The sequence below is a fragment of the Streptomyces sp. NBC_01116 genome, assembly GCF_041435495.1.
Taxonomy (GTDB): domain Bacteria; phylum Actinomycetota; class Actinomycetes; order Streptomycetales; family Streptomycetaceae; genus Streptomyces.
The window spans coordinates 230687-288357 of record NZ_CP108644.1 but is presented as its reverse complement, the minus strand read 5'-3'; the positions used below and the strand labels follow the sequence as shown (position 1 = coordinate 288357).

At 72.1% G+C, this 57671-nt stretch carries 28 protein-coding genes and 2 pseudogenes (2 of these 30 running past the window's edge); 18 read left to right on the top strand and 12 right to left on the bottom strand.

The annotated features are described in order from the left end of the window. The 3 genes from OG245_RS01110 to OG245_RS01100 all read right to left on the bottom strand — a co-directional run. Positions 1–2888: the 5' portion of a family 16 glycoside hydrolase gene (locus OG245_RS01110; RefSeq protein WP_371621644.1), read on the bottom strand. 109 nt of this gene lie to the left of the window's left edge; the window shows 2888 of its 2997 coding nt (coding positions 1–2888); its start codon is at positions 2886–2888; its stop codon lies beyond the left edge, outside the window. A gap of 384 nt (positions 2889–3272) precedes the next feature. After that, entirely contained in the window at positions 3273–3929 is a 657-nt protein-coding gene (locus tag OG245_RS01105; protein WP_371621643.1) for a DUF5701 family protein, read from the bottom strand. Between the two features lie 56 nt (positions 3930–3985). Continuing rightward, complete coding sequence (locus OG245_RS01100) at positions 3986–5569, bottom strand: alpha/beta hydrolase (RefSeq protein WP_371621642.1); 1584 nt, start codon at positions 5567–5569, stop codon at positions 3986–3988. 272 nt (positions 5570–5841) lie between these two features. Here OG245_RS01100 and OG245_RS01095 point away from each other — a divergent pair, with 272 nt between their 5' ends. From OG245_RS01095 to rph, 3 genes are all read left to right on the top strand, one after another. Continuing rightward, positions 5842–7026, top strand: coding sequence for a sensor histidine kinase (locus tag OG245_RS01095; protein WP_371621641.1), 1185 nt, complete (start codon positions 5842–5844; stop codon positions 7024–7026). Next, a complete protein-coding gene (locus tag OG245_RS01090; protein WP_371621640.1) occupies positions 7027–7704 on the top strand; it encodes a response regulator in 678 nt (225 codons plus the stop codon). Positions 7705–8063: 359 nt separating this feature from the next. Then, complete coding sequence (gene rph / locus OG245_RS01085; RefSeq protein WP_371621639.1) at positions 8064–10772, top strand: rifamycin-inactivating phosphotransferase; 2709 nt, start codon at positions 8064–8066, stop codon at positions 10770–10772. Between the two features lie 75 nt (positions 10773–10847). Here rph and OG245_RS01080 read toward each other — a convergent pair whose 3' ends face one another. Together OG245_RS01080 and OG245_RS01075 are read right to left on the bottom strand one after the other, a co-directional pair. Continuing rightward, complete coding sequence (locus tag OG245_RS01080; RefSeq protein ID WP_371621638.1) at positions 10848–11636, bottom strand: SDR family NAD(P)-dependent oxidoreductase; 789 nt, start codon at positions 11634–11636, stop codon at positions 10848–10850. Positions 11637–11698: 62 nt separating this feature from the next. Continuing rightward, on the bottom strand, positions 11699–13507 hold the full coding sequence (locus OG245_RS01075) for a flavin-containing monooxygenase (RefSeq protein ID WP_371621637.1): 1809 nt from the start codon (positions 13505–13507) through the stop codon (positions 11699–11701). A 226-nt stretch (positions 13508–13733) separates the two neighbouring features. Between OG245_RS01075 and OG245_RS01070 the strand changes: the two genes are divergently transcribed. Next, on the top strand, positions 13734–14753 hold the full coding sequence (locus tag OG245_RS01070) for an SMP-30/gluconolactonase/LRE family protein (protein ID WP_371621636.1): 1020 nt from the start codon (positions 13734–13736) through the stop codon (positions 14751–14753). Between the two features lie 14 nt (positions 14754–14767). On the opposite strand, the gene OG245_RS01065 is transcribed toward OG245_RS01070, so the two are convergent. The 3 genes and pseudogenes from OG245_RS01065 to OG245_RS01055 form a co-directional block, all read right to left on the bottom strand. Then, positions 14768–15358: a TetR/AcrR family transcriptional regulator gene (locus OG245_RS01065; RefSeq protein WP_371621635.1), complete on the bottom strand. Its 591-nt coding sequence runs from the start codon at positions 15356–15358 to the stop codon at positions 14768–14770. A gap of 311 nt (positions 15359–15669) precedes the next feature. After that, positions 15670–16254: a DUF6461 domain-containing protein gene (locus OG245_RS01060; protein WP_371627770.1), complete on the bottom strand. Its 585-nt coding sequence runs from the start codon at positions 16252–16254 to the stop codon at positions 15670–15672. 210 nt (positions 16255–16464) lie between these two features. Further along, positions 16465–16590: pseudogene (locus OG245_RS01055) on the bottom strand (IS701 family transposase); the annotation flags it as partial. A gap of 353 nt (positions 16591–16943) precedes the next feature. Between OG245_RS01055 and OG245_RS01050 the strand changes: the two are divergent. Then, positions 16944–18143 (top strand): hypothetical protein, encoded by a 1200-nt coding sequence (locus OG245_RS01050; RefSeq protein ID WP_371621634.1) that lies wholly within the window; start codon positions 16944–16946, stop codon positions 18141–18143. A gap of 328 nt (positions 18144–18471) precedes the next feature. Here OG245_RS01050 and OG245_RS01045 read toward each other — a convergent pair whose 3' ends face one another. The 3 genes and pseudogenes from OG245_RS01045 to OG245_RS01035 all read right to left on the bottom strand — a co-directional run bounded on the left by OG245_RS01045 (position 18472) and on the right by OG245_RS01035 (position 20387). Next, positions 18472–18870 (bottom strand): hypothetical protein, encoded by a 399-nt coding sequence (locus OG245_RS01045; protein WP_371621633.1) that lies wholly within the window; start codon positions 18868–18870, stop codon positions 18472–18474. 244 nt (positions 18871–19114) lie between these two features. Next, positions 19115–19237 (bottom strand): annotated as a pseudogene (locus tag OG245_RS01040) (transposase); the annotation flags it as partial. Between the two features lie 151 nt (positions 19238–19388). Then, positions 19389–20387, bottom strand: a complete 999-nt coding sequence (locus tag OG245_RS01035; protein ID WP_371621632.1) for a mannose-binding protein — start codon at positions 20385–20387, stop codon at positions 19389–19391. A 297-nt stretch (positions 20388–20684) separates the two neighbouring features. Between OG245_RS01035 and OG245_RS01030 the strand changes: the two genes are divergently transcribed. The 4 genes from OG245_RS01030 (at position 20685) to OG245_RS01015 (ending at position 27261) form a co-directional block, all read left to right on the top strand. Next, positions 20685–21365: a type VII secretion system-associated protein gene (locus tag OG245_RS01030; RefSeq protein WP_371621631.1), complete on the top strand. Its 681-nt coding sequence runs from the start codon at positions 20685–20687 to the stop codon at positions 21363–21365. Beyond that, positions 21362–22561 carry a ricin-type beta-trefoil lectin domain protein gene (locus tag OG245_RS01025; RefSeq protein WP_371621630.1) on the top strand — a complete coding sequence of 400 codons (1200 nt, stop codon included), beginning with the start codon at positions 21362–21364 and terminating at the stop codon, positions 22559–22561. The genes OG245_RS01030 and OG245_RS01025 overlap by 4 nt, the downstream gene beginning before the upstream one ends. A gap of 147 nt (positions 22562–22708) precedes the next feature. Beyond that, positions 22709–26020, top strand: a complete 3312-nt coding sequence (locus tag OG245_RS01020) for a right-handed parallel beta-helix repeat-containing protein (protein WP_371621629.1) — start codon at positions 22709–22711, stop codon at positions 26018–26020. Beyond that, on the top strand, positions 26017–27261 hold the full coding sequence (locus OG245_RS01015; RefSeq protein WP_371621628.1) for a S8 family serine peptidase: 1245 nt from the start codon (positions 26017–26019) through the stop codon (positions 27259–27261). The genes OG245_RS01020 and OG245_RS01015 overlap by 4 nt, the downstream gene beginning before the upstream one ends. A 56-nt stretch (positions 27262–27317) precedes the next feature. Here the strand turns inward: OG245_RS01015 and eccCa are convergent, their stop codons facing one another. After that, on the bottom strand, positions 27318–31331 hold the full coding sequence (gene eccCa / locus OG245_RS01010; protein ID WP_371621627.1) for a type VII secretion protein EccCa: 4014 nt from the start codon (positions 31329–31331) through the stop codon (positions 27318–27320). 401 nt (positions 31332–31732) lie between these two features. Between eccCa and eccD the strand changes: the two genes are divergently transcribed. The 9 genes from eccD to OG245_RS00965 form a co-directional block, all read left to right on the top strand. Further along, entirely contained in the window at positions 31733–33139 is a 1407-nt protein-coding gene (eccD, locus tag OG245_RS01005) for a type VII secretion integral membrane protein EccD (RefSeq protein ID WP_371621626.1), read from the top strand. A 56-nt stretch (positions 33140–33195) separates the two neighbouring features. Beyond that, positions 33196–34722 (top strand): type VII secretion protein EccB, encoded by a 1527-nt coding sequence (gene eccB / locus OG245_RS01000; protein WP_371621625.1) that lies wholly within the window; start codon positions 33196–33198, stop codon positions 34720–34722. 448 nt (positions 34723–35170) lie between these two features. Further along, complete coding sequence (locus OG245_RS00995) at positions 35171–35506, top strand: hypothetical protein (RefSeq protein WP_003970669.1); 336 nt, start codon at positions 35171–35173, stop codon at positions 35504–35506. Positions 35507–35596: 90 nt separating this feature from the next. Next, entirely contained in the window at positions 35597–35905 is a 309-nt protein-coding gene (locus tag OG245_RS00990; protein ID WP_007457487.1) for a WXG100 family type VII secretion target, read from the top strand. Positions 35906–36024: 119 nt separating this feature from the next. Then, positions 36025–36504 carry a type VII secretion system-associated protein gene (locus tag OG245_RS00985; protein WP_097936766.1) on the top strand — a complete coding sequence of 160 codons (480 nt, stop codon included), beginning with the start codon at positions 36025–36027 and terminating at the stop codon, positions 36502–36504. Positions 36505–36531: 27 nt separating this feature from the next. Further along, a complete protein-coding gene (locus OG245_RS00980; protein WP_371621624.1) occupies positions 36532–39825 on the top strand; it encodes an AAWKG family protein in 3294 nt (1097 codons plus the stop codon). Between the two features lie 174 nt (positions 39826–39999). Continuing rightward, entirely contained in the window at positions 40000–40455 is a 456-nt protein-coding gene (locus tag OG245_RS00975; protein WP_371621623.1) for a YbaB/EbfC family nucleoid-associated protein, read from the top strand. 1 nt (position 40456) lies between these two features. Then, entirely contained in the window at positions 40457–40840 is a 384-nt protein-coding gene (locus OG245_RS00970) for a hypothetical protein (protein WP_069757432.1), read from the top strand. A 90-nt stretch (positions 40841–40930) separates the two neighbouring features. Then, positions 40931–57671, top strand: the 5' portion of a protein-coding gene (locus tag OG245_RS00965) for a hypothetical protein (RefSeq protein ID WP_371627769.1). It continues 2414 nt past the right edge of the window; the window shows 16741 of its 19155 coding nt (coding positions 1–16741); the start codon lies at positions 40931–40933; its stop codon lies beyond the right edge, outside the window.

Genomic DNA, 57671 nt, shown 5'->3' with positions numbered 1-57671 from the left:
CCGTCCACGGCCACGTCGTCGTGGACGGTGACACCGTTCCACACGACGCTGATCCGGGCATCCTGCGTCTTCGCCCCCGAGGCGTCGAAGCGGGCTGCGCGGAAGGTGATGTCGTACGTCTGCCAGGTCTCCGGGGCCGTGGCGGCGTTCACGTCCGGGGCCTTCTTGGTGTAGATCGCCCCGGCCTCGTTGTCGGCGAGCGTGGTGTCACCGTACGAATCGAGGATCTGCACCTCGTAGCGCTCCTGCAGGTACACGCCGCTGTTGGCGCGGTCCTGGCCGGTCACGTCCGGCGGAAGGTCCGGCAGCCGGAACTCGACGTGCGCCCGGAAGTCCTGGAAGCCCTGCTTGGTACGCAGGTCCCCGCCGGCGACCTCCATCTCCCCTCCGCTCACCGGCCATTCGGGTGCCCGCCCGTCCGGATGCTGCCAGGCCGCCCGGTCCGTGCCGTCGAAGAGCTGGACACGGGCTCCCTGCGGATGGACGGTGATCATGTCGAGGTTCACATGGCCGGTGTCACCGCTGTCGTAGGAGTAGGTGATCGTGTTGCGCCCCTTGCGCAGCTCCAGCTGCTCCGTCCCCGTCGACCAGGTCTTCCAGTCGGTGGTCGACAGCAGCTCGACCTGCCGGACCTTCTCGCCGTTGACATGGACGCTCACCGTCTTGGTGCCGGGCGCCGGATCCGGCCCGTTGGAGTAGCGCAGCCCCACGTCGTGCGTACCCGCCTCCCCGGCCTCCACGTCGAAGGCGACCGACGCTCCCTCGTTGCCGAAGCCGTCGACGAAGCCGCCGCCCGAGTAGCCCGCGTGCTCCGTGTCGAAGCCCGCGCCCCCACCGAGGGCTGCCTCCTCCGCCTCGTACCGGGTGGCCGGGGGCTGGTCGCCGGGAAGGGAGTTGAGGGTGTACCAGGCCTCCGTGCTCCACAGCTCCGTGCCGTCGGCGGAGCTGAAGGGACGCGGCGAGCGTACGTGGACCACACGGTTCGCCTTGAGCCCGGGGATGGTCAGCGTGACCTTCTTGCGGTCCTCGGAGAGGGTGGCCGCACCGACGTCGAGGGACTCCTCGTCGATCTTGGGGCCGCCGTAGGCGGGGGTCGGGGCGTACGTCCACTGCTCGACCCGGTAGCTCTCGGCGAGCTTCGCGGCCGTCTCCTCGGAGAGCGGCTCGGTGTACTCCAGCTCGAAGCCGCCCGGCTTCGCGCGCATCGCCAGGATGTCGAAGGCCTTGTCGCCACTGGGGGAGAGCTTCTGGAGCCCGTAGGTCAGCTTGCCCTCCTGGCCCCAGTTGCCGCCCGCGCCGAGACCGCCCGCGTAGATCGCGCCGTCCGGGCCCGTGCTGATCCGGTTGACCCCCGCCTCCAGGCCCTGGGTGAAGCGGAAGACCGCCCCCTGGTACTCGCCGTCGACCTTCTCCAGATAGGCGCGCTGGATACCGCCGTACGTGACGTCGCCGAACAGCATCTGCCCGGCGAACCGGCCCTCGTCCATCTGGAGGGGCGTACTGGGGGAGTTGGCTATCTCGTTCTGCGGCAGCCACAGCACCGGCTTGGTCACCGGCTTCGCGTCGAAGGGGCCCGACGGGTTGGTGTAGTGGTTGAAGAAGCGGTCCTGCTTGATGTGGAGCAGCTTCGAGGAGGGCAGCCAGCCGCCCTGGTTGTCGAGGACGAACATGTCGCCCTCCGGGCCCCAGCCGATGCCGTTGGGCGTACGCAGGCCACCGGCGATGTAGTCGACCTCGCCGGTCTCCTTGTTCACCTTGATCGTCGAGCCGCGGTTCGGCGCGGGCTGCGGGTCGGTCGTCGCCCCGCCCAGGTCGATCGCCACGGACAGGTTCAGGTAGAAGTAGCCGTCCCGGTAGAGCAGACCGAAGGCGAACTCGTGGAAGTTCCCGCCGTACGGCCAGGTCGCCACCGTCCGACGCTCATCGGTCACGTCGTCACCGTCGGTGTCGGTCAGCTCGGTGAGTTCGTGCTTCTGCGACACGTACAGTCTGCCGTCGACGGCCTTGATGCCCATCGGCTCCTTGAGCCCCTCGGCCACCTTCTCCGCCGTCACCTCGCCGGGAGCGGTCTCGCCCTGGACGTTGTCGAGGAGATAGACCTCGCCGGTCGTGTTGTCGGTGCCGCCCCAGGTGGTCACGGCCAGTCGGCCGTCCGGCAGCCAGTCCATCGCGGTGACCTGCGGTTCGAAGCCCGCCGGCCGCAGATCGGTGAGCGCGTAGTCCGGGTGCGTCCCGGTCAGCGGCAGCCCGTCGCCGGGGGAGTCGAGGGCACCCTCGCACTCCTTGCGGCCCGGTGCCGTCACCCGTACGACGTCGGCGTCGGTGCTCAGCACGGTGTCCGGCACGACGGCGAACTCCCCGGTGCCCGGCGGCTTCCATTCGAGCGTGACCTGCTGACCACCGGTGCGGTCGAAGTGGTCGATCCGCAGCGGATGGTGACCGGCCGTCAGCTCGACCGAGCCGTCCTTGGGCTCCGCGCCGTGCAGCCCGTCGTGGTCGATGACGGTGGAGCCGCCGATCCGCAGCCGCGAACCGTCGTCGCTGGTCAGGCGGAAGGCGTACGCACCGTCCTCGGGAACCGTGAGGTTGGCGGTGACCTGGGAGACGAAGTGGTCGTCGAAGCCGAAGACGTCCGGTGAACTCCAGTCGATGCCGGGCATCAACTTGTCGACGTTCGGGGTCTGTCCGGTCTTGATGTCGCACAGCTCGCTGAGGGGGGCCTGCACATCGAAGACGCGCAGGGTGACGCCCGGCTCCTGCGGCGGGAGTTCGTCCAGCGGCGACGGTGCGGCAGCGGCCGGCACGGCGGAGAGGGCGCCGACGAGAAACGCGGAGACGAGCAGGCCGGTGAGATGTCTGCGGGAACGGTGGAACGGCCGTGGATGCATTCTTCCTCCTGGCCCCTCGCGGCGAGGGGCGCGTCGCGGCGGTGGGTGGGGCCACCCGGCGCCCGGGGGTGAACGTTCGGCTCGTGCGGTGGGGCAGCGCTTCGTCCGGACAGGGGCTCCGGTGGCTGCGCCGAGAACAGTAGGAGGCTTCTACCGGCGGCGTCCATACTTCGTCACCGCAGTGTTCAAAGTTCGCAGGCGTTGATGCAAAGTCTCCAAACCCCTTGCAATAAAAGGAATCTGGCGACTGGTCAGTCCTCACGGAGGCTTGGGGACCGCACTCCGAGGAGGAGTTCTCGCGCCGATGGAGCGGGGCCGCGCGGCCCCGCTCCATCGGAGGCGAGTCATCGGACGTGGGCCAACGGCAGGGCGAACGGTCGTTCGCTACCGGCCCGCGCGGCCCGCGGCGGAGGCGAAGCCCAGCCAGGTATGGCGGTTGCCCCACCAGCACCAGCCGACCTTGGGGGCGTCGCGCCGCTCCTTGCCGTCCCGCCCGGTGCCGTTGCTGATCCAGATCGCCGGTGTGCGCGCGTCCAGGGCGCCGTTCGCCTTGCGCAGCCGGGACCCGATGGTCATGAAGCAGAGGTTCCGCTCCAGCACCGCCGGCTGCTGCACCACCCAGTGGATGCCTTCGGTGAGCACCAAGGGACTGCGGCCCTGCTCGGTGAGGGCGGGCAACGCCTCCTCCGGGCTCCAGTTGGCCATGTGGTCGCCGCGGTCGGGCCGGGCGACGAAATAGAGAGGCGCGTCGGGAAGTTCGACCTCGGTGGGGACGAACAGATCGACGTCGGGCATGTCGACGACGACGAAGCCGGGCTTGCCGTCACGCAGGAGCAGTGGCGCGAGTGCGGAGGCGGGTGCGCGGTCCGGATGGACGGCGAGCAGAACGTCACGGCCCGGGTCGGCCGTTCCGGCGAACGCGCGGATGTCATCGGCGGGAATCCCCGCGATCGCGTGCACCCCCAGCCCGATCAGCCGCTCCGCCTGCGCGGCGGGCGACGGGAGCTGGTGCTCGGCGTCGGCAGTGGAAGCATCGGGCAAGGCAATCCCTCGGATTCACGTTTCGCGGAAGTGGGCCTGAGGTCGAACGTCGGAGATCACCGGAGTGTTCCCGACGCGACCACGTCCCTCACGTCCCTCGGGGCGGACCCGCTTCCGCGCTGCCCGAACACGGTCCGTTTCCCCTGACCGCCCGGCTCCGCCGCACAGGCCAGGTCCCGTGCCGGGCGCTGCCCGGTGGTCAGGAACGCCGTCACCGCGTCATGCGCGCACGTGTTGCCGCCGAACGGGTGGACACCGTGCCCGCCCTGGTCGGCCGTCACCAGCGTGGCCCGCTGACCGAACGCCCGCCGCAGCTCCCGGGCGCCGGACAGCGGCGTCCCCGGGTCGCGCTCGTTCTGCACCATGAGGACGTTCGACGGACCCCGGTCACCGATCCGCACCGGCGGCTCGACCCGCTTCGTCGGCCAGAACGCGCACGGTCCGATACTGGCCGTGGACCCGCCGAGCAGGGGATACCTCAGCCGGTCGAACGCGACGTTGCGCTGATATTCCCGAACGGTCCGCGGCCAACGCGAGTCGTTGCAGATCACGTAGTGCCGCGCGGCCAGGAGGTTCTCCAGGTTCGCAGGCGGCGGCGGAGACGCCGGCAGCGGCCGGTCCGTGTCGACCGCCTGCCAGAACTCCGCCAGGTGGGGCATGAGGGCATCGACGTAGAGGCGTTCGAACGTGACCGCGCGGAACGCGGTCCCGTCGATGCCCCGAATCGGCTTCCCGTCCAGCCGCTCCGCGAGCTCGAAGAACTTCGCGGTCACCTGCTCCGTCGTGGCCCCCAGACCGTACCGGGGGCGCGCTGCCGCGAACGCGGCGAAGTCCGGGAACCGGTCCTCCAGCCCACGGGCGAACGACCGCATGGCCGTGACGTCATAGCCGCCGGGGCCCATACTGCTGTCGAGCACGACCCGGTCACCACGCTCCGGGAACATCGTCGCGTACACCGCACCGAGATGGGTGCCGTAGGAATGGCCGAGGTACGAGAGCTTCTGCTCGCCCAGCGCTGCCCGGATCCGGTCCATGTCGCGCGCGGTGTTCGCGGTGGTGATGTGCGGCAGCATCGGCGCCGTGCGCGAGCCGGCGCACTGCTTCGCGACGGTTCGCGCGTACCCCGCCTCCCGCGCGACGTCGGCGGCGGTGTGCGCGTACGGGGCGAAGTTGCCGCGATACTGCTGCTCCCGCGTCAGATCGCAGGTCACGGGCGTGCTCCGGCCGACGCCGCGCGGGTCGAAACCGATCACGTCGTAGGAGTCCAGCACTTCCCGGGGCAGCCCCGCGCCGGCCAGCACCGCCGGATAGTCCAGCCCCGCGCCGCCGGGTCCGCCCGGATTCGTCACCAGTACACCGCGGCGCTTCGACGGGTTCTCGCTCGTCAGTCGGGAGATCGCGATCTCGATCCGCCGGCCGTCCGGGCGCCGGTAGTCCAGCGGGACGTCGAGTGTCGAGCACTCCAGCCGGGGCGCGGTGATGTCCTCGGGGCACGGACCCCACCGCACGGGGCCCGGGTTCGGCATCCCGACGGCGCCGGGATCCACCCGTGCGGTGGCCGGAGCCGCCGATGCTCCCGGCACGGAGGCCGCCACCGCCACCGCGCCGACGGCGAGAGCTAGGGACAAGGCTGCACGCATCTGAGGTCCTCCTGAAGAAGGGGGCGCACGGGACGCCGGAACCACCGGCTCCCGGAGCACCGCCGCCGATGTCTGTGTGACGTGGCCGTACGGACAACCCGCACCCTGGGCCCGCCGTCCGGACGAGTCTGTCCGTGCGGGTCCGGGCAGCACATCGGCCCGGCGGCCCGGAGCCGTACCGACCAAGGGCGAGGCAGGGGTACGACTCCGGTCCAGTGGGCCTCCGCCCCTGGGCCGACCCGTCGGCCGTACGGCTTCGCGACAATGAACGGGTGAACACCTACGGCGCGCCCCGGCTCGGACGGTGGCAGCAGACCTGGCGACTGACGGCGGCCGCGGCGGTGAGCGTGCCGATCTGGCTCTACATCGGAGTGCTGCTGCACGGGCAGGGCGCCGGCCCGGGCCCCTGGTTCCGCATCGGTGATCCGCTCGTGGCCCTCGCCTGTCTGACGGCCCTGGTGTGGCGGCGACGCTTCCCGCTCGCCGTCGCCATGACGGTCGCGGTCGCCTCGACGGCGTCCACGCTCGCCACCGGCGCGACCCTCCTGGCGCTGGGCTCGATCTCCACGCGCCGACGCCCGGTGGAGATCGGGGCCGTTGCCGTGGCCTATGTGGCCGCGTCCCAGTTCGCGGGCGGGATCTACCCGGTCCAGAGCCCGCCCGGCATGCTCTGGCTGCAACTCGCGTTGCCGGCCCTGACCGCGGGCATCGCGGCCGCCGCGGGCATGGCCGTCGGCGCTCGGCGTGTCGAAGTGCGGTCCCTGCGGGACCGTGCGGAGAGCGCGGAACGGGAACAGGCGGCACGAGCGGCGCAGGCACGGGTCCTGGAGCGCAACCGGATCGCCCGCGAGATGCACGACGTGCTCGCGCACCGGATCTCGCTGGTCGCCATGCAGGCAGGAGTGCTGGACCACCGCGGCGACCTCGGAGCCGAGGAGAGCCGTCTGCTGGTCCGCGGCATAGCCGAGGGCTCCCACCAGGCCCTCGAAGAACTGCGCGACGTCCTCGGGGTGCTCCGCGCCGACCCGGGCCACCCGGAACCACCGCAGCCCTCTCTCGACCGCGTCCCCGACCTGGTGGCCGACGCCCGCGCGTCAGGACTGGACGTCACCCTGAGCACCGCCGTGACGGGAACACCCGCCGACGTCGTGGGACGAACCTGCTACCGGGTGGTCCAGGAAGGGCTGACCAACGCCGCCAAGCACGCCCCGGGCGCACCCGTCCACATCGCCCTCGAAGGCACGGCGGGCACCGGGCTCGCCGTCGACGTCCGCAACTCCCCGGCCACCACGAGAACCGCGCACCGGCCACCGGCCTCGGGATTCGGACTGCTCGGCCTCACCGAACGGGTCGGCCTGGCCGGCGGAACACTCCGCCACCACCCCACGTCCGGCAACGGGTACGTCCTCAGCGCGCGGCTACCCTGGCCCCACCCCACCCACGAGAAGAGAGCATGAGTGGACAGCGAACGGGAACCGGTGCGTGTCGTCATCGTCGACGACGACCAGCTGGTGCGGATGGCGCTGCGGCTCGTCATCGACGGCGAACCGGATCTGACGGTCGTGGCGGAGGCGGCCGACGGGAACGCCGCGATCACCGTGGTGGACGAGCAGCGGCCGGACGTCGTGCTGATGGACGTACGGATGCCCGGACTCGACGGACTCGACGCCACCCGGGAGCTCCTGACCCGGCCGACGCCGCCCAGGGTGCTCATGCTGACGACCTTCGACTCCGACGACCTGGTGCTCGGCGCCCTGCGGGCCGGCGCTCTCGGATTCGTCCTGAAGGACACCCCGCCCCAGCGCATCCTCGACGCCGTGCGGGCCGTTGCGGACGGCAGCCCCGTGCTGTCCCCGGCCGCCACGGCACGGGTGATCGCCGCGGCCACCGGCCCGCAGTCCTCCCACGCCCGCGACTCGACCCGACGGGCGGCACGGCAACGACTGTCGACCTTGACCGAACGGGAACGCGAAACCGCTCGGGCCATCGCGGACGGACTGGGGAACCCGGAGATCGCACGGAAACTGCACATCAGCGTCGCGACGGTCAAGGCGCACACCGGCAGCCTGTTCGCCAAGCTGGCGGTCCAGAACCGGGTGCAGATCGCCCTGCTGGTCCGCGACGCGGAGGAATGACCGGGCTCCCCGGAGCCGCTGCGCCCGAGAGGGCGGGCCGAAGGGGGTGACCAGGCGCCTGGGCAAAAGCAGAGGCAAGGAGCGAGACCTCTCCTTGCCACTCTCAACTTATAGCTCACCGGGGGGCTTGCGGCAAGCCCCGGGTGACGGCGCAGAATCCTCGGGTCGCCGCCACCACCTGCGGGAACGGTGACACGACGTTCGTCGACCGGCCGGCAGGATCCGCCGGTCCATCAGCCAGAGGGAAGACAACCAGGAATGCATGCGTGTCCGACAAGAGGTTCGACAGAGGGCGGGGCGCCGATGATCCGATCGGCCGCCGCAGCGCAACGGAACACGACCGCCCCGGAGGTGTCGCGATGACGGACCCGTACGTGTTGGACCTCGGAGAGGTCGACGAGACGCGCGTCGCGACCGTCGGCGGCAAGGGCGCGCACCTCGGCGGACTGACGCGGATCGAAGGCATCCGCGTACCGGACGGCTTCTGCGTGACGACGGGCGCCTTCGAGCGGGCCATGGCGCACGTCCCGTCGATCGACGATCGGCTCGATGAGCTGTCGCGCCTGGGCCCGGAGGACGGGGAGGCGATCCGCGCGCTCAGCGCACGGATGCGCCGCATCATCGAAGAGACCGCCGTGCCGGGGGACATCGAGGCGGCGATCACCGGCTCGCTCGCCCGGTTCGGAGAGCAGGCCGCGTACGCCGTCCGGTCCAGCGCGACGGCGGAGGACCTGCCGACGGCCTCCTTCGCGGGCCAGCAGGACACGTATCTGAACGTCCTGGGGCCGACCGCGATCATCCAGCACATCAGCCGGTGCTGGGCCTCGATGTTCACCGAGCGGGCAGTGGTCTACCGGCAGCGGCACGGCATCGACCACCGTACGGTCCACATGGCCGTGGTCGTACAGCGGATGGTCTTCCCGCACGCGTCCGGCGTCCTGTTCACGGCCGACCCGGTGAGCGGCAACCGGAAGGACGCCACCGTGGACGCCGGCTTCGGCCTCGGCGAGGCCCTGGTCTCCGGTCTGGTGAACCCGGACGTCTTCACGGTCCGCGGCGGCGAAGTCGTCACCAGGACCATCGCCGCCAAGGAGCGCGCCGTTCACGCCCTTCCCGCCGGCGGCACACGGGAAGTGGCGGTCGACGCACGCCAGCGGGAGCGGCCCGCGCTGACGGATGAGCAGGCCGTGCGCCTCGTGGGGCTCGGCCGCCGGATCGAAGCGCACTTCGGCCGCCCGCAGGACATCGAATGGTGCCTGGTCGACGACGGATTCCGGATCGTGCAGAGCAGGCCGATCACCACCCTTTACCCTCTCCCCGACATCGAGAACGACGCCGAGGGGCCTTCCGATGAGAACCCCGAGGGGAACGACGGCGGCGATCACGGGAACAGCCACGGGGGCGATGGGCACAGCCACGGGGGTAATCACGTCTACGTCTCCGTCGGCCACCAGCAGATGATGACCGACGCCATGAAGCCCCTCGGGTACTCCATGTGGCAGCTGACGGCCATGGTGCCGATGCACGAGGCGGGCGGGCGGCTGTTCGTCGACGTCACCCGGCGACTCGCTTCGCCCACGAGCCGCGACGGCCTCCTGGACGTTCTGGGGAAGGGCGATCCGCTGGTCAGGGATGCCCTGGAGACCGTCCTCGGACGCGACGGCTTCGTGCCCTCGCTCCCGGACCCGGACCCGGCTCCCGGCGGGCCGCCGCCCACCGGTGCGCCCGCCCCGGTCGCGACCGATCCGGCCGTCGTCTCCGAGCTGATCGAGCGCAGCCGGACGTCCGTCGCCGCCCTGGAACGGGACATCCGGACGAAGGAGGGCCCGGCGCTGTTCGACTTCCTGCTGGAGGCATTCGAGGAGCACAAGCGGGTTCTGGCCGATCCGCTGAGCATGCGGGCGCTCATGGCGGGGATGGACGCCACCTGGTGGCTCAACGACAAGCTGCGGGAGTGGCTGGGCGAGAAGAACGTCGCGGACACTCTGACGCTGTCGGCCCCCGACAACATCACGTCGGAGATGGGACTGGCGCTGCTCGACGTCGCGGACGTGGTCCGCCCGCTGCCGGAGGTGCTGGCCTTCCTGCGGGACACCGAGCGCCTTGAGGACGCGACCTTCCTGGACGAACTGGCGAAGACCGAGGGCGGGGGCGAGGCGCGCGCGGCCATCGAGGCCTACCTCGACCGGTACGGCATGCGCTGCGTCGGAGAGATCGACATCACCAGGCCACGCTGGCGCGAACGCCCCACCACGCTCGTTCCCGTGATCCTCGACAACGTGCGGAACTTCGGTCCGGGAGCAGCCGAGCAGCGCTTCGAACAGGGCCGGCGGAAGGCCCGGGAGAAGGAGCAGGACGTGCTGTCACGGCTGCGGGCCCTGCCGGACGGGGACCGGAAGGCCGACGAGACCCAGCGGATGATCGACCGCGTCAGGACCTTCATCGGATACCGGGAGTATCCGAAGTACGGCATCATCAGCCGCTACTTCGTCTACAAGCAGGCCCTGTTGGCGGAGGCCGAGCGCCTCGTGCGGGACAACGTGCTTGCCGAGAAGGAGGACGCCTTCTACCTGACGTTCCAGGAACTCCACGAGGCCGTACGGGCCGACCGGGCCGACCGGGCCGACCAGCAGCTCATCCAGCGGCGCAAGGAGGCGTTCCGGTCGTACCAGGCGCTCACTCCGCCCCGGGTCCTCACGTCGGACGGCGAGGCCCTCACCGGCGCGTACCGGCGCGACGACGTGCCGGCCGGCGCGCTGACCGGCCTGCCGGTGTCCGCAGGGACCGTCGAGGGAAGGGCCCGCGTCATCCTCGACATGGCGGAGGCCGACCTCGAAGCGGGCGACATCCTGGTCACGACCTTCACGGACCCCAGCTGGTCACCGCTGTTCGTCGGGATCGCCGGCCTGGTGACGGAGGTCGGCGGCCTGATGACCCACGGCGCGGTGATCGCCAGGGAGTACGGCTTGCCGGCCGTCGTGGGCGTCGAGCGGGCCACCCGGCTGATCCGGGACGGGCAGCGGATCCGCGTGCACGGAACCGACGGGTACGTAGAACTCCTGCCCTGACCGCCCACGGCCGAGGAGCCCAGCCTCCGACGCGGCCCGCCCGTGACGTACGACGAACAGGGCGGCCGGGCCGCGTCAGACGGCCGACCAGCCGTCGTCCACGGGCAGGACCGCGCCGTTGACGAAGGAGGCCGCACCGGAAGCGAGCCAGACGATGGCGGCGGCCTGTTCGTCCGCCGAGCCGATGCGGCCGATGTTCGCTCCGATGAGGCTCCCGACGACGGAGGGGCCGTGCGCGTCGGGGCGGCTGTCGACGCCCATACCGGTCGCGGTGGGGCCGGGCGCGATCATGTTGGCCCGGATGCCCTGCGCGCGGTACATCACCGCCAGGTTCTTCACCAGCCCGGTGATCCCGTGCTTGGCAGCGGTGTACGCGGCTCCGGCGGCGCCGCCGCGCAGGCCGGCCTCGGAGCCGGTGAAGACCAGGCATCCCGAGCCGGCGGCCAGCATGTGGGGGAGTACGGCTCGGGTGAGGAGGAAGGGAGCCGTGAGGTCGACGCGCAGCACCCGGTCCCACTCGGCGTCGTCGGTCTCGTGCGCCGCCGACATCCGGTCCATGACTCCCGCGTTGTTGACCAGGACGTCGACCCCGCCGAACTCCGCCACCGCCCGGGCCACCACGGCGTCCACCACCCGTTGCTCCGCCAGGTCCCCGGCGACCGCCCGTGCGACACCCCCGGCGACCGTGATCCTCCGTACGGTCTCCTCGACGCCGGCCGCGTCGAGGTCGGCGGCCAGGACGCGGTCGCCCCCGGTGGCGAAGGCCAGAGCGGCGGCCCGGCCGATACCGGACGCGGCCCCGGTGACGATCACGCTCCGCCGGGCGCGAGAGGCGATGTCCGGCTCGGATGCGGGTGTGTTCATGGCTCGGTCCTTCCGACACTGCGAGGGCTGAGGGCTGAGGGCTGAGGGCGGGCGAGTCGTGCTCAGGTCGGGAGAACCGTCCTGCTCCGGAGGACCTCCGCCATGGACTCGTCGCGCCAGCGCTTGAGGAGTTCGTGGAAGGCGACGGCTCCGTGCGGGTAGGCGATGGGGCCGTTGGGCCGGCCGCGCCCTTCACGGTTGTAGTAGCCCGGGGTGCACTCGGCGTGGAACCACTCGTGGTCGGGCGCGCCCTCGGCCAGGACGGCGATCCAGGCGTCCTCGGTCTCGGGCGAGGGCTCGATGAGGGCGCCGGCGGCCTCCGCGGCTGCGATGAGGGCGGCGGCGTGGAGGGCCTGCTCGTCCAGGATGTGGGTGAAGTTGACGCTGCTGGCGTTCTGGAGTGGCCCCATCTGCAGGAGATTGGGGAAACCGTTGCTCGTGAAGCCGTGGAGCGTGCGCGGGCCCTGCCGTGCCCATTTGTGGAGCAGTTGTACGCCGCCCCGGCCGTGAACGGGGAGCTTGCCCGAGTGGATGCCGGAGGTCCCCACGTTGAACCCGGTGGCGAAGATCAGGCAGTCGAGCTCGTACGTGGCGCCGCCGACCGTGACGCCGCGCTCGGTGACGCGCTCGATGCCGTGGGTGTCCGCGGTGTCGACGAGCGTGACGTTGTGGCGGTTGAACGCCGGGTAGTACAGGTCGGAGAAGGTGGGGCGCTTGCACGCGTAGCGGTACCAGGGCTTGAGCTTCTCCGCCGTCCCCGCGTCCGCGACCGTCTCTTCGACGCGGGCGCGGAGCTCGTTCATCTTGGCGGCGTCGGCCACCTCGTAGGCGGCTTCGAACTCCTGCCGGTCGCCCTGCCGCCGGAAGCTCGGCAGGAGTTTCTCCAGCAGGCCCGCCGACGTCGTCCACCGGTCCGCCACCAGATCCTGGTCGGCGCCCTCGCCGGAGACGATGCGGAGGTAGTTCTCCCGTCGCGCCCGGGCCCAGCCCTCTCGGTCGGCGCCCACGTCCCCGGCGGTGGTCCGGCGGTTGCCGCGTACGTCCACGGTGGAGGGGGTGCGCTGGAAGACGTAGAGGTGCGCGGCGTCCTCGGCCAGCATCGGGATGACCTGGATGCCGGTGGCCCCGGTGCCGACGACGCCCACCCGCTTGTCCGCGAGGCCGGTCATGCCGCCCCGGGGGGAGCCGCCGGTGTAGGCGTAGTCCCACCGCGAGGTGTGGAAGGTGTGGCCTGCGAAGTCCTCGATGCCGGGGATCCCGGGAAGCTTCGGATCGGTGAGGGTGCCGGTGGCGTTCACGACGTAGGTGGCCCGGAAGGCATCGCCGCGGTCCGTGGCCACGATCCACGTCTCGGAAGCCTCGTCCCAGGTGAGTTCGGTGACCCCGGTGGAGAACAGCGCGTCCGCGTAGAGGCCGAACTTCTCCGCGATCCGCACCGCGTGACGGCGGATCTCGTCGCCGGGGGCGTACTTCCACTCCGGTACATAACCGGTCTCGTCGAGCATCGGCAGGTAGACGTGGGACTCGACGTCGCAGTGGACGCCCGGGTACCGGTTCCAGTACCAAGTGCCGCCGAAATCGCCGCCCTTCTCGATGACCCGGACGCGCTCGACGCCCTGCTGCCGCAGGTGCGCGCCCGTGAGGATGCCGCCGAATCCGCCGCCGATCACGGCGACGTCGACGGTGTCGCGGAGAGGGCCGCGCCCGAGAGGCCCCTCCGTGTACGGGTCCGCCGCGTAGTAGCCGAACTCGGCGTCCGCGTCGCGGTACTGCGCGGCTCCGTCGGGACGCACACGCCGTTCGCGTTCGAGTCGGTAGCGCCGCCTCAGGGCGGCGAGCTCGTGGGGAGCCGGTGCTTGAGGAGTCGTCATGTGGGGGTCCTCGATCCGGATGGTGGGGTGGCAGCGGCCCGGAATGGGGCGGCCGTCCGCTACGGTAACAACTACCGGACAGGGCTGTCCGGTTGGAGTCCGGGCAGGACGGCGACATTCGGCCAGAGCCGTTCACCGCTCACCTCGGCCTCCGCCGTCCCGCCCACGCAACCCACCCCCGGGAACCCGCCCACCGCACGGACCGCACAGGAAGAGTGATCCCCACATGCAGCGACTTTCGGCCCGGTCTCTTTCCGTTCTCGCCGCCATCGGCGCGCTGATCCTCGCCGGATGCGGTACGGAGAGCGGCGATCCCGGGGGAGAGGCGGCGTCGGCCTCCGCGGGCAGGACCATCCGGGCGCAGAAGGTCATGCAGCTGACCCAGGTGCACGACGAGACGGGAATGACCTTGCTGGAGGGACCTGTGTTCGGCGAGGACGGCGGCCTGATCGTCGTCGACGTCACCGCGCCCGAGGGCGAGCCCAAGGTCATACGTGTCGACGTGGCGAAGAAGACGTCCCGCACGCTCCACACCGATGGCAGAGGGGCGTACACCTCGGCACAGTTCAGCCCGTACGACGGACGGCTCTACCTCAGCGACTTCGCGCACGGCGAGATCGTGAGCCTGGCGCCCGGCGGCGGCGACCCGCGGACCTTCTTCTCCGGCGAGGTCGACGGAGCGCCGATGAACCCCGACGACATCGCCTTCGGCCAGGAGGGCGACCTGTACGTCAGCGACTCACGCGGTCTGACCGGGGGCAAGGCCCACGGCCGTGTGGTGCGGATCGACCGGGAGGGCGGCGGGGCCACCGTTCTGGCAGAGGACCTGGCCGCGCCGAACGGGATCTCCTTCGACGCGGACTACCGAGGGCTGTGGTTCAGCGAGCTCACCGAGAACCGGATCTCCTACCTGCGCCTCGACGAGAAGGGCGGGGTGACGTCCCGGCACACCGCCATCCGCGTGGACGGCGGACTCGCCCAGACCGACTCGATCGCCGTGGACGCGGACGGAAACCTCTACCAGGGGCTGCACGGCCGGGCGGCCATGGCCGTGTACGACCGGCACGGCGAGCGGCTGGCGACGGTGGAGCTTCCCTCGCGGGCCGAAGGCCTGGAGTCGGCGACGAACGTGGCCATCACCCCCGGCGGTACCAAGGCGTACATGACCGTCAGCGGTCCCGCCGGGGGCTACCTGTACTCCTTCGACGCGCTCGCGGAAGGCGTCCGGCAGTCCAACGGCGGCTGACGCGGGCCTTCGGCTCAGCCGTCGAAGGCCCGTACCGGCCCCACCTCGACGTCGAGCAACCGCCAGGCGGCCAGCGCCCGGTGCTCGCGTTCCTCGCGGGTGGTACCGATGACGGCGGCGGAGACCATGGCCACCGAGAGCACGAGGTCGTCCCCCGCACTCAGCCGGTGACCGCGGGGGAGGTGCTTGCGCAGAGCGCACTCCACCCGCTCGGACAGGGCAAGGGCGTGCGCGCGGATGCCCGAGCGGCCGCCCGCCCGGTCGGCGTGCAGCAGACCGATGAAAGCCGCCGACTCGGCAAGATGCCACGTCAGCACACCGAGCACGGCGTCGAAGGTGGCGTCCTCGTGCGCCGCGGCCTGCTCGACCTGCCGCACGTTCTCCTCCAGGACCGCGGCCACCGCGGCACTCCGGTCGGGAAAGTGCCTGTAGAGAACGCCCTGCCCGACCCCGGCCCTGCGCGCGATCGCGGAGAGCGGCGCCTCCAGACCGTGCTCCGCGAAGATCTCCCGGGCGGCGGTGACCAGAGCGGCCCGGTTGCGAGCAGCGGCCTTCGGCCCGTCGTTCGCCGGCCGCCGCCCGTCCTGCTCGATGCGCTCCGTCACCCCGGCAGAGTACCGGCCGGGCAGACGCTCCTCGCCCTTCCTCCCCGACCGAACGGCCCGCGAGCCGGCAGCGGCCGCATCGGGGCACGGAGGTCGCTCACGCACGGGTGTGGACGAAGCCGGATCCACTTCAGGGCCGAAACGCCATCGAGAAGTCAGCAGTCAGCAGTTGGCAATCAGCAGTAGGCAATCAGCGCTGCGGCCGGTGACGCACTGCGCACTGGCCAGGGGCGAAGGGGTCCCGCACCACTCCGAATCGTTTTTGACCTGGGCACCCATCACGCCGATGAACCACAGGATCAGTTGAGGCCTCATCCTGAGCAGAGCCGGGCGCCAAGAAGAGGTCTGCTGACCAGATCGTCGTGCGGCAACCCGATGCCCAAGCCTTCCCCGAGACGGAGGAAGAGGCCCAGACACCCCAAAGGACCGTAGTCGCCGGTATCCGGATTCGCACCGTGTGAACGGAGTTCGGAGTCGAAGCGTGACGGATCGGCTCCGAAACGATCAGCGGGCCGGAGACCGCTGGAGGAATCGAATGCGGAGACCAACCGGCCGCCCTCGGCGTACCAGAACTCCACTCGGCCGTTGGCGTGATGCAGTACGACAGCAGCCGTTCCCTCGGAAACGCTGCCGATCAGTCCGGCATCCTCGGTACAGCGCCCACTGGCATGCTCCCAGGCCCAAGCCCAGTCGCCGTACCCGCCCGCGCTGACCGGGCAGGTGTCAAGCCCGTCGGGGCCCTCAAACTCTTCGCGGAGATCATCCTGGCTCCGCACGGCCAGTGTCGCGGGATCGGCGCCCATCCGTTCCAGGAGCTGCCGGGCCGTAAGGTCTCGCGCGAACGTGAGACTCAACAGCGGCAGGTCTCTCCCGTACATCCAGCCCAAACCTGTCATCGGCACTCCTCCACCCGACCGAACTACGCCGCGACGCTGCCACGGTAGTCTGCGCCCGCGCACGTGGACGTGGCCACAGAACCCCGCGGGGCGTTCAGGGTGGGGCGGCCGACGAGCGCGATGAACAGGCGCTGGATCTTGCCGCAGGTGAGCGGTATGAGGGCGTCGGATACGGGGTGCCGGGCGGGCTCGTCTGCTCGGACGACGGCAAGGGGTCGCCTCCCCTGTCCGCTCGGCGATCGTCCAGCAGTTCGTGCGTGGCAGGTCCGACAGCAGCCCGAGCACCAGCTGCCGGACCCGACGGCGGGTTTCGAGGTCTGTTGATCGGCCGAGCACAGCGGATGGCCGAAAGCCGCTGCGGCCCCATGCTGCGCCTGGGGTGAATGAGGGCGCTCACCGGCCGTCGGCCGCGATCGTCGGCGTGGACAGGAAGTGCTGCTGAGCGCCGTCGAAGGGGCAGCCGAAGCAGTCCGTGGGGCGTCGCTGCGCGTAGGACAGCGAGCGGCACGGAGCAGGGAGTCAGTTCGAATCCGGTCGTTTCGGAGATCAGCCTCCCGAAGGAGCGGCGGGATCGGAAGACTGAGCCGCAGTGCGGGCTCTCTGCCGGACTCGGACAGACGAAAGCGCCCACGCACGTGTACGTCAACGTCGTTGACGAGAGCAGGAGTGTCCGGATGGTCCTATCGCGCATGGCCCGACCTGTGTCCCTCGTCGCCACGGCGGCGGCCACTGTGCTCCTCCTGGGGTCGGTGCCCGTGGCGGCCGCCGCGCCCTCCGAGCTGCTGCCGGCCGCACGGCTGCTCCCGATCCCCCCGGGAGCGCTCCACAGTTTCGTCAGGGGGCTGAACAACAGCGGCACGGTCGTCGGCGACTACTACGTGGAAGGCTCCGACGGGCCGCTCGCGATCCGGTGGAACGCCGGCCGCCGCGGCTACACCCTCCTGGCGCCGCTGCCCGATGAGCGGTTCAGCCGCACGACAGCGCTCAGCGACGCCGGATGGGCGGTCGGCCTGTCCTACGACGGCCTGCCCAACGTCCATCCCGTTCGCTGGACACCGGGCGGCACGCCGACACGATTGGCGCTTCCCACGGGGTCTCGCGGCGGAAACGCGTCGGCCGTCAACAACGCCGGAGTCGTGGTCGGCGACGCGCACCAGGAGAACTCTCTTTCCCAGCCTCTGCGATGGCGGCCCGACGGCAGAAGGACCGCCCTGCCCGTGCTGCCCGGCGACAACAGTGGTACCGCTACGTCGATCAACACTGCGGGCACGGCGGTGGGATGGACCGAGCAGCACGACGTCCCCGGCGGCCCAGCGCATCCCGTGCGCTGGAACGCGGCGGGTACCGTGACGGCGCTGCCCCTGCCTGCGGGGTTCACCGGGGCCCGGACGAACCGGATCACCGACAACGGCGTGGTCTTCGGTCACGGGCGGCTCGCCGGGAGCACGCAGTACGACCGGGTCCTGGTGTGGGCGGGCGACGGCACTGTCCGTGACGCCGGGCGCGGGAGGGGGTACGACGTCAACAGGGCGGGCACCGCCGTGGGCGCTTCGTTGGAGGACTCCCCGAACGGCGACCCGGCCCGCTGGAACGCGAACGGCACACGGACCCTGCTCGCCAATCCGGCGGAAGCGGCAGGGGAAGTGCTGGCGATCAACGACCGGGGTGCAGCCGTCGGGTATGCGTGGCCGCCGGCCGGCAACCCTGCGTTGGACAAGGCTCTGTTGTGGAAACCCGGCGGTGAGGTCGTCCAGCTTCCGCCTTCGTCACTCGGCCCCTACGCGGCGGCATTCGCCATCAACGATGCCGGAGTGATCGCCGGATTCGCCGTCGGCACCGACGGTGCCGGTAACGCGACGACCTGGCGTGCGACCGTCTGGAAACGCTGACGCCAGCCGCCTCCGCGACGGGAGACCCGGCCCTCCAACCGGACGGAACCGGGCCCGCCGGGCCCGGTTCGCCGAGAACGGCAGTGTGCGCCGGCTCGCTGAGCTCCGGCGGCGACTCGCCCCGTCGTGCTGTTCGCGCGGGGCGGCCAACTCGGCGATGAGCGAGCCGAGCTGATTCCCCGGGATGCCGGTGCAGACGCGACACGAGGAGAGCCGTACGGGCCGAACGGCCCAACGGGCGTCACGATCCCCTCAACCTGTACAACTCTCCTCGTGCCAGGACCAGGCACGGCTTTCCTGAAAACCGGTCAGGGCTGGTTGCAGCCGTTCACCACCGGAATTCACCGTCGTAGAGGCGTCGGTGCCACCATTCGCCATGCCACCGCAGGTGCCGGTAGGCGTGTGGGTCGGGCAGGGTCCGGTGGCGAAGCTCCGCGTCCAAACGCGCCACCACCCGTCCAAGTTCGGCGCGGGACGGCTGCGGGAGCGCGTGCAGCGCTTCTTGGAGAATGTCCCGGGCGTTCGCCACGTCGACGAGGGATGACTCGGGATGGGGGGAGAAGGCGAAGCACAGGTCCAGGTACCGGCCGGGCTGTCGCAGGAACGCCCGGTAGTGCCTGAGCGCGGCTTCCACCGACCCATCCCACAAGCCGTCCCCCAGCCCGGCCCAGGAGTCCCCGTGATCACGCTCCGTGCGCTGGATCTCGGCGCAGGTGCGCTCGGACAATCCGGGGATGCGACAGGTCCAGGGGCTCCAGACGGGCGGGGCCGGATCTTCGGCGCGAAGCGCGCCGGGCCGTCTACGCGGCATGAGCCTTTCGGTTGGTCATCATGCCTGCGATCGTGCCGGACGGCCTGACAGTCCACAAGGCCCCGCAGCCCTCAGCGTCTCCCGGCCAAGGGGTCGGCTCTTCTGGTGAGTCTGCGGTAGCGGATGAGGGTGCGGGCGATGCTGGAAGGAGGAGATGGTGGGCCTTGCGTTCGTAACGTCGGTGGAGGCGGCGGCAGCCGGCGAGCCAGGCCATGGTGCGCTCCACGGTCCAGCGGTGGCGGCCCAGCCGGTGCGAGGGCTCGACTCCCTTGCGGGCGATGCGGCGGGGGACGCCGCCCGGTCACCGTGTCGACGCCGGCCGCCGCCCCGCGGGTGCGACGGCGCCTCCGGCACCACCCGCTGGAAGCACTCCCGCACACCGTCCGGCACCGGACGCTCGACGACCCCCACCGACCGCCACGACGCCGCACAGGTCAGGTCGACCAGACCACCCTGCCGTTGTGCACGATGACCACCTTGGCGTCGGGCCTCAGGACCATGTGGGCGCCGCCGAAGTCATGGGTCTTGGAGGCCCAGATGGCTCGGTCGTCGCCGTTGTGGATGACCAGGTTGCCGTCGGGCTGGAAGATCGCCCGGTGGTTCTGGCCGAAGGTCATGGCGGCCCAGATCGGCTTGTTCTGCTCGTTGTGGACGACGAGGTTGCCGTCCTGCTGCATCGTCATGCGGATGCGGTTGGTGGCCCAGGACTGGCCGACCCCGATGGAGCTGGTCGCGGAGACCGTCTGGGTGCCCCAGTTCGGTGTCGGGGCCGCCTTGGGCTTCGGTTTCGGGGGCGCCTTCGGCTTCTCGGCAGGGGCGTTCGTCCGGGGCGCCGGCGCCGGCGCGGGCGCGGAGGCCACGGGGATGGGAGCGGCCTTCGGCGAGATGGTCTTCTTCTGTTCCGTCGGGGACACGGTGGGCTTCACCGCCACGTAGTCGTCCAGGGCCGCCGGTGCCGATTCCGGGTCGAGGACCGTGCCGGCGCTCCCGGCGACCGGTGCCGCACCGGTGTTACGAGGTTTGTCGTCGTTCGCGCTGCCCATCAGCAGCACGGGTATCGCGACCAGGGCGGCTCCGACGAACACCGCTCCCGCCAGGACCGGTGTGCGGGGACGGCCCCAGTCGGCAGCGGTGAGGGTCTTGGTCTCCGGTTTCGCGGCGACGCCCGTCGCCAGCGCCACCCCCTCCGCGCGGCCCTCGGGCGCTGCGGTGGTCCTGTCCGCGGACGACGGGGCGGCGGCCGTCGGTGGGTCCCCGGCCCCTGCCGCGGTTTCGGCCGGATCCTGGGTCTCCTCGGTCCTGGCCGTCGCGGCGGCCTCGCTCCGGATCTCCTCCGCCTCGGCCGGTGCGACGGGCGGCGGGGAAGCGGGGCCGGACTTCTCCGCGGCGGCCGCCGCGGACTCGGTGCCGGGGGCGGTGGGTTCGGGGGGCATGCGCTGACTCCTCCTCGGGGGCGTGCCCAAGGTAGTCCGTCAAGGGAGCGGGAGAGGCATCTCGCCTCGATACGACGCGGTCGCTTTGTCGGTCCACGCCTCACTGGTCCCGGAAAGTTCCCCACTCGGGCACGATACGGGCAGGTGGAAGGCCGATACGGGCCCTTTGCCGGGGCCCCGTGAAGGGAGCCCGTATGACATCCTGTTGACTTCCCGATCTGATCGATGTCGACGACGTGTTCGGAGTGTTCTCCGACCGTCCGGCACCCAAAATTTCTTACGGAGCCAAGAGTTCAGGTGGAGATACCGCTCGGAGAGCGGCAACAGGATGGGCGCGGCGTCCCGTTGGCCCTTCCCGATGCCTCTCTGGTGCCGGAAGCCGTGAAGGACGCTGCGCGTCGTGCGCCGGGGCACTGGATCGGAATCGTCGATCCGGAGTGGACGTCGGCGCGGACGCCGCCGGAGTGGGCCGTGCTGGGGGAGTGGCAGTCGGACGGGAGCGGAAACGTGGGCGAGTACCGCGCCAATTCCGCCTACCGCCCCTCGGCCCGTGTCCTCGGCTGGCCGGAGCCCACCGATCCGGTGGACGAGGCGGCCCAGCGGGCCGCCACCGGGTACGGCACGGTGGACGAGGCGCTGGCCGCACTCGCGGAGGCGGACGTCGCCGTCGTACGCGGGCCGGACGGCGGGCCCCTCATGGCCGCAGGGCGGGACGGGGCGCCGGTGGTGCTCCTGTTCACCTCGACCGCACACGCATTCATGTCCGGGACACTTCACCATGACACCCTGCCCGCCACGGAGCTGGCCCGGTCGGTGGCGGCCACGGGCGCCCTGCTGTCGGTCAACTCCGGTGCCGCGGCTCCCCTGCTCGTCCCGGCCGACAGCCTTCCCGGTCCCGTGGGCTCCGGTCCCGTGACCATGACCGACGTCCCCGACCCGACCGAACCCCGGCCCCACACCACAGGGAGGACCCCGTGACGCGTCCGTCGTCCCAGCAGACCCCCGCTTCCGCTTCTCCGGAGGCTCGTGCGGAGTCCGGCGCCGAGAGTGAGAGGGTGGCCGCGAACTCAGCCACGAGCGCTGCGTCCGTCGCTCCTGACGCGCCCGACTCCGCTCCCGCACAGGCGAAGAGCGAAGCCGTGGCAGCCGGGCCCCCGGAGAACGAGAAGGGCGAGGGGAGTAAGCGCCCCGATGCCCAGGGCCAGGACCCCGATGCTCGGGCCGGAACACCCGAGGCCACTGCGGCGCCCGACCCCGAGGCCGACCCCGACGCATCCGCAGCCGCCCAGAGCCGGCTCCCCGCCCTGGTGCGGACCATGACCGCCACCGCCATCGACCGGCCGCAGCATGAGGCGGGGCCGGTGGGGCGGCCGGGCAGGGCCGCCCTCGCGGGCGCGGCGGTCGTGGGAGCGGTGCTCGTGTCGGTGCCCTTCCTCGTGCTCGCCGGGAACAACGACGACGGGCCCAAGCAGACGAACGCCGCGGCGGCCGGGACCGTCCTCGACGGGAGCGGGCCGGAGGCGCCGGGCGAGTTCGCCGTCACCGCGCCCGAGACCAGCGCGCCCGCTGAGGACGGGAAGGCGAAGAAGGACGAGGCGAAGCCGGAGAAGGCCGGCACCCCCGTGCCGGCCGTCCCCCCGGCGGACGGCGGCGAGGAGAAGGCGAAGAAGGGCGACGACGCCGAAGCCACGGAGAAGAAGGCCGACTCGTCCAAGGCGAAGCCCGAGGCGGAGAGCGGCGGCGGTGAGAACCAGCCTGCCAAGGCCAAGCCCGCCGTCACGTTCAGCGGGCCCGTCTCCTTCCGCAGCCACCTCTCCGGCCGCTGCCTCGACGTACCCGGTCACAACTTCAACGACGGCCAGCCGCTCTTCATGTGGGACTGCAACGGCGCCGACGCCCAGAAGTGGCGCTTCGGCTCCGACGGCACGATCCGGGCCAGGGACAAGTGCCTGGACGTGGCCAACGCGAACTTCAACAACGGCTCCCGTATCCAGCTCGCCTGGTGCAACGGCGCGGACGCCCAGAAGTTCACCCTGAACGGCGCCCACGACCTCGTCAACACCGTCGTCGGCAAGTGCGTCGACATCCCGAACCACAGCAAGGGCAGAGGGCCGGAGACCTACCTGATCCTGTTCGACTGCACGGGCAACGACAACCAGAAGTGGAGCACCTGACCCCGACGTCCGGATGCCGTGAGCCCCGCTCCCGGCATCCGTGCGCCGCGCCGGGCCAGGCATGATGGCATCGCCGGACCGCCGACCCGCGTCCCCGGCGAAGAGGGGCGTCCGGACAGGACGCCGCCGTAGCGAGGAGGTTGGTGCGTGTCGCGCCAGGTACTGACGGTCGGCCCCGCGGACCGCTTTTCCACGATCGGTGAGGCGCTCGCCGCCGCCCGTACCGGTGCGCTCATCAGCGTCCGGCCCGGAACGTACGCGGAGAACCTGGTGATCCACACCCGGGTCACCCTCACCGCCGCCGAAGGACGGGGCACGGTGGAGATCCGGCCACGTTCGGGCAGCGTCATCGCGCTGCGCGCCGACGCCGTCATGCTCTCCGAACTCAGCCTGCGAGGCGGTGACGCCGAGCTGCCCGCCGTGGACGTGCGGCGCGGGCAGGCCGCGTTCGACGGGTGCGAGATCGTCGGCGCCGCCTGGACCGCGATGCTGGCCGGCGGGACCGGCTCCCTTGCCCTGCGTGACTGCCGCGTGAGCAACCCGCAGGGCGCGGGAGTCGTCGTGACCTCCACGACGCCCACCACCATCGAGTCCTGCACGCTCGAACACCTCGGCACCAGCGGCATCGTCCTCGCCGAACAGGGCGAGGCGCGCGTCCGGGACTGCACGGTACGGGGCGCCCGGGGCAACGGACTGCTCGCCAACGGCGAGACCCGCGGCACCGTCGAGGACTGCGACATCTCCTCCACCGACAAGCCCTCCATCGCCCTGGAGGAGAACTCCGCCGTCTCCGTCGTCCGGACCGTCGTCCACGACACCAGCACCGGTGTGCATGTGAGCACCGGGGGCCGCACCACCCTGGAGGACGTCCGTGTCACCGGCGCCTCCGGCAACGGGATCGTCCTCGTCTCGGGCACCGACCCCGTGCTGCGCCGCTGCCGTGTCTCGCGCGTACGCGGGCACGGACTGTTCGTCACCGACCGGGCACGCGGCACCTTCGAGGACTGCTGGGTGGACGGTGCCCAGGGCGCGGCCCTGCGGGTCGCGGGAGCCTCCTCCCCGGCGCTGACCAGCCTGACCGTCCGCGACTGCGAGGGGACCGGGCTGTTCCTGGAGGAGGACTCGGCCCCGGAGCTGGACCGTCTGGAGGTCATCGGATCCTCGCCCGCCGTCGCTCTGCAGGGCGGCGCCAACCCGCTGTTGCGCCGGGCCCGACTGGTGGAGCCCGTCGGCGACGGCATCGCGGCCACCAAGGACGCCCGGGGCCGCGTAGAGGACTGCGAGATCGTCCGCCCCAAGGGCGCCGGTGTACGGGTGGCCTCCGGCTCGACCCTCTACCTGGCCGGCGGCGGGGTCTCCGACACCGCGACCAGCGGTCTGATCGTGGAGGACGGTGGCAACGTCACCGTCCGCGACTTCCGCGTCGAGATCTCCGGCGAGGAGGGCGTGGTCGTCGCCGCCGGCGGCGAGCTTACCGCCAACCGCACCACCGTCCACGCACCCAAGGGCCACGGCTTCCTGCTCCGCGAGGGCGCCCTCGCCTCGCTCAGCGGCTGCGAGGCGAACGGCGGCGCCCAGGACGGCTTCCGGGTGGAGTCCACCGCACCTGTCTCGCTCGTCAACTGCACCGCCCGGGAGAACGAGGGCGGCGGTCTGGTGCAGATCACCCCCGGTGAACGGCTCGCCGTGGACGGCCTGAACAGCGTCTCCAACGGCAAACGCGACGCCTGGGGCAGCGGCAGCGCCGAGAACACCGACCCGGCCGGCTCCGGCGCCGCCGACGCGCCCCCGCCGGACCGCGCGGACGGCCCGCTCGGCGCCCTCAACGCGCTGATCGGCCTGGAGAACGTCAAGCAACAGGTGCGCACGCTGGTCAACCTCACCCAGCTCGCCCAGCGTCGTGAGCAGCTCGGCATGCCCGCGCCGCCGATGAGCAGACACCTGATCTTCGCCGGCCCGCCCGGCACCGGTAAGACCACCGTCGCCCGCCTCTACGGGGCGATCCTGGCCGAGCTCGGCTCGCTGCGCAGCGGCCACCTGGTCGAGGTGTCCCGCGCCGACCTGGTCGCCCAAGTCGTCGGCGGCACCGCTATCAAGACCTCCGAGACCTTCCAACGGGCTCTGGGGGGCGTCTTGTTCATCGACGAGGCGTACACCCTCACCGCCGACAGCGGCAACGGCGGCGCGGACTTCGGCCGCGAGGCCGTGGACACCCTGCTGAAGCTCATGGAGGACCACCGCGACGACGTGGTCGTGGTCGCCGCCGGCTACTCCCGCGAGATGGAGTCCTTCCTCAGCTCCAACCCCGGCCTCGCGTCCCGCTTCTCGCGGACCGTGGAGTTCGAGAACTACTCCGTCCCCGACCTGGTCGCGATCATGGAGAGCATGTGCACCCAGCACCAGTACGAGCTGGGGGAGGGGACGGATCAGGCGCTCGCCGCCCACTTCGGGGCCATGGACCGGGACGCCGGATTCGGCAACGGGCGTGCCGCGCGCGGGGTGTTCGAGGAGATGGTGGACCGGCAGGCGATCCGGCTCTCCGCCCAGGCGCAGGTCAGCGAGCACGATCTGCGGCTGCTGCTCCCCGAGGACGTCTCCGCCACCGCCGCCGCTTCGGCCTCCGGGACCGCCGCCCCGGCGGACGACCCGCTCACCCGCCTCGGCGACATGATCGGACTGGCCGAGGTCAAGCGCGAGGTCGCCGACCTGGTCAACCTCATCACCACCGCCCGCCACCGTGCCGCCGCCGGGCTGCCCGTCCCCTCGCTCAGCAACCACCTGGTCTTCACCGGTCCACCCGGCACCGGCAAGACCACCGTCGCCCGGCTCTACGGCGAGGTGCTCACCCAGCTCGGCGTCCTGGAACGCGGCCAGTTGATCGAGGCGGCCCGCGCCGACCTCGTCGGCCGCTACATAGGCCACACCGCCCAGCTGACCCGTGAGGTCTTCGAGAAGGCCCGTGGCGGCGTGCTGTTCATCGACGAGGCCTACACCCTCACCCCGCGCGGCGGCGGCGCCGACTTCGGCCAGGAGGCGGTGGACACCCTGCTGAAGCTGATGGAGGACCACCGCGACGAGGTGGTCGTCATCGTCGCCGGCTACACCGACGAGATGGAACGCTTCCTCGCCTCCAACCCGGGTCTCTCCTCCCGCTTCCCGCGCCGGATCTCCTTCGCCGACTACTCCTCCGAGGAACTGGTCACCATCGTCCGCGCCCAGGCCGCGGCCATGGGGTACGAGTGCGGCCCCGGCACCGGGCCGCTGCTCAAGGAGTACTTCGACGCGGTACCCCGCGACCGGTCCTTCGGCAACGCACGCCTGGCCCGCCAGGTGGTCGAGTCGATGGTCACCCGGCAGGCGGGCAGGCTCAGTTCGCTGGCCGCGCCCACCCTGGACGACCTGCGCATCCTCCTCCCGGCCGACGTCACGTCCGCGGCCCCCAAGGCGGTCACCCCGTGAGGCCGCCCGCCCGCCTGCTGTACGGGACCGGACTCGCTGCAGCTCTGCTGCTGCCCGCGGCCCTCCCCGTCCAGGCCGCGTCCCCCGCCCGTACACCGACGGACCTCCACGCGGCCGACGGGAAGAAGGGCCAGGAGCTGCCCGGGATGCCCACCGCGCTCGACGCGCGGGCCGAGAGCGTCGCCTGCACCCCCGCCTCCAAGGAGCAGGCGAAGAAACAGGACTGGTCGCGCCAGCGCCTCGACCTCGACCGGCTCCACCGGCACACCACCGGGGAGGGCGTGACCGTCGCATTGATCTCCACAGGCGTCGCCATTGGGGCCGAAGGACTCGACGGACGCGTCACCGCCCAGGGCGAGGCCGCCGACGACTGTGTCGGGCAGGGGACGTTCCTGGCCGGGCTGATCGCCGGGAACGGCGGCCCCACCCCGCGCCTCGCCGGGGTCGCCCCGGCCGCGAAGGTCCTGGCCCTGCGCGGCACCGACCGGCGCGGGCAGCCGGACCCCGCGCTCGTCACGGCGGCGGTACGGGCGGCCACCACCGCCCGGGCCGACGTGATCGCGGTCGCGGTGGCCCTCCCGCGCAAGGACACCTTGCTCACCCGAGCCGTCGCCGAGGCCCGCAAGGCCGGGGCGGTGGTGGTCGCGGCGGCCACCCCGGAGCCGCCGTCGCGCGGCTCGGCCGATGAGATCCGCTCCCGTACCTACTGGCCGGCCGGTGAGCCCGGCGTCCTCGCGGTCGCCGACATGCTGCCCGCCGGCGCCCGCCCGGACAGCGCCCTTCCGACCGGCACCGTCGATCTGGCCGCGCCCGGTGCCGGGGTGGTCTCCGGTGGGCCGCGCGGCAAGGGCCACTTCCTCGGCGCCGGCGTCGCGGTGGCCACCGCGTACACGGCCGGGGCCGCCGCGGCCGTGCGCGCCACCCACCCCGAGGAGTCGGCCGACGCGGTGGCCCGTCGGCTGACCGCCACCGCGTACCCGGCCGACATCCCCCAGCTGGACGCCTACGCCGCCGTCACCACCGTCCTCGGTGAAGCGGGCGCCCCCGCCGGCGGTACCGAGCGGGCCGCCGAGCCCGTGGCCGTACGCGACACCTCCGACACCGACCGCGCCACCGGCCGGGCCGTCCTCTTCGTCCTCCTCGGCTCGGCCGGCGTCCTCTCCCTCCTCTGGGCCGGTTTCGCCCTCACCCGGGCCCGTGCCCGGGGCTGGCGTCCGGCGGGCACTCCTGACGAGAGCTGAACGCGCGAAGGGCCCCTCCCGGAACTCGTCCTCGGGAGGGGCCCTTCTCCGTCCCCTCAGTCCTGGTCCACCAGGGCCGTCTGCACCAGCCGCGGTTTGCGGCGCTGGATGTGCAGGGCCCGGCCCGGCGGGAGGTTGAGCGGTTTCGCGTTGCCGAAGAGGCGGCCCTCCGTGGGCGGGCAGGAGAGCAGGACCGCCGGGTTGTTGGCCTCGTCCAGGCGGCGGATCAGCCCGTCGCTCAGTCCGCGTCCCGCGCCCATGGCGCTCCGTGCGACGACCAGATGCAGGCCCATCTCGAAGCCGAGCGTCAGATGCTCGAAGACCGGCTCGAAGGGGCTCTGGAAGGAATTGCCGGAGACCATGTCGTAGTCGTCGACCAGGATGAACAGGCGCGGGCCGGTCCACCAGTCGCAGGCGCGCATCCGGGCGGGCGAGATGTCGGCCCCGGGCACCCGGGTCCTCATCGCGCGGGCCGCGCCCTCGATGGTCTCGTTGAGGTTGTCCAGCGAGATGACGTGCCCGATGCGGTACTCCTCGGGGATCGCGTCGACCAGGGTGCGGCGGTAGTCCACCGCGATGATCTTCGCCTCCTCCGGAGCGTACCGGGTGGTGATGCCCTGGGTGACGAGGCGCAGCAGGTTGGTCTTGCCGCTCTCGGTGTCGCCGACGGCGATCAGGTGCGGGGTCCGGCTGAAGTCGTGCCAGACGGGCTCCAGCGCGTCTTGGTCGAGACCGAGCGCGAGGCGCATTCCGCCGCCCTCGGTGGCCTCGGGCGCCGGGAGTTCCGAGGCCGGGAGACGGTGCGGGAGCATCCGCACCTGCGGGGCCGACGGGCCGGACCAGTGCCGGCCGATCTCCGCGACCAGGTGGGCCACGCCCTCGCCGAGGTCCTCCAGGGAGCCGCTGCCGTCCAGGCGGGGCAGGCCGGCGAGGAAGTGCATCTTGCTGTCGGCGGTGATGCCCCGGCCACCGGTGCGCGGCACCGAGCGGGCCTTGCGGGTGTCGATCTCGGAGTCCATCGGGTCACCCATCCGCAGCTCCAGCCGGGTGGCGGCCTGGTCGCGGACCTGCGCGGACAGCTCCACCCAGCGGGTGGTGGTGATGATCAGGTGGATGCCGTAGTTCAGGCCTCGGGCCGCGAGTTCGTTGAACTTCGGGATCAGATCGTCGTAGTCCTGGCGGACCGTGGACCAGCCGTCGACCACCATGAACACATCGCCGAACGGCTCGTCCGGGAACTCCCCGGCGGCCCGGCGGCGCCGGTAGGACTGCATGGAGTCCAGCGTGTGGTCCACGAAGAACTGCTCGCGGCGGGCGAGCAGCGCCATCACCTCGGCGACCGTCCGGTGCACCCGCTCGGGGTTGAGCCGCGCCGCGACTCCGCCGACATGCGGGAGGGCGGCGAGCTGGGAGAGGCCACCGCCGCCGAAGTCCAAGCAGTAGAACTGGACTTCGGCCGGGGTGTGGGTCAGCGCCAGGGCGGCGATGAGCGTCCGGGCGAGCGTGGACTTGCCGCTCTGCGAACCGCCCGCGACGGCGACATGGCCGCCCGCCCCGGACAGGTCGACGATCAGCGGGTCGCGGCGCTGGTCGAACGGCTTGTCCACCAGGCCGACCGGAACGCGCAGCCTCCCGGTGCCCGGCCAGCGCGTGGCGATCAGGCCGCGTGCCGTGTCCGGCCCGATGCCGGGCAGCAGCCCGTCCAGTGGGGACGGCTCGTCCAGCGGCGGCAGCCATACCTGGTGGGCGTCGGGTCCGGAGCCGCGCAGCCGGTCCAGCGCCACATCGAGCAGCGCCTCCGCCTCCTTCTCCTCCTCGGCCTCCGGCTCCGGGTCGGGCGGGGTCTCCAGGGTGCGCGGCACCACCCAGCCGCTGGTCCACGGCACCACCTGGCTCGCCACCCGGGCCTGCACCACAGCACCGGTGCGACGCCGGTACGTCCCCGAGGAGTACGCGGCACGGAACCGGGTCAGGGCCTCCACCCCGGACTTCAGGAAGCCGCTGCCGGGCGCGGCGGGCAGCTCGTAGGCATCGGGAACGCCGAGCACACCACGGCTCTCCATCGCGGAGAAGGTGCGCAGCCCTATGCGGTACGAGAGGTGGCTCTCCAGCTGGTGCATGCGCCCTTCGTCCAGGCGCTGCGAGGCGAGCAGCAGATGCACGCCGAGCGAGCGGCCGAGACGGCCGATCATCACGAACAGCTCCATGAACTCCCGATGGGTGGAGAGCAGCTCGCTGAACTCGTCGACCACCACGAACAGGCTGGGCAGCGGGGCGAGGTCCGCCCCGGCGGCCCGGGCCCGCTCGTACTCCAGGGCCGAGGTGTAGTTGCCCGCCGAGCGAAGAAGCTCCTGACGGCGGATGAGTTCACCGTGCAGGGCGTCCTGCATGCGCTCCACCAGGGCGACTTCGTCGGCCAGGTTGGTGATCACGGCAGAGGTGTGCGGGAGTTCCTCCAGGCCGAGGAAGGTCGCACCGCCCTTGAAGTCGACCAGGACGAAGTTGAGCGTCTCGGAGGAGTTGGTCAGGGCGAGCCCGAGGACGAGCGTGCGCAGCAGCTCGCTCTTGCCGGAGCCGGTGGCCCCGATCAGCATGCCGTGCGGACCCATGCCGCCCTGCGCGGACTCCTTGATGTCCAGCTCGACCGGACGGCCGTCCACGCCGACCGCGATCGGCACCCGCAGCCGGCCGGAGCCGGAGTGCCGCGCGAACAGGGTCTGCGGGTCGTGCCGGTGCAGATCGGGAATGCCGAGCAGGGTGGTCAGCTCGACGTCGGTGTCCAGCGGCTGCGCGATGTCGGTGCCCAGGCTCATCCGGTGCGGGGTGAGCAGCCGGGCCAGGGACTCCGCGCCGAGCGGGCCGAGCCGGTCGGGGCGGCCGAGCGGGACCGACCGCTCCTTGCGGCTGCGGTCGGTGCGCACCAGGTTCACCTGGTCCGCACCCACGGTCAGGCGCAGCGTGTTGCGGCCGGGCCGCCAGCGCAGCGCCCCGGACACGTCGAGGATCAGGGCGTTGCGGTAGCCGTGCCCCTCCCAGCGGTGGCCTTCGGGGACCTTGACGCCGTCCAGCACGACGACCGTGTACGGCTCGTCACGGCCGGGGCGGGCGTCCGGGTCGAAGCCGGGGCGCTCGGCGAACTCGGCGCCGAGCAGATCGTCCAGCTCGGTCAGGTCGGCGGTGATCCGGCGGGCCTGCCCCGCCCCGTCCTCCTCGTGGGGATCCAGCACGTGCGGCAGCCACTTGACCCACTCCCAGTCGGGCCGCCGCTCGTCGCTGACACCGAGGGCGATCCACAGCTCCTCGGGCGCGTGGAACACCGCCAACTGACCGAGCACCGCGCGCACCAGCGCCCGTACGGCGTCGTGCTCCGGGGCCGGCTGACCGGGTGTCTCGCCGTCGGGCGACTCCTCCGGGCGGAGCAGGATCCGGGCCGAGGAGCGCAGGTAGAGCCCCAACGGCTGCTCGGGGATGGTGGAGTAGGCGCGGATGAAGCGGCGCAGGGCGTGCGCGCAGAGGGGTTCGAGATCCTCCACCGGGCGGGTGGAGACGGGGTTCAGGGTGAGCGCGAGCTGCTGCTCGCCGACCGCGAGACGGACCTCGCCGAAGTCCTCGTCGGCCGGGCGCCGTTCCCACAGGCGGGAGGTCCGGGCCAGCGAGCGGAGCGACGCGGGCTCGGGATGGCGCCAGGCCAGCGCCCGCTGCTGCTCCGCGATGGTGGTCCGCACCCGCTTGCGGGTCTGCGCCAGATAGCGCAGGTAGTCGCGTCGTTCACCCTTCAGCCGCTGCTTGCGCTCACTGGAGCGGCGCATCAGCTGCCCCAGCAGCATGGCGCCGGCGGAGAGCGCCATGACGCCCATCGCCAGATACATGAAGACGCTGTTCCCGCCGCCGGGGCGCAGGAACATCAGCATCATCGAGACCGACATCAGGGCCATCGGCAGATAGGTCCACACCGCCGAGGTGTCGGGCACCGTCTCGGCGAGGACCGGCGGCTCCTGGAGGGTCAACTGCCCCTCGGGCATCTCCGGCCCGCGCCTGCGGGCCGGGCGGCGAAACAGCACGACACTCAAGGAAGAGAACCTCCGGTTCACTGACTTTCCGGACCGCGCCGAATACCGGCGCACCCGGGAGGAGGAAAGGCCCCACCCGGTGGATTGCTCGGGCTCGGATGCCTCGATGAACGCCGGGTGAATGTTTCGCATGGTTAGCGGGAGCGGTCAACTTCCGGGATGGCCGCCTGTTTGCCGGATTCCTCACCCCGGCCCGCAGCGCGGCCGGTGGCCGCAGGCAGTAGTCTGCATTCACGGAACGCGACCTGTCCACGCGGGAGGGGCGGTCGCCGGGTATGCGGGCACAATTCCCCTGCCAGGCCCCCCGGTTCACGGTCGCGCGGACTTTCCGTACTGTTCGCACATTCCCACTCCCGGGGAAGTCTCTGTCAAAGCCCGCACGGAAGACGAGAGTTCTGCTGATGACCGACAGTGCGGTGGCCGAATCGTGCCGCCTGACCGTACGTGCGCCGAGCGTCACCATCGATCTGGCCGTGCCCGCCGACGTACCGGTCGCCGATCTGCTCCCCACCCTCCTGCGGTACGTCGGTGAGGATGCGGAGGAGGCCGGGCTCGACCACGCCGGCTGGGTGCTCCAGCGGCTCGGCGACGCCCCGCTCGACGAGGAGACCACGCTTGCCCGGGCCGGGCTCGCCGACGGAGCCGTGCTGCATCTGCGCCCCCACACCGAGGCGCTGCCCGAGGCCCGGCTGGACGACCTGGTCGACGGGATAGCCGAGACGGTGGGCCGCCGACTGCACACCTGGCACGCCGGCGCGGCCCGCGGCCTGCTGGTCGGCACCGCCGTGGCGACCGTGGCGGCCGCCCTGCTGCTGGTGTTCCGGCCCGGCGTGACCGACTCCACCGCCACCCGGGCCGCCTGCGCGGCCGTGGCCGGGGTGCTGCTCCTCGCCGGCGCGGGCTCCGCCAGTCGTGCGGTGGGCGACCGCCTCTCCGCCACCGCCCTCGGCCTGCTGGTCGCCCCGTGCTTCGCCCTGGTGGGCTGGGTGCTGCCCGGCGGCGACCTGACCGGCCCCGACGCGGTGCGGGTCGCGGGCGCGCGGCTGCTCGCGGCGGGCGCGGCGGCGGCGGGCGGCGCGGTCCTCGCGCTCGCCGCGACCGCCGTCGGCGCCCCCGTCCTGCTGGCCACCGCCGTGGTCGCCGTCGCCACCGCCGTCTCCGGAGCCCTGATGGGCTACACCTGCCTGGACATGCCCGCCGCCGTGGCACTGGTCGCCACGGTCGTCGCCCTGGCCGCCGGGGCGGTCGCCCCCTTCGCCTTCAAACTGGCCGGGATGCGGATGCCCTCCCTGCCCTCCTCCGCCGGACAGCTCCAGGAGGGCATCGACCCGTACGCGGGCGACGAGGTCGCCGAGCGCACCGAGCTCGCCGGGCGCTGGGTCACCGCGCTCTTCGCCGCCACCGGCACCATCGCCGCCGCCGCCCTGGCCGTCCTCGCCCACACCCCGGACCTGCCCGAGACGCTCACCGCGCTCGCCCTCTCCCTGCTGCTGCTCCTGCACTCCCGGGGCCTGGTCCACATCGGCCAGCGGCTCACCCTGGCGGTGCCCGGGATCTGGGGGCTGCTGCTCCTCGCCCGTGCCTGGGCGGTGGACAGCGACGCCGACGGCCGCGTGGTCGTCTTCGCGGTGCTGCTCGCCGTCGCGGCCGCCCTGGTGACCGCGTCCTGGATCGTGCCCGGCCGCCGGGTGCTGCCGTACTGGGGCCGGGCCGCGGAGCTGGCCCACACCGGCCTCGCGGTCGCGCTGCTGCCGTTCACCCTGTGGGTGGCGGGCCTCTTCGGCTGGCTGCGCGGCCTGTTCGGCTGAGCCCGCCCCTACGCCGTTCCATCGCCGGTCGATCGAAGAAGAGTTGAGGAGAGGCTGTGCAGTCCAAGCGCGACCAGGTGCAGGCCCACGGTTTCATGATGGGCAGGCTCAGCTCGGGCCTGCTGACGGCCGACCCGGACGCCCCGGAGAGCCCGCTGGGCCGGACGACCCGAGGGGTCGTCTTCGGTCTCCTGGTGACCCTCCTGATCGGCGCCGGCGCCACCGTCTACGGGCTCCTGCGCCCCGGCGGCAACGAGACCTGGCGCAAGGGCGAGAACCTGGTGGTCAACCGCGAGACCGGCGCCCGCTATCTGTGGACCGGCACCGACGGCGTACTCCACCCGGTCCGCAACTACGCCTCGGCCCGGCTGATCGGAGGCCCCCGGCTGAAGGCCGTGGACGTCTCCACCGCCTCGCTGCGGGACGTCCCCGTGGGGTCCCCGGCCGGCATCCCCGGCGCGCCCGACACCCTCCCCGGGCCCGGACAGCTCGACTCCGGCGCCTGGCACATGTGTGTCACCGGTCCGGGCGGCGCACTGCCCAGCACCTCCGGTGCCGTCACGGGCGCCGGAGTGGACGAGGCGGGGGCCACCACACTGGTCGCCGGAGCGCCGCTGGAGACCCAGGACGTCGGCGCCGACCGCGGGGTGCTCGTCAGCGGCCCGGGCCGCACCGAGTACCTGGTGTGGCGGGGCAGCAGGCTGCTCCTGGACCGTGCCTCCGACGCCCGCAACGCCCTCGGCTTCGGCTCCGAGCGGGCCATGCCGGTCTCGGCCGCCTTCCTCGACGCCTTGGCCCCCGGCCCCGTCCTGAAGCCGCCGGAGGTCCCGGGGCGCGGGCAGAAGGGCCCGGTGCTCGGCGGGGAGCCGAGCACGATCGGCCAGCTCTTCGAGGTGAGCGTGCCCGGCGGCGGCTCCACGTACCACCTGCTGCGCGAGGACGGCCTCGCGCCGCTCTCCCGGCTGGAGGCCGCCCTCGTGCTGGGCGACCCGGCCACCCAGAAGGACGCCTACCAGGGTCGCTCGCCCGAGGCCCGCACGGTCGGCGCCGACGCCCTCCGTACGCACCGGGCGAAGGAGGCGGCCGCCGGGTCCTCCGCGGCGGAACTGCCGCGTACGCCGCCGATCCCGCGGTCCGCACCCCGCGGCAGCGCGCTCTGCGCCCAGGTGGACGGCGGCGACGGCGGCGCCCGGATCCGCTCGGTGCTGGTCCCGCTCACGGGGCTCGGCCCCGTCGCGGTCGCGCAGGGTGCCGCCCAGCCGCTGGCAGCGGCCTGCGCCCGGACGGACGCCACAGTGGTGCGCCCCGGGCGCGGCGCCCTGGTCCGGGCCCTGCACGCCAGCGGTGCGGCGCACGCGGGGACGACCTACCTGGTGGCGGAGAACGGCGTGAAGTACCGCGTCCCGGCCAAGGAATCCCTGGAGGCGCTCGGGTACGGGGAGGGGGACATCGGCTCGGTCCCCGCGCCGCTGCTCGCGGCCCTGCCGACCGGCGCGGACCTGGACCCGGCCGCCGCCGCCGGCGCCGCGGAGCCCCGGGTCACCGCCCCGAAGTGCGGTGCTTCCGGTACAGCGCGGAGATGATTCCCGGCCATGATCCAGACGAAAACACCCATACAGTGCCGAAGAAGAGAAAGGGTGTGAGGTGGTACTTCGCGCATGACGCGGCGTCTTCGAGGGTCTATTCGGGGTGTGCCACGGAGGGAAACCTCAGAAAAAGCTCAGAGAATTGGCCGTCCGCCCCGCCGGGGAATCCCGCGAAAGTGGTGCGCCGCACGGGAAACGGGCTACCTCGATGACCGTTCGGATTCTCGGACTGCCCGTTTGGCGTCCGCATCGACCGGTTCGGGCACCGGTGGGTGGCCTGGTTCATATCCTGGGAACCTTCGGGCAACTCCGTTGGCATGAAAGGATTCTGACCCGCAGAACTATGCTCAAATCTTCCCTGCATACGTTGCGGCGGACGGCGAGTTCTCCTTAGCCTCGGCGTGCAACGGTGCGACGAGAAGGCACTCAACGAAGGGAGCGCGACATGGCGGACAGTGGCCAGAGGCGGGCGGACTATGCCAAGGGCTTGGGGGGTGTCTCCTCGCTGGAGTCGGCCCGGGCCGCGGTCGAGAAGATCCAGAACAACGTCGCCGAGATCGCCGCGCGTTCGGGCGTCGGGGGTGACGAGGGTCAGGCCCTGCTGAAGCTGTTCCGGAGCTGGAACGGCGAGGCGCAGAAGGTCGTCGTGCAGATCAGCAAGATGGTCGACGCGCTCCAGGAGAACGTGACGTCGGCCGACCGGCTGGCGAAGGAGAACCAGGACCTCACCGAGGTGCTCAACAGCAAGACCAGTCAGGGCGTCTTCGAGGCCCTGCGCTGACCCGTCCCCGACGGTGCCGGCCCCTTCGCGGAGGCCGGAACCCGTGAGCACCCCCGGGCCCTGGCGCCCGGCCACCCGAGAGGAGATGTCATGGCCGACGGCATCATCGATGTGCAGTACTCCACGGTCCGCAACGCGATCGAGGAGCTGACCCAGCAGACCAAGCAGATCATCACCACCCTCAACAATCTGGAGGACGAGCTGAAGCCGCTCATCACCTCCTGGGAGGGTGACGACCAGGCGATGTACCGCGGCGTCCAGGCCGAGTGGGACCAGGCGACCAAGAACATGGCCCTGCTCCTCGGCGACAGCGGCGAGCTGGTCCAGAGCATCCACGACAACCACTCCCGTGACGAGCGCAGGAGCGCCGACAACTGGGGTGGTGTGCGCGCCCGTTAGCTCCCCCTCCGGGTTCCACCCGCCACCGTGGCGGGTGGAACCCGGACGCGGAGCGGGCTGGCCGACCGCCGCCCGTCGCTTCCCGAACCGTCCGGCACCGAACCCCAGGAGGGCGCCCCATGGCTGAGAAGGCCGACGTCAAGCACTTCGACCTCAAGCAGATGGAGAACTTCCGGGACCTGGAGGTCGAGCCGGTACGCAAGGACGCCAAGGTCACCCGCGAGGACACCCCGGACAGCGGCATCCGCCCGCTCGGTGACCTGGTGGCCGGATACACCACTCCGGACAACCCGAAGAAGGCCGACCAGGTCCTGCGGATCGGGCACATCGGCCGTGGGGACCATGAGGACCTGGTCTCCGGCAAGACGCTGCTGACCGCCATCACCACGTCCGCCACCAAGATCGACGAGCTCCTCGGTGAGCAGGTGACGCTCTTCAAGGAGCTCAAGGAAGCCCTCACCGAGACCATCGAGGAAGCGAACAAGACCAAGGAGAAGAACCTCGACGCGATCGACGCGCAGACGCTGCTCCAGACCTTCGACGAGGTGGACGCCCTCACCGTCGGCGGCTCGGGCGGCGACGACGAGGAAACATCCTGACCCGGACCAGTACCGAAGGGGGTACCCGTGGCTGAGGTCCAGAACGAGGACCCGAACTCCGAAGCGAATGTGAACAAGCTGGAGGGGTTCGACTCCGAATCGTCGGACGCCTGGGCGACGCTGGTGACGCACATCACCGGCTATCCGGTGCCGGACCGCAAGACGATCTTCGAGAAGCTCACCTCGACCAGCGGGGGCCCGCTGTTCCGGATGGACATCCGTGAACGGGACCTCAAGTCCGTCGTCTCGGAGTCCGGCTTCCTCGTGAACGAGGGCCAGGACTACGACATCTTCTTCCTGAACAAGAACAAGAAGTCCTCGCTCATGCAGGCCCGCATCGTCTTCGAGGGCCGGGTGAAGTCGGACAACGACATCCACTTCGCGGGCACGGACGCGGACGACGTGGACGACGCCGATGTCCGCGAGGGCAACGAGTTCAAGGACTACAACAAGCAGGAGATGAGCACCATCCCGCTGGCCCGCTACATGAACGGGCCGAGAGCCGCGCTCATCGCCCTGCGGGACGGCGGCACCGACGGAGTCAAGTTCGCCGACCTTCCGGTGGACGACGCCAACGCGGTGGAGCTCAAGTCCTTCGTGGCGACCGGGGAGTCCTTCGACCGGGCCGCGCAGTTCTTCAAGGACAAGGCGGTCATCCTCAAGGACTGGGAGGACCGCTTCGCCCGGGAGGACGCCAGTTGGAAGGGGGAGGCGGCGGACGTCTTCCGTGACCTCCTCAAGAAGGTGCACGACAACTACGAGGGCTACCTGGAGACGTTCGGGGCGAGCTCGAACGCCGACGACGCGAGCGGCACCGGGGGCACGGTGTACTCCCGAGCCCTGAACACCGGGAGCCAGAGCCTCAAGGACGCAGCCTCCAGCCTGTTGGACGCCTGGCTGACCTGGGCGAAGACCGACTACTACGACCCTCTTCGGGTACTGCGCTTCGTGCTCGACGACCTCGCCCGCTGGGTCAACGAGCACAACATCAGCCAGAGCGACATCGAGGCCACCACACACACCGGGTATCAGGGCGCGGGCTACACCACGGTCAGGCACTCACCGAAGACCGGTTTCCTCCAGGAGCACCCGGAGTACGGCGACCTGAGCGACATCGCCAACTGGAAGAAGGTCGGCGAGAAGGCCGTCGAGCTCTGGAACCAGGGCGTCGACCAGGAGCTCGTCCGGCCCGCCATCGCGGAGACGTCGAAGCTGAACAACCGCTTCCTCGACCTCACCAAGGACTTCACCGAGAACGTACCGAAGCCCAAGACCACCAGCACCGCGGGCGAGGACTACGCCGAGGACAAGCTCAACGATCCCGGCGGCAACGGCGGGCCGGACATCGACGAGTGGCTCGACAAGCTCAACGACAACAACAACGACTTCCTCAACGACCTCAACAACAACAATAACGACATACTCGACGATCTGAACGACAAGAACAATGACATCCTGGATGATCTGAACAACAAGAACAACGACATCCTGGACGACCTCAATAACAACAACAAGGACATCCTGGACGACCTCGGGAACAGCAACAAGACCGTCCTGGACGACCTGGGGAACATCAACAACCAGGCGCTCGACGATCTCAACAACCTCGGGAACGCCAACAACGACTTCCTGAACGACCTGGGCAACGCCGGCAACGACGCGTTGAACAACCTCGGCGACCTGGGCAACCTCAACTCGCCGTTGGGCGACGGCAGCACGCTGAACGCCGACGGCGGTCCACTGGGCGGCAACGGGCAGCTCCCGCCGCCGGTCATCCCCCCGCTGACCCAGAGCCTCGGCAGCCTCGGCGGCAACAACCCGCAGGACGGGGCCCGGAACAACCCGAACGAGGAGTTCACCCGCAGCCTGGGCAACCTCCTCGGAAACGGCGGCCCGGGCGGCGGCCTGAACACGCCGACCGGTGGCAACACCAGGCTCCGGGACGGCGGCGGGATCACCACCGACTTCCCCAACGGCGCCAGCAGTTCGTTCGACCCCGACACCGGTCGGTTGACGACCAGGAATCCGGACGGTTCGACGAGTACGGTGGATCTGGGTGATGGCGCGAAGATCACCAATCCGGACGGCTCGGTCACGTCGCTGGACCGGGACGGGAATCTGACGACGACCTTCCCGGACGGTTCCCGGCAGGTCGTCGACCCCCGGACCGGGGAGACCGTCACGACGAACCCGGACGGGAGTACGTCGACCAGCAATCTGGGCAACCTGGGTGGCCTGGGCGGTCTGAACGGTGCGAACGGTGGGCTCGACGGGCTGGGTGACCTCGGTCTCGGCGGGAACGGCGACGGGCTGGAGACGCCGACGGGCGGGCGTACCTCGCTGGGTCTCGACGGCGATCTGGACAGCGTGTTCCCGGACGGCAGCCGCAGCTCGTTCGACCCCGACACCGGGGAGCTGACGACCACGAATCCCGACGGTTCGACGAAGACCGTCGACCTGACGCACGGCGCGACGGTGACCAACCCGGACGGGTCGAAGACCGTGCTGGACAACGGGATGCTCAAGACGACGTTCCCGGACGGCACCACCCAGATCGTGGACCCGGAGACCGGGCGTACGACGATCACCGACCCGGACGGAGACACCCGCACCGTGGACCTGGACGGGCTCAACTCCGACCTGAACCGGGAGACCCGTGATCGGCTGGACCTCGACAACCTCGGGCTGAACGGCAACGGCAACGGCATCGGTTCCGGTGGTGGCTCCGGGGACGGCGGACCGAGCACCGTCTCCCGCGACCTGCCGCTGCCCGACCTCGGCCTCACCAACGGCGGAGGAAACTCCGCCGGCCTCGACAACAGCCTCTCCGCCCTCGGCGGCGGCCCGCTCGGCGACGGTTCCGGCAACGGGCTCAACCCCGGTCAGACGCCCGGAGCCCCCGGTCAGACGCCCGGAGCCCCCGGTCAGACGCCCGGAGCTCCCGGCCAGACACCCGGCGCCCCGGGCTCCCCCGGCATGCCCGGCTCGCCCGGTATGCCGATGGGCGGCGCGGGCATGGGCGCCGGCGGAGCCGGGGAGAAGGGCAACGGCGAACGCGTGCGTGCCGTCCTGGTCGACGCGGCCGAGGAGAGCGAGCGCCGCAAGCGCCGCCGCCGCGGCGCCTGGAACCGGCAGGAGGGCGAGGACACCTTCCTGGCCCCCGCCCCCCGGCCCACGACCACCAGCAGCGGCGGTGAGACGCGGGGCGAGGAGGAGCAGGACAGCGGCCGCCGGACCACCGGTTCCGCCGCCTATCTGGAGGAGGACGAGGACGTCTGGGGGACCGAGGAGGGCGGCAGCCCCGCGGTGATCGGACGGTGACCGCGAGGACGCCGCGCGCCACGGCGCGGAGGAGACGTATCCCATAGGGATCGTGAGCCGGACCGGCTTCCCCTGCCGGGCGGCCACGAGCAGAATCATCAGAGTTGATCATCGTGCTGGCCGGCCCGGCCGGCCCGCACGACGGTCGACACGGAACGGAGAAGGGACCAAGGCGTGCCGGAACCTCTGGAGAAGCGCCTGGAGACGGCGATGGCCGAACTCCAGCAGGCCCAGGAAGCCATCGCGCGGACCGAACGCGAGCTGCGGCAGGCCTCGTTCGCCCGCGTCTCCTCCGATCGGGCGGTGCGCTGCACCGTGGGCCCGCAGGGGGAGCTGACCAGCCTGGAGTTCCTTGAGGACAAGTACCGCGACATGTCGCCCCAGGCCTTGGCCGCCAGCGTCATGGAGGCGGCGAGCGAGGCCCGGGTCGCGATGAACCGGCATGTGATGAAGGCGATGATGCCGTTCACCGAGCCCAGCAGCGCGATTCCGGAACTGCCGGGCTTCGAGGTGGACTGGGAGCGGATCTTCGGCCCCGAGGTTCTCCGCGAGGACGACGAGGAGCGGTCGCGGCCGGACGGGGACCAGCCCGCCTGGCGGGACGCGCTCGACGAGGACGGTGAGGACTGAGATGGCCGGACGCTACTACTTCGACCCGCACCGGGTGGCTTCGCTGACCGAGCAGCAGGACCAGATCGCGGACCTGGCCATGTCGATCCTGACGGAGTTCAGGGACGACGTGTACGGGACGGCCGGCTGGGTCGGAACGGCGGCGGGCACCGACGAGATGAGCCAGAAGGCCACCGAGCGGGACCGCGAGGAGACCCAGAAGGTCACGGAGACCATGACCGGTTTCCGGGACGCGCTCAGTGCCAGCACCGCCGCGATGAAGGACCAGATCCACCTGGTGCGCTCGACCCGCGACACCAACCTCGAAGGCATCAGCAAGTACAGCAGCCGGGCCGAGGCCAACGGCGTGTTCGGCGACGACACGGGCGGGCATGGCCGCCGCTGATCCCCGCGCCGAGGGCCGCTCCCGCAGAACCGGGGGAGCGGCCTCTCCGGTCTGCCCGCGCACCACCGGGGGCGGCCCCGCTTGAGCATCATGCCCACGCCGGAGATCAACGCGATGATCTTCGCGCTGACCGGGGAGTTCCTCACCACCATCGACGAGGACCTCGCGGATCAGAGCCAGTACAACTTCACCGGCATGGCCCGCAAGATCGAGCAGCTGTCCGGACTGATCGAGAAGTCGGTGCACGACATCGCGCAGGCGATGCCGGACGAGCTGTCGAGCTCGTACAAGCAGGCGATGGGCACCCTCATCGACGATCAGGGCAAGAACTACCTCCTGGAGTTCACCAAGCAGCTCGACGAGATCGGCCGGGGCCGCCGGAAGACCGGCATGGACGTCATGGAGTCCAAGTGGCAGGTCATCGCCGAGATCGTCCGGCTGCTCATCGAGATCGCGATCTATCTCGCGCTGTCCTTCTTCACCGGTGGCGCCTCCGCCAGCCAGATCCTCGTGGCGAAGCTGCGCAGCCGGTTCGTGCTCCTGACCCTCTTCAGCCACCTGCTCAAGCGACTCCACCTGATGCCCGCTCTGAGCGAGGCGCTGGCGGAGGCGTTCACCACCTTCGCCGTCCGGCTGGCGATGATGAACTTCGCTCCCGACGGCCGCCGTCCGGACGGGATCGACTGGGGCGACATCGGCAAGGCGGCCGCCTTCGGTGCGGCGGCGGGGTTCTTCACCAGCCTCTTCGAGAACTGGGCGAAGAACATCGTCAAGAGCTACGACACCAACTTCCTGAAGGACGGACCCCTCTTCAAGGACAAGCCCGATCCCGGCCCCGACCTGAAGCTCGACACCCCGAACCCGAAGCCCGGCCCGGACGGCCCGACTCCGAAGCCGGACCCGGACAGCCCGACTCCCAAACCCGGCCCGGACAGCCCGACCCCGGAGCCCAAGCCCGAACCCAGGCCGACCCCCGAACCGACGCCGGGACCCAGGCCCGGCCCGGAGCCGACCCCCGAACCGACGCCGGGACCCAGGCCCGGCCCGGAGCCGACCCCCGAACCGGGGCCGAACCCGAAGCCGGACCCCGAGCCGGCCCCGACCCCCGGCGGCGGCCCCCACGACCGCCCGCGGCCCGACCTGAACACCGCCCCGCCGCCCTTCCTCCGCGACCGGCCTTTCACCTTCCGCTACGACCCCGCCGTCTGGCGCTCCAACCCCGACCTGTGGCGCAACCAGCGCCTCCTGGAGAACAACGCCGACCGGCCCGGAGCGCTCGCCGGGCACTACGGACTCAAGGGCGTCCTCGACTTCGCGGCGGCCGGTGGCGGTGAGTCCGTCGGCGAGATCCTGATCAAGGGCGCGTTCGAGGGCGACTTCTCCTCCAACTGGACCACGTTCGTCGGGGCGGGGGTCAGCAGCAAGGTGGAGGGGGGCCTCGCCGACATCGCCGTCAACACCGGCAACGAACTCCGCACCGCCATCGAGAACCTGCGCAATCAGCCGCCCACCGTCTCGGGCGGAGCGGACACGGACGGCCCCGCCCGGTCCGGCGGCGGCGACGGCTCCGACCGGACCGGCGGCCGGCCGCGCACGGAGTCCTCGGACGGCGGCGGCCCCACGCCCGGAGCACCTCGCCCGCCCGGTTCCCCGGAGGCCACCGGCCTGGACGAGTACACCGGCAGCCCCTCGCCGCGGCCCGACCTGGCGGAGAGCCCGCCGCTCCACACGCCGCAGGACCCGCCCGCGTACGTCCCGGTGGACCCGCCTTCGTACACCCCGGGCCCGCTGCCGGTGACCGCCGCGGAGGACGCGCTGTGGCAGCAGGTCCACCAGGGACCGCCCGAGCTGCGCGAGCAGGCGCTGCGCGACCTTGCCGCCATCCGCGGCGAACAGCCGCCCGGCCCGGCCGAGATCGGCGTACGCGACGGCCTGTACGGCAACCTGTCGCAGCACCCCGAGATACGGGTGGTGCCCACGGGCAACGGGCCGGCCGCGGAGATCGACGCCGACGAGGTACGCCGGGCGCTGGAGAGCCTCGGCACACCGGTGACCGTGGACCCACCGGTTGCGGGGGAGGGGACGCCGACGCCCCCACCGGGAAGCGGCGCGCCGACGGGTCCGGACACGGCCGGCGAGACCGGTGCGAACGGTACGGAGACCGCTCCCGGCCCGAACGGCAGGCCCGGCCCGGCCGAGGCCGACACCGACGGCACCACGGGGGACGCGCCCGCGATCGGCGACAGCCCCGCGACGCGGGGGACGCCCGGCGACGCGGTCACCGGCCCGCCCACCGCGGACCCTGCCGACCCGGACGCCGGCACCGGCACCGGTCCCGGCTCCCGTACGGAGAAGCCGCCGCTGACGGTGATCGTCGCGGAAACCCCGCCGTCGCCGGTCGACGGGTCTCCCGAGGCCGCCGCGCTGCTGGACAGCGCGGGCGCGGACCGGGCCGTCGTGCTCGGCCCGCCGACCGGGACCGACACGACGGGGCTTCCGGAGCGCGGAGCGTTCGAGCTGACCCGGGAGGGACCCGGCGCCCCGGTGCAGGTCCGCCCGCTCGGCGGACCGGAGTACGTCGAGGGCCCGAACGCGCCGGGGAGCACGGCGTTCCCCGGCGCGAACGTGCTGCTGCCCCTCGCCGATGCCCTCGGCGTCCCACCCGTCGCGACGGCCACCACCCCGCCGCCCGCGACGGCCACCCCGCCGCCCGCATCGACGCCGCCGCCGACGTCCGCCTCGCCGGGGCCGCGTCCCGTCACGGAGGGGGGACCGGCCGGCGAGCCCGGCGCGGTCGTGCCCGCCCCCGGTGAGCGGATGCCCGAGAGCCCGGCCGGTGCCGAGACCGAACAGCGCGACACCGACCCGTCCGCGATCAAGGTGGTATCCGCCGAACAGACCCCCGTCACCAGCGGGACCGGCCCGGACGACACACCGACGGTCACGCCCGACACCGCGGAGAAGACCGCGGTCGAGGTCGACCCGAAGGTCACCACCGACGGCCCTGCGACCGGCCAGGACATCAAGCCGCCGGTGATCACCACCGGTTCGGACAGCGCATCGGACGTGAGGCCGCCTCCGGCCCTCACCGGCCCGACGCCGTCCGCCGACCTCAAGCCCTCCGGGGCCACGCCCCCTCCGGACACCGCGCCGGACATCGAGCCGCAGCCCGTCACCACATCGACGACCCCCACGACGGGCACCGACGTACCCGCCGCCTCCAAGCCGGCCGCCGACGCCCGGCCCTGGACCGAGACGGCCACCGACCTGCACCTGGAGTCGGGCCGAGACGACGGAAACCCCACCGCCACACCTGCGGCGGCTCCGCCCCCGCCCGGGCAGATCACCGTGCGGCCCGCCGACCCGGCACAGGACCGACCTCCTCGGACACTGAGGGACTTCCTGCCGGAGGACCAGTGGTGGACCTTCTACATCGACCCCAAGAACCACCAGGCCGCGCTCGACGCCTTCCCGGACGACCCCGGCTCCTACTACGATCACGACCGCTCGCCGGGATTCCAGCAAGGCATGGTGTCGGCGTACACGCGGTTCCTCGGCGACCCCGGCACCGTCGCGACGCCCATGGACTCGACCTCGTACCAGACCATGCACGGGCTGGCCACCAGCCACCTCGGCCGGACGATCGGCTGGTCCGGCGGCGGTGCCACGCAGTTCCCGCTGCGGGGCGAGACGCTCGCCGACGACATCTTCGACGAGCGCATCGGCGACCAACTGCTGGTCTACGACACGACCAGCCGCGACTGGTCCATGCCACTGCCCAAGCCCCGGCCGGTCACCATCCTGACCCGGTTCCTGCACAACAACCCGTCACTGGCGACCAATTACGGCAGGAACGCGGCCCCCGGCCTCGTCGACACGCTCTTCCAGCAGCACTACGCCCGGGTCTCCGAGCCCGACGCCGACGACACCGTCAAGCTCGCCTCCATCGTCCGCACGATCCGGGCGCTGCATGTGGTCCACCCGTTCCAGGACGGCAACCTCCGGTCCAACGTGCAGATCCTGCTGCCGAAACTCCTGCTGGAGCAGGGTCTGCGCCCGGTCGTGCCCGACAACATGTACAGCCTGTTCCAGGGGGGCCGCTCGGTCCCGCAGATGGTCGAGTCCCTGATCCGCAACGGTGCTCTGGACACCGGGAGTCCTCTCCCGCCGCAGGGCGAGACCGCTGCCGACGTGCACCTGGAGTCGAGGCAGGACAGCGTCGTCGACACGGGCGACGAGCCGGTCGCCCCGGTCACCACGAGCAGCACCGACCACGACGCGAGCACGCCGCCCCCCACGCCCGAGCCGTCCGTCACCACGCTCGACAGCAGGACGGTGCCCTTCAGCGAGCTCCGGCGCTTCGTGCCGCGGGCGCGGTCCGCCCCGCAACCCGGCGCGGCCGTACAGACGGTGACCATCTCGCAGAGCCCGGCCGAGGACGGTACGGTACGGAGCGCCGGCCGTGAGGCGCTGCTGGGCCAGAACAGCTTCCGCGGGGTGCGCACCACGTCGGCCGAGCCCCCGTCCCCCGGTTCGACCGAGGCACCGCCCGCTCCCCGCACGGTCTTCACCGGCCCTCCGGCCGCGCTCCCCGGCTCCGGCACCGAGCGGGGCGCCGACTACTTCGTGGGCCACGGCACGCCCCGTACCGTCACCCTCGGGACGGACAACGCCGCCTACCCCACCATCAAGGTCAGCGGTGTGCAGCTCGGCGAGCTGCTCAAGTCCTGGGCCCAGGACGGAGACCAGGACCGTCCGCTGGTGCTGTTCTCCTGCGAGACCGGGCAGCAGCCGATGATCGCGGGACTGCCGGTCGCCCAGCACGTGGCGAACCGGACCGGGCGCCCGGTGTACGCACCGACGACCGAGGCGGGCACCGCGAAGGACCGGGACGGCCATATCCGCGCGGTCCTCGGCGAAGGACCTGACGGGCCGGGCCGTTGGCAGCTCTTCACCCCGGAGCCCGCCGGGGCCGACCTGGACGGCCTGGCGCGCGACGCCGGACTGCATGCGGGCCCGGACCCGGCCGACGCCTTCGCCCGCGCCCGAACCCTCCAGCAGATCCGCACCCTGCGCGAGACCCTCGGCCCGGACGCCGAACAGCAGTCGGGAAACCGGGAGTTGCTGGCCGCCCTCGCCTACGTGGACGGCCTGCGCTGGCACGATCCGGGCACCGCCGCCCGGTACGGCGACGGCCGGATGACCCCGGACCTGCTGGACCGGATGGTCACCGACTGGCACACCGCCACCAACGGCACGAACGTCGACCCGGCCACCGGCCCCACCCCGGGGCAGTACAGGGCGTTCCTCGAAGCCGCCGCCGGAGTGCGGGCCGGCGCGACCCCCGCGACGACGCTCGACACCCTGCTGCCGCCTCCACCGCCCGAACTGCCCCCGGACACCCTCGTCTCGCAGCCCGACGTACTCGGTCTCGCCTACGCACGCTCCGCGCAGATCACCTGGTCGCTGTCCAACGCCCCACTGCCGCTGTCCGAACTGGGTCTCGGCCCCGACGACACCGCCGAGCTGGCCCGCCGCCTGCACCACCCGGAGCCGCCCGCCCCGCCCGTCCAGCAGGACGCGCCGGGGCCCGACGGAACTCCGGCCCCGGCCCCGCTCCCGGTGAACTCCCTCGTCGTCAACGCGTACACGGCGCGGCACACGTACGGCATTCCGGAGAAGAATTTCGACAAGTTCCGTGATGTGGCGCGGGACCGGAATGTGGTGGTGGATGTGCGGCCGACGAATCCGTCGGCGCCGAAGTGGCTCGATGCGGGGGCGATGCCGAAGCCGCAGGACATCAAGGCGAAGACCGTCAATGAGGTCGATGTCCTGCTGGGTGCCGATGCGGGGAATGTCGGTCTGGTCGGCTATTTTCAGCCGGTTCTGCCGGATCAGGGGTCGGTTCCGGTGGATGCGTGGGACCGGGTGGTGTCCCGCTTCAACCAGCGGTCGACGGAATTCCATGAGCTGGCCGGGAAGATGGCCCGGTACGAGGGCGAAGGAAAGTTCACCGTGCACGAGGGAATCGTGTTCGGATTCGACGGCGGGGGTGAGCGGCGTCCGATCACCGGGGATCACGATCTGTTCGATGTGTCGTCCCCGGACGGTTCGAGGATTTCGCATCCGGCGCACGACGCGCTGATCGATGAGATGCGGGCCAAGGACATGGCCGTGGTGCACGGCGCGCACATGTTCTGGAACCCTCCGACGGCATTCGACAAGTCGGTCTTCGACAAGATCGTCAGCTCCCACGCAGGCGCGACCGGAGAACCGCTGCTCCGGTTCAGCCCCGGCAACGACCATGCCGTCCTCACCTGGACGCAGAAGCTCAAGCCAGGACAGGTCGACTCCTACACGGCCCGGCACACGTACGGCATTCCGGAGAAGAATTTCGACAAGTTCCGTGATGTGGCGCGGGACCGGAATGTGGTGGTGGATGTGCGGCCGACGAATCCGTCGGCACCGAAGTGGCTCGATGCGGGGGCGATGCCGAAGCCGCAGGACATCAAGGCGAAGACGGTCAACGAGGTTGACGTCCTGCTGGGCTCCGATCCTGGAACCATCGGTCTGGTCGGCTACTTCAAACCGGTTCTGCCGGATCAGGGGTCGGTTCCGGTGGATGCGTGGGACCGGGTGGTCTCCCGCTTCAACCAGCGGTCGACGGAGTTCCATGAGCTGGCCGGGAAGATGGCCCGGTACGAGGCCGAAGGAAAGTTCACCGTACACGAGGGAATCGTGTTCGGATTCGACGGCGGGGGTGAGCGGCGTCCGATCACCGGGGACCATGACCTGTTCGATGTGTCGTCCCCGGACGGTTCGAGGATTTCGCATCCGGCGCACGACGCGCTGATCGATGAGATGCGGGCCAAGGACATGGCCGTGGTGCACGGCGCGCACATGTTCTGGCACCCTCCGACCGCATTCGACAAATCGGTCTTCGACAAGATCGTCAGCTCCCACGCAGGCGCGACCGGCGAACCACTGCTCCGGTTCAGCCCCGGCAACGACCACGCCGTACTCGTCCACCCCGAGCCCCGCCCGGACGCGCCGCCCGCCCGCCCGGAGAGCATCGCGGAGGACATGCAGCTGTCCGGCAAGGACACCGGGACGCCGGGCCTCGCGGACACCGTCCGCGCGGACGGTCAGGCCTTCCGCCGACTGCCCGCACGGGCCGACGGGGACTGCCTCTTCCGGTCGCTCCTCGACACCGCGCGCACCCGGGCCGTCCCGCCCCCCTGGGCCGCACGGAACGTCACCGGACTCCGCAGCCTGCTCCGCGACCGGCTCACCGGCTCCGAACTGCTCGCCCCGGATGTCGAGGCCACCCCCGACCCGGTGCTCGCCGTCGTGGACGACCTCCGGATGACCGCCCTGGCCGGGGTGCGGAACCCGGAGGCGCGGGAGCGGATCGGACAGCGCTGGGACCGCATCGAGCAGGCGGTCGTCACCGGCGGGGACGCACGCCGATGGCGGCGGATCCTGAAGGACAGCGGTTACTCCCACCTCGCCGACGTGGCCCCCACCCCCGCCGAAGCGCGGCGGCTCGGCACCGATGGGCTGATCCTCGCGGCGGCCGGACTCCCGGCCCTGTGGTCCTCGCCCTTCGCCGACGCCCTCCCGCTCGCGCTGGCGCACACCCTCGACGTCGAGCTGCGGCTCGTCCGGCCCGACGGGTCGGCCCCGGCGGGCACCTCCGTCACCCCGCTCAACCCGGGCGGCCGGAGCGGCACCCTGCACGTGGCCTACAACGGCACCGACCACTTCGACGCCCTGGTCCCGGCGGCGTCCCTGCCCGCCCCCGCCACCACCGCGACCCCTCCTCCCGCCCCCGCCCCGGCCACCCCGGACCCGGCCGGCCCCGACGTCTTCGGCGAGTGGCTGCGGAGCCTGGGCGGGGTCACCGACCTGGACAGCCCGGCCGAGGAGACCCCGGACCGGGGCGACCCCGTACCGCTGGAGACCCAGCTGGAGCGGCAACGCCCGGCACGGCTGCTGACCGGCGAGGACGCCCGGCCGCCGGGCCCCGCCCCGCGCACCGTCACCTTCGACGACGGCAGTCGGCTGCCCACCGTGCTGATCAGCCCGGACGCCGATCCGGACGACGGCTCCACCGGCCCGGGCGCGCGGACCGAGGGGACGCCGAGGAGCGGGCTCCTCAACGGTCTGGGCGTCCTCACCCTGCGCTCGCCCGAACAGGTGGCCAAGGAGGTCTTCGACCAGCTGCCCAAGAGGCTCCGTGACCAGTTCGACGAGGCGGAGCTGCTGCGCCTGCTGAAGGACCAGCCCGGCGCCTTCACCGCCCCGCGCGGCGCGCGCTTCGTGGGCCGGGAGAAGTCCGGGGTCGGCCACGAGATGGTCGTCGAGGCCGTCCCGTACCACCGCTGGGAGCGTTTCGGCGAGGTCGGCGGCGCGACCGTCCGGCTGGACACCATGCGGCGCGGCCAGGCCGGTACCGGCGGCGGGCGCAGCGTCGGCGTCGGCCGCCGGGTCGCCGCCGCGCTGGGCATGGGGCCGCCGCTCAACTGGATGCTCAAGATCGGCGTCTCGCTGGGCTGGACCCGGAAGACCGACTACACCCAGGGCACCCAGGCGTACCACCAGAGCGAGTACCGGGCCTGGGAGGGGTCCCACCTGCACCTGGACGACGTCCACTACCGGGTGCGCGTCGAGCGGGTCACCGAAGCCCCGGAGACCCCCGCCCCGACGACCCCCGGGCCCGGCACCCCGCCCGCCGCCACGCCCCGCTGGCAGCGCGGCCAGGTGCACTCCGCGGCTTTCGCCATGCGGGACGGGCTGAGCTGGCGGCTGCCGGACGACCTCACCGTGCCCTTCAAGGGGCCGAAGCGCGCCCCGGAGACGCTCACCTTCCCGGACGGCGCCGAACCCCGGATCACCGACACGACCGCCCTCCACCTGACGGACCCGCCGGAGGACGTCGCGCTCGCCGTCTCCGGGGCGCGCCCCGGAAGTTCGGCCCACCGCACGCTGGTCTCCTATGTACGGCCCGGGCGGCTGCTCGGTCTCTTCGGACGGTTCGCCGGACCCGTCAGCGGACCCGAGCTGACCCGGGGCAGCGGGCAGCACCCGCTCGGCCATCTGGTCGTCGAGCGGTCGATCCCGCACCGGGCCACCCTGGTCACGGAGTCCGTCAAGGCGGAGGTCCGCGACCTCACCCAGACCACGTACCAGAACCAGCGCGCCCACGTCCGCGACACCCGTCTCGGCGTCCAGGTCACCGCCGGGCCCAACTACACCCTCGTCGGCCCCGAGACCGACGTACGCCTCCAGGGCGGCCCCCTGGTCCGTACCGACCTCAGCGCGGGCCGCGGCCACTACCTCGGCACCGACGCCGCTCGCAAGGTGACCGGCCGCGTTCGCAACCACCCGATGGCGCTGTACCGGGTGGAGCGCACCCTGATGGTGCGCAAGGCCGGTCAGCCTGCCTCCGCCGCCCTGCCGGTCCGGGTGGTCAGCCTCGACTGGTACTCCACCCAGGACGCCCGCCGCCTCGCGGGCTGGGACAGCCGTACGCCCGGAGCGACCGGCCCGAACCCGGACGCCGAGCCGCCGGTGCCGTGGTACCTCACCCGTCAGGACCCGGTGCACCTGGGCGGCCAGGTCCGCGCCGAGGGATTCGTACCGGACCAGCGGCCCACCGCCCCGGCCACCACGACGACGGCCCCCGCGCCGGCGACCACGACTCCTGCTCCCGGGCCGGCCCCAGCCCCCCAGGACCCCCTGAAGGCCTTCACCGACACGGTCCTGGACACGTTGCACCGCGCGTACCCGTCGCTCTTCGTCCCGCCCCTGATGCTGCGCCACCCCCACCTGGCCAAGCTCTGGTACGGGGACGGGCGCACGCGGACCGCCCTGCACAACGAGCGCCAGGTGCGCGAGGCGCTGAACCGGCCGAGCCTCGCGCAGAGCCTCGACGACCTGACGACCACCGGAGTGCCGGTCACCCTCACCGAGGACGGCAAGGTCCGGCGGGGCCACCACACGCTCATCCTGCGCGCCCGCCTCGGCGACCGGCGGTTCGAGACCACCCTCGGCGAACGCTCGCTGCGCAACGCCGTCATCGGCACCGAGATCTCCGGCCAGGGGCAGCAGGAGTCCACCACGCTCTCCGCCGGCGTCGAACTGGGCATCTCGCCGCGCGACCACGACAAGGACCCCGGCACCGGACTGCCCCGCCAGGCGGGCAACGTCTCCCTGGGCGCCCGTCACGCGCAGACGCGCACCCGCGCCACCAAGAACACCGTCGCGGTCGCCCACGACCAGCTGACCTTCCAGAACGGCGCCGATCTCTACAGCTACCAGGTGGAGTTGGGCGCCACCTTCGAGGGCCACCGCCGCCCGCGCGGCTGGACCCGGCTGGTCTCGGTGGGGCTGCTGGGCGCGGGCGTCTTCGTCAGCAAGGTCGGGGAGCGCCCGCTGTTCACCCGGGGGACCGAGACCGTCGGCCGGGTCGAGCTGGCCGTCCCGGCCGCCCACGGCTCCGACCGCCACGCCCCCGCCGACCCTCCGGCCACCGGCCCCGCGCCGGCACCCGCACCCGTGCCGCGTCCCCTCTCCTCCACCGACGCGGACCAACTCCTCGACGGCACACGGCCCCTGCCCCGGACAAGCGCGTCCGACCGGCAGCTCGTGAACAAGCTGCTCAGCGCCCCGCACGTGGTCCTCAGCGCCGAGGGCGGCGAGCAGCGCCAGCGGCTCGTCCAGGACACCGCCGACCGCGCCACCGGCACCTCCTGGCACGTCAGCGCGCCCGGCACCCCGATCCGCACCGCCCTGCGCCGGGCCATGGCCAACCTCGGCGTCGCCGGGCAACTCGGCCAGTACCTCGGCCCGTTCGGCTCCCGCATCACCGGGCTCACCGGCGCGGGCCCCTTCTCGACCCACTACCTCAAGGCGGCGGTCCGGGGCGAACTCGACAACGTACGCGTCAAGAGCGACCCGAAGCCGGGCAGTCTCGAAGCCACTATCGGCAACGAACACCGCGTCGCCGGCACCTCCGGCAGCGGCTCCCGGACCACCCTCGGACTCCAGGGCGCCGTGACGCCGGTGCAGCAGGCACCCGGTCAACAGGCGGTCGTGGGTGCGTACTCGACCGCCCTCCAGTACGCCTGGGGCAAGGGCCGCAGCGTTTCCCAGACCCTCACCCGGGGCCGCAACACCACCCTCAGCTACGCCGGGCGGATGTACCTGGTGGTCGCCGACGCCGCCGAGACCGTGGCCGTACGGGACCGCTGGACAGCCGCGATGGGGGCGGTCGGCACCCGCTCCGGGAGCCGGATCAGCGCCGCGGCCGGCCGGATCTCCGACCGGCTGGGGCGCGGCCTCTCCCCGCGCCGGGCCGCCGCCGCGCTCCTGCGCATCCGCGACGCGGTGATGTTCCACCTGCCGATGCAGGACGCCATCGAGGCCGGACTCGCCCCCGACGGCCTCGGCACCCGCACACCGGCCAACCTCGGCGGCGGCTACCGGCTGCCCCCCTTCCTGCGCCGCCGCCACTTCCCCTCCCACCCCAGCGGCCAACTCGACGCGAGCCGGGTGGCGCAGCAGCTGATGGGGCAGCTGGAGAGGATGGGCGTGCCCTCGCACGACCGGGAGCAGGTGCTCCAGCGCCTCTCACCGGACTTCCTCCGCTCCCATGTGCACGAGCTGACCACCGACGGGATGGCGCTGCCGGTCCACTACCGCAGCTGGACGAGCCCGCACCACCTGCCGGTCGGCGGCAGCCCGGGACAGCTGCGGCTCACCCTGACGCCGGTCACCACCACCGTGGAACGGCTCCGTACGGGTTACGAGCTGGAGGACTACCGCACCACCGCCCGCGACGACGTCGACGGCCGGTCCCAGGACCGCGGCGCCGACGCGACGCTCAGCGCGGGCGAACGCGCCGCGGGCAGCGGGGTACTGGTCGCCAATCCGGCCCTCCAGGGCACCGCGGCCAAACAGCGGTCGAGCAACGTGACCGAGGCGGTCGGCAGTACGGCGATGCCCAACATCGCCACCACCCAGGCGCACGCCGAGATCGTGACCACGTACACCCTGACGGCCACGCTGGTGGACGCGTCCGGGAAACCGCTCGGCCCCACCGCCACCGCCCCCGTCGGCAGCCTCAACGAAATCCTCCCGGCGAGCCTGCTCACCCCGGACGGCGATGGCGCCGACGGCGTGCTCACCGAACAGGATGTGCCCGAACCGACGCGTGCGGTCCGCGTGCTGACGGCTGATCAGGCACGGCCGGAGTCCATCGCCCGCTGGCGGACCACGGACCGGGAGACCGGCGAGCGGGACCCGGACATCCTGCCCTTCGACGATGTGATCGGCTCCGGCATCCTCGCCGTGGACATCCTCGGCTCGGCCAACGTGCAGGATGCCCTCACCCTCGCCACCGCCCGCGCCGACGGCTTCCCCGGTGACCTGGATCTCGGCGAGCGGCACACGGGCGCCACGCTCGCCGAACGCGTACGGATGGCCCGCCACACCCCGCTCACGGGCCTCGGTACCGCCCCGGCCCAGGCCCAGCAGGAGGCCACCTCCCAGGTCGGCCTGACCGCGGGCTTCCGCGAGGCGCTCGGGGCCGACGGCTCGCCGCTGCCCACCCAGTCCTCCGCCCGCCTCCTCGGCCAGTCCCACACCGCCGACTCCCGTCTCTACGCCAAGATGCACCGGGCCGGCGCCCGGCTGCTGGCCGTGGAGAACAAGCCGCGCATGGAGGCCATGCAGCGGCGCAAGACCGGCGACGCGCTGGACGCCGGCATCACCGACAACGTCGAGGGGGCGGTCAGTACGTCGCCGCTGGCGGGCAACAGCAACGCGGGCGTGACCAACCCCGGCGCCACGGTCCCGATCGGCGGCGCCAACGACGCAACCGCGCTCAGGGGCGCCACCGACACCACGCTCGGCACCCACGTCAAGGTCCTCACCGACCGCAGCATGCTCTTCGCGGTTCCCGTCAGCTGGCTCTCGGTGGCCGAGGTCGACCACCGGGTCACCGACAGCCGCCCGATCCAGGCCCTCGGCAAACCCGAGCGCGGCCCGCGCGCCGTGGAGGCCGGGACCACCGCCCTGGTCTGGCTCCGCGAGGACATCGCCCGCGACTACGGCCTCCTGGACGACACCACCTTCCCCGACGAGGCCCGCACGGCCTGGGACGACCAGGCGAAGGCGGCGGCCGACCTCGCCACCGCCGAGAAGAACTACTACGACGCCCGCGCCAGGACCCGGGAGACCTGGCTCGGCCTGAGCCCCGAGGAGCAGGCCGCGCTCGGGGACGACGACCGGACCACGGTCCTGCCCCGGGCCCTCGCCGAGTCCCCGGCCGTCACCGCCTGGCAGGCGGCCCGCGACGAGGTACGCCGCTGGCAGCAGCGCCTGGACGCCGCCGCGAAGGACCACCACCGCCTCCACCTCGCCGCCGCCCGCCTCACCGCCCACCACCAGGGTTCCGGCTCGGTGCCGGTGAAGGACGTGCCGCAGGAGTACACCGAGCCCGACTGGCGCTCCGAGGCGCCGGAGCCGTACACGGTCACCGACGCCACCGACTCCGCCCCGCGCACCCTCACCTCGCCGGACGGGCACACGGTGCACGAGGTGCACGAAGTACCGCACGACGGGGCCTCGTTCTTCCACGCACTGCTCACGACGGCCCAGAACCGGGGCAAGCTGCCCTTCCTGCTCGACGCGGACCTCGCCGACCGGTTCACGGCCGACCCCGGGGACCCGGCCGTCACCGCCGAGGCCGTCGACGCCGTGCGCGACCGGCTCGCCTGGGCGCTGGCCGACGACGGCAACGAGGACCTGCTCGACGGTCTGGCCCTGGACGCGGCGGACACCTTCACCCAGGCCGAACTGGACTACGCCAAAATCGACCTGACGGCTGCTCAGCAAGCGGAGTTCGACACGTTCGGCCGGCTTCCGCAGACCTTCTGGCCGAGCCCGGCACAACGGGTGGCGCTGGCCACGGCGGCCCTGTACCGCCCGTTCACGGCCGAACCCACGGGGGGGACCCCGGACGCCGGAGACCCGGCCCCGCCCGAGCGCCGGGCGGGCGACCACGGTGGCGTGGACGTGCTGCCCGCACTCGCGGCACGGGTCCTGGGCACCCCGGTGACGGTGGTGACGGGGGAGGGGCGCCGGCAGATGTTCCTCCCGCACGGCGCCGACCCGGCGACCGCCGACCCGGCCCCGGGCCCGGTGCTCTTCGCCGCGGGCGGCTTCTTCTCCGCCGTGCTGGCGCCCGGCACGGTGCCGCCTCCCACCACCGCGCTGCCCGCCCCGCCGGCCACCGGCGCACCCTCAGGAAGTACGGAGACCGCCCCGAAGCCGCCCGCCCACCGCAGCCACGCCACCCCGCCCTGGCTGCCGCCCGCCGACGCCGACGGCCCGCGCTACCGCCTGGACCGCGACGGACTCCTCACCGCACCCGACAGCGCCACCTACACCCAGGGCGCTCCGGCGGGCCGGGGCAACGGCTTCTTCGCGGCGCTCTCCACGGCCCTGCGCCACGCCGCCCAGCAGCCCGGCCGCGACCCGCGGGCGGCGGCCCGGCTCCGCACCCGCGCCGGAGCGTCGCCCGCCCAGCTGATGCGCCTGAACGGCCTCCCCGGTGAGCGGTCGGACCGCGACACGCTGTTCTCGCCCCCGCCGCCCGGGGGCCGAAAGGGCGCTCCCGCCCTCAGCCAGGACGCCCTCGACGGCCGGCTGCGCCGCCACCTCGCCAACGCCCCGTGGGGACCGGACGCCGACCGCGCGGTGGCCGAGTGGGCGGCGAAGGCGACCGGCGCCACGGTCACCCTGATCGAGGAGAACGGCACCGCCCACACCTACGCCGGCCCCTCCGCCGACGCGCCCCACCTCCGACTCCGCCGCCGGGGAGGGGACTTCGTACCGCTGCTCCTCCGGACCCCGGCCCCGGTCCCGGCCCCGGACCCGGCCCCGAAGCCGAAAACGCCCACACCGAAGCCGGAGGCCCCGGAATCACCGAAGGCGCCCGCGGACGGCGACCTTCCAGGGCTGTCCGGGGAGGAAGAGGCGTACGAACTCAGCACGCTGTCCGGCGCGGAGCCCCGGACCCGGCCCCAGCCCTTGACGCAGCCGCACGAGAGCACCGGCATCCGCACCGGCACCGGGTCCGACAGCGAAACCGACTCCGACTACGACTCCGAGGGCGACTCCGAGGGCGAGGAGGACCCCCCGATCCAGGCCGACCCCGAGTGGCTGACGGCGGTGTTCGGACCGCAGTGGAACAGGGCTCCGCGCGCCCGGCTCCAGGAGACCTCCCAAGCCCTCTACGAGCTGGTCGAGGAGGCGGCGGGCGGCCGTCCGATCCGCGACGGGCTGGCCGGCCTCGTCCGGCACGTCCTGCACCTGCCGCTCAGGGCCCGGGTGAGCAACCAGGACGTCCTGGACCTGGGAGCGCTGGCGCTGGAGGCGTCGTCGGACGATCTGGCGACCGCCGACGACCTCGCCGGCTACTTCGTCGACCGGCAGATCGAGACCCGGCGGGACGCCCTCGCCGAGGAGACCCAGTTGCGTGACGCGGACCGGAGCCCGGCGGGACGCGACTTCACCGGGGCGAACCGGGGCCTTCCGGCTCCGGACTCGTACCTCGCCGAGCGTTCCGGCCGAGCGGCCGTGCAGAGCCCGGAGTGGCGCAAGCCGTACCTGTTCGTGGCCGGGGCGGCGGAGGGCGGTGGCGTCGAGATCGTCACGCCGTGGCGCACCTTCGTGGTGCGTGACGCCGAGGAGATGGCCCGGATCATCTCGTACGACTCCCGGCGGCCGGCCGGCGCGGACATCGTCCTCGCCCTGCCTCCGGCGTTCGCCGCACAGGTCGCCGATCTGGTGGCCGGCACGACAGCGCGCCCGGTCTGGTACCCGCTGGGACCGGCGGAGATCGCCACCCATCCCACCACCGGGGCGGCCCACCTCGTGGTGCACCGGCGGGCCGGGGAAGCCGGGCCGGACTGGACCACGCCCCCGCCACCGCGGGAGCCCGGACTGCCCGGCGCCCGTGACCTCGGCAGCGGTGACAGTGACACCGACGACGGCCCCGACAGCGACGACGGGAGCGACAGCGGCTCCACCAGCGACGGCGACGCCGAGTTCGACCGGCTGGCCGACCTCGCCCAGTTCGAACGCCGGGTCGACGCGCTGCGCCCCCGCCCTCTGGCCACCCGCGCCTACGAGGTCCTCGACGACAGCGGCACCGGAGTGCTGTTCACCGGGACCGGGCCCCGGACGGTCGGCGAAGTCCGGACGGCGGAGAGGACCGAGGGGCCCTCGCTGGTCCTGCCCCACCAGACTCCGAGGGCCGTCCCCGCCGCCGACCGGCCGCCGCTGCACATCTCCGAGGACCGGACGGTCGCGCTGCTCTCGGCCGGGGACGACACCACCGGCCGGGGCCGGCAGGTGTACGCCACGCGTACGGCGATCGAGCGCTCCTCGGCCCGCCTGGCCGCCGCCGGAGCCGGAGTGCGGCTGGAGGCAGATCCGTCGGTGCGCGTGGTGCTCGACCAGGAGGACGGCACGCCCGGCGAACCGCTGTTCCGGGTGGAGCCCCGGTTCCTCACCGGCTCCGGAGCCTCCGAGCACGCTTTCACCCGGGACTTCGCCCGGATGGTCGCCGGGACGGATGCCGCGCCGCTCTCCCACCTCGCCTTCCGCGCCCCCGACGGTACGGTCGCCACGGCCCCGGTCAACGGACTGCACGGCCGGGAGGTCACCGGCACCCACCACCTGGCCCAGGCGCTGGCGGAGGTCGCCCACGGCAACCGCCCGGCCACCGGGGTCACTCCTGACTGGGCCGTCCGACAGG

Coding starts and splice junctions, on each gene's coding strand:
- OG245_RS01100 (WP_371621642.1), bottom strand. CDS start 5,569: ATGCGTGCAGCCTTGTCCCTAGCTCTCGCCGTCGGCGCGGTGGCGGTG.
- rph (WP_371621639.1), top strand. CDS start 8,064: ATGACGGACCCGTACGTGTTGGACCTCGGAGAGGTCGACGAGACGCGC.
- OG245_RS01080 (WP_371621638.1), bottom strand. CDS start 11,636: ATGAACACACCCGCATCCGAGCCGGACATCGCCTCTCGCGCCCGGCGG.
- OG245_RS01075 (WP_371621637.1), bottom strand. CDS start 13,507: ATGACGACTCCTCAAGCACCGGCTCCCCACGAGCTCGCCGCCCTGAGG.
- OG245_RS01070 (WP_371621636.1), top strand. CDS start 13,734: ATGCAGCGACTTTCGGCCCGGTCTCTTTCCGTTCTCGCCGCCATCGGC.
- OG245_RS01060 (WP_371627770.1), bottom strand. CDS start 16,254: ATGACAGGTTTGGGCTGGATGTACGGGAGAGACCTGCCGCTGTTGAGT.
- OG245_RS01050 (WP_371621634.1), top strand. CDS start 16,944: ATGGCCCGACCTGTGTCCCTCGTCGCCACGGCGGCGGCCACTGTGCTC.
- OG245_RS01035 (WP_371621632.1), bottom strand. CDS start 20,387: ATGCCCCCCGAACCCACCGCCCCCGGCACCGAGTCCGCGGCGGCCGCC.
- eccD (WP_371621626.1), top strand. CDS start 31,733: ATGACCGACAGTGCGGTGGCCGAATCGTGCCGCCTGACCGTACGTGCG.
- OG245_RS00995 (WP_003970669.1), top strand. CDS start 35,171: ATGGCGGACAGTGGCCAGAGGCGGGCGGACTATGCCAAGGGCTTGGGG.
- OG245_RS00990 (WP_007457487.1), top strand. CDS start 35,597: ATGGCCGACGGCATCATCGATGTGCAGTACTCCACGGTCCGCAACGCG.
- OG245_RS00985 (WP_097936766.1), top strand. CDS start 36,025: ATGGCTGAGAAGGCCGACGTCAAGCACTTCGACCTCAAGCAGATGGAG.
- OG245_RS00970 (WP_069757432.1), top strand. CDS start 40,457: ATGGCCGGACGCTACTACTTCGACCCGCACCGGGTGGCTTCGCTGACC.